Genomic DNA, 57671 nt, shown 5'->3' on the forward strand with positions numbered 1-57671 from the left:
AACAGCGAACTGAGCTGGGATGCCATTGAGCAGCCACTGCTCGGCCACAAGGTCAACACCTTTAAAGCGCTCTACAATCGCATCGACATGAAACAAGTTGAAGCGCTGGTTGAGGCGTCGAAAGAAGAAGTGAAAGCAGCTGCTGCACCGGTTACCGGCCCGCTGGCTGATGACCCGATTCAGGAAACCATCACCTTTGACGATTTCGCCAAAGTTGACCTGCGTGTAGCGCTGATTGAAAACGCCGAGTTCGTGGAAGGTTCCGACAAACTGCTGCGTCTGACGCTGGATCTCGGTGGTGAGAAACGTAACGTCTTCTCTGGTATTCGTTCTGCGTATCCAGATCCGCAGGTCCTGATTGGCCGCCAGACCATTATGGTTGCCAACCTGGCACCACGTAAGATGCGCTTCGGCATTTCCGAAGGGATGGTGATGGCCGCAGGTCCTGGCGGGAAAGATATCTTCCTGTTAAGCCCTGACGAAGGTGCAAAACCAGGCCAACAGGTGAAGTAAATCAAACATCTCAAGCGCTGCAACCGCAGCGCTTTTTTTTGCTACGCAAGTGCTTCCTCTAATCTTAACCCCTGCTCCATTTTCGGACTGCTTCGTTGTTAATATTAGATTTATTCTATACTGCTCTGGTATCAAGGTAGTCCGGGCTCACCAGATTCGTGGACGTTATTATTTAACATCCGATATTCATGAAATGGAGTTTTACATGAAAGCGTTACAAAAATTATTTTCTCTCGCCGTGGCATCGATTGTGGTTTTTTCCCTGGCGGGATGTGGTGATAAAGAAGAGACAAAAACATTCAATGCCAACATTAATGGTTCTGATATCACCGTCTCTTACACCTATAAAGGTGATAAGGTCCTGAAGCAAATCTCCGAAAGTAAAATTAGCTATGCGTCAGTCGGTGCCAGCAATAAAGAGGAAGCAGAAAAAGTATTCGACGCATTAAGCGCCAAATATCAGAACATTACTGGCATAGAAGAAAAACTCACCTATTCAGATACCTACGCGCAAGAAAATGTCACTATCGATATGGAAAAAGTTGATATAAAAGCGTTGCAGGCCATTTCAGGGATGAAGCTATCTGAAAACGCCGATAAAAACATCAGCATGAAGCAAATGCAAACGGTAATGGAATCGGCGGGTTTTAAAGAAGTGAAGTAAACCATCGGCGACCCGATTTTAATCGGCGTCGCCCATTTTTTCTTTATGGCTTCGCGTTATGTACCCGTGATGTCAAACCACGCAGAAAATAACGCAGGAACTGATCGCCGCATTCGCGATAGTTCTTATGATCAGGTGCACGCATCATGGCGGTAATTTCCGGCATCGACACACGGAATTTCTGCTCGGTCATAATAGCCAGAATATCGTCGGTTTTCAGCGAAAAGGCGATACGCAGCTTTTTCAGCACCGTATTGCTATTAACACGACGCTCCAGCGCCAGTTCCGGTGCAGAATCATCTTTACCACGCAGATGATAAATCAGGCCGTTTAAAAAACCGGAGAGAATGATATCCGGGCAACGAACAAACCCAGCTTCATCTTCTTTTGTCATCCAGGTATCGAAACCTGCGGAGGTGGATTCCATGTCAGCAAGCGCAAGAATACGCACCATGTCGTTATTGTTCGCTTTCAGGGTGTAGCGCAGGCTACGAAGAATATCGTTACTTAGCATAGAGCCTTCAACTGTCGGTGATGCAATGGCGCGCAGTGTATCAGTTTTACAGTCCAATCGCCTCTTTTAGACTTTTAAGATAACGACGACTCACCGGAACGGTCAGTCCGTTACGCAAAATCAGTTCCGCCTGACCGTTGTCTTCCAGACGGATCTCCTGCAATTGCGCCATATTTACCAGATATTGCCGATGACAACGCAGCAGAGGAGTACGGCTCTCCAGCGTCCTGAGCGTCAACTCAGTGAAGCCTTCTTTACCATCGCTGCTCGTCACATACACACCACTCATGCGACTGCTGATAAACGCCACATCATCCATTTGCAGCAAATAGATCCGGCTATGGCCGCTGCACGGAATAAACTTCAGTGCCTGCTGATTTTCTGGCAGCAGTGATACATCCTGCTTGGTACGCTCCTGACGCAAACGGATCAGCGTTTTTTCCAGCCGTGCTTCTTCAATCGGCTTGAGCAGATAATCAAACGCATGTTCTTCGAAGGCTTTCACCGCATACTCATCAAAGGCGGTCAGAAAAACAATGTACGGACGATGCTCGGGATCAAGCATGCCAACCATTTCCAGGCCGCTGATTCGCGGCATCTGAATATCAAGGAACAGAACATCCGGACGCAATTTATGCACCGCGCCAATGGCTTCCACCGCATTCGAACATTCACCGACAATCTCGATGTCGCTTTGCTCTTGCAACAGGATCCGCAGATTCTCCCGGGCTAACGGTTCGTCATCGACAATCAGCACTTTGATCATGCCAGTTCCTCCAGAGGAAGTCGTAAAGTGATTCGAGTAAAGCGGTCAGGTTCACACGCTACGCTGATGCCAAAATCATCGCCAAACCGCTCACGCAGTCGTTTATCGACCAGATTCATACCCAGTCCACTGGCTTCTGAGGTTGGCTGATACAGCCCGGCATTGTCTTCAATATCCAGCATCAGATATTGCCCTTCGCGACGGGCGGTGATCGATACTTCACCGGTATCCAGTAACTGAGAAGTACCGTGTTTAATGGCATTCTCCACGATGGGTTGCAGAGTAAAGGCGGGTAATTGCTGATGCGAAAGTTCTTCTGGCACCGTCAAGGTCACCTGAAGACGCGACTGGAATCGTGCCTTCTCAATTTGCAGATAAGCATTAACGTGTTCAATTTCATCGGCCAGCGTCACAATTTCCGACGGGCGTTTTAAATTTTTACGAAAGAACGTCGACAGATACTGCACCAGTTGGCTGGCCTGCTCGCTATCGCGTCGGATCACAGCTTTGATGGTGTTGAGTGCATTAAACAGAAAATGGGGATTGACCTGGGCGTGCAGGAGTTTTATTTCCGACTGCGTGAGCATCGCTTTTTGCCGCTCATACTGCCCGGCCAGAATCTGTGCCGAAAGCAGTTGGGCGATCCCTTCCCCCAGCGTACGGTTGATCGAACTAAAGAGGCGGTTTTTGGCTTCATACAGTTTGATGGTCCCCATTACCCGCTGGTTTTCACCTCGCAGGGGGATCACCAGCGTCGAGCCTAATTTGCATTGCGGGTGCAAAGAGCAACGGTAAGGAACTTCATTCCCATCGGCATACACCACCTCTCCGGTTTCAATCGCGCGTTGGGTATATGACGATGAAATAGGTTTGCCGGGTAGATGGTGATCGTCACCAATACCGGTAAATGCCAGCAGTTTCTCACGATCGGTAATCGCCACCGCACCGATATCCAGCTCTTCATACAGCACCTGAGCAACCTTCATGCTGTTAACCTCATTGAACCCCTGGCGTAAAATACCTTCCGTTGAGGCGGCAACTTTGAGTGCTGTGGCGGAAAAAGCGGAGGTATATTTTTCAAACATCGCGCGTTTATCGAGCAAAATACGCATAAACAAGGCGGCGCCCACGGTATTGGTTACCATCATAGGCGCGGCAATATTGCTGACCAACCGAAACGCATCGTCAAACGGACGGGCAATTAATAAGATGATCAGCATCTGCACCAGTTCGGCGACAAAGGTAATCGCCCCCGCAGTCAGCGGACTAAAGACTTTATCGGTACGACCACGACGGGTGAGCACGCTGTGCACCAGCCCGCCTAGCAACCCTTCCACAATGGTCGAGATCATGCAGCTAAGCGCTGTCATCCCACCCATCGAATAACGATGCAAACCGCCGGTAAGACCAACTAAACCACCGACCACAGGGCCGCCAAGCAGCCCGCCCATCACCGCGCCTATAGCGCGAGTGTTGGCAATAGAATCATCAATGTGCAGCCCGAAATAGGTACCTAAAATGCAGAAAATGGAAAAAGTAACATAGCAAAGCAGTTTGTGCGGGAGTCGGATAGTCACCTGCATCAGCGGGATAAACAAACGCGTTTTGCTCATGAGCCACGCGATAACGAGGAACACACACATCTGCTGAAGCAGCAGCAACACCAGATTAAACTCGTACATACCCGCCAACCACACATCACTTAAAAGCGCGTAACATACATGGGCTGCGTGTAACTTTCTTTGAAGTGTTGCAAAAAAAGACGAATTTGTGAGAACGATCACTCGAAAGCGCGAGCATGGTTACAAATTCACCCATTCATAGATCAAAAAACAGACAAAACTACCTGGTTCGCAAAAGAGCGTCTAAAGTAAAACTGGGACCTCGCGAGCAAGAGTGAGACGACGATGGCGCTTTACACAATAGGTGAAGTGGCTTTGCTTTGTGATATCAACCCTGTCACTTTACGCGCGTGGCAGAGGCGTTACGGATTACTTAAACCGCAGCGGACAGACGGCGGGCATCGCCTGTTTAACGATGCGGATATCGACCGGATCCGCGAGATAAAACGCTGGATAAACAACGGTGTTCAGGTCAGCAAGGTTAAAATGTTGCTCAGCAATGAGAGCATTGATGTGCATAACGGTTGGCGTGAACAACAAGAGACGCTGTTGAGCTATTTGCAAAGTAATAATCTGCATAGCCTCAGACTGTGGATCAAAGAGCGCGGCCAGGATTATCCCGCACAAACGCTCAACACCCATTTGTTCATTCCGCTGCGCCGACGTCTGCAATGCCAACAGCCGATCCTGCAGGCGTTACTGGGGATCCTCGACGGCGTACTGATCAACTACATCGCAATTTGTCTGGCTTCGGCGCGTAAGAAACAGGGGAAAGATGCTCTGGTGGTTGGCTGGAACATTCAGGATACGACCCGTTTATGGCTGGAAGGTTGGGTCGCCAGCCAGCAGGGATGGCGCATTGACGTCCTTGCCCATTCGCTGAACCAACTGCGACCGGAGCTGTTTGAAGGTCGCACCTTGCTTGTCTGGTGCGGCGAGAACCAAACGCCCGCTCAGCAGCAACAGCTGAACGAATGGCGCGCGTTGGGTCACGATATTTATCCACTCGGTATTTAGAGCCTGGCCCATTAGGGCTATTTTGCTTGCCATTTCGAACCTGGGCAGTGCTCAGACAACACTCAGAGAGTTTTGAACGCCCTTTAGGGCGGCCCGGAGGGTGAGCGTAGCGAATAATCCTCACGTACTACGTGTACGCTCCGGTTCTTCCGCGCTGGCCGTGTTCAAACTGTCTGCGCCAATAACGCCTAATGATCCAGGCTCTTAATATTCTATTAACAAACGTGTACAATCCTTGGATTCACATAAGGAGTGCATAATGAGCGCAGCTAAAATCGGTGTTATCACCCTCTTTCTGCTAATGGCTATCGGCGGTATCGGCGGCGTCATGCTGGCAGGCTACACATTCATTTTACGTGCCGGGTAAGGCGGCTCGCTAATCGCTCAAACCCGCGGTCAACAATTACCGCCGCCAGCGCGACCAGCAGCGCTCCCTGAATCACATAGGCGGTATTGAACCCACTCAGCCCGATAATAATCGGCGTACCCAGTGTGTTCGCCCCAACGGTTGAGGCGATGGTTGCGGTGCCGATATTAATAATCACCGACGTGCGAATCCCGGCCAGAATCACCGGGGCCGCCAGCGGCAACTCGACTTTACGCAGCCGCTGCCCCTGACTCATTCCCATTCCGCTGGCAATATCCATCACGCTGGGTGAAATTCCGCCGAGTCCCGCCAGTGTTGCCTGCAAGATCGGTAATACGCCATACAGGATCAACGCGATAATTGCCGGTTCAGGACCAAATCCCATCACCGGTACAGCTATCGCCAACACCGCAACTGGCGGAAAGGTCTGCCCCACGGCGGCAATGGTTTCCACCATCGGCCGGAATTCCGCGCCCCAGGGTCGGGTTACCGCTATACCGGCCCCGGTGCCAATAAGTACGGCAATCAGGCTTGAAATCCCCACCAGGCCAAAATGGCTCAGTGCCAGCGCCGCAAAACTTTCCTGCTGATACACGGGACGCGGTAGCGCCGGAAATAGCGCACTGAACAAGGCCTGACTATGAGGCAACCCAACTAACAGGACCAGAAACAGAACAATAAGCCATAACAACGGATCAGCAAGACGTTTCACGGGTCGGCATCTCCGAAAGCAAATCACGAAAATGAAGCGTCCCGCAGGACAACCCCTGCGGGGTCACGACCGGCAAGACGTCGCAACCGCGCGCTACGAACACCGACAACGCATCACGCAGCGTCATTTCATCTACCAACGGTTCACCGGCTGTGTGTTCACCGCGACGGATAAAATCCCCTACCGTGCGAAGCGACAGTAGACGTACGCCCAGTTCACTACGGCCAAAGAATGTTTGCACGAATTCGTTCGCCGGTGCTGTCAGCATCGACAGCGGCGTGCCTTGCTGCACTACCTTTCCTGCATCCATCAGAACCAGATGCTCCGCCAGCCTTAGCGCCTCGTCGATATCATGCGTCACCAGCACAATGGTACGCCCGAGCAGACGATGAATACGCGTCATCTCCTGCTGCAGCGCACCGCGGGTGACCGGATCCAGCGCGCCAAAAGGCTCATCCATCAGCAGTACCTGCGGATCTGCCGCCAGGGCACGCGCCACTCCGACCCGCTGCTGTTGCCCGCCAGACAGCTGATGCGGGTAACGATGGCGCAAACTTTCCTCAAGACCCAGCAGCGCCATCAGTTCGTCTGTTCGGTCATCAATACGTGAACGCGACCACTTTTGTAGCTGCGGCACCGTGGCGATGTTCTGCGCGACGGTCCAGTGGGGAAACAAGCCAATAGACTGAATCGCGTATCCCATGCGCCGCCTTAACTCCAGTACCGGTAGGCTGCGGATCTCTTCCCCGGCAAAGCGAATCTGTCCGCTGTCATGTTCAACCAGCCGATTGATCATTTTCAGCGTGGTGGATTTCCCGGAACCTGACGTGCCAATTAACACCGAAAAGCTGCCCTCCCCCAACCGCAGATTAAGGTCGTCAACGGCTTTTTGCTGGCCATAGGTTTTACTGACATGGCGAAATTCAATCATTATTCGATACCTCTAGCAGCGCGAGCCCTAAATCAAACAGCGCATCAATCAATACCGCCAGTACCACAACCGGGATCACGCCCAGCAACACTAAATCGACGGCGCTACTGAGCAATCCCTGAAAGACCAGCGCGCCAAATCCCCCTGCGCCAATCAGTGCAGCAATCACCGCCATTCCCACCGTTTGCACCATCACTACCCGTAAACTGCGCAAGAAGACTGGCAATGCCAGCGGGAACTGCACCGAGACAAACCGCTGGAAAGTGTTCATCCCCATCGCTCGGGCGCTTTCCAGTACATCCTGCGGCACCTGATTCAACCCAGCCACAACGCCACGTACCAGCGGTAACAGCGCATACAGCACTAACGCAATAAGCGCAGGCGTCAGGCCGGTCCCGGCGACGCCGAGCGAACCCAACAAAGGAAAGTGCTTCACCAACCCGGCAAGGGGCGCAATTAACAGGCCAAACAGCGCGACTGAGGGAATGGTTTGGATGATATTCAGTACCGCAAAAACCGGCCCCTGACGGGAGACAGAGAAAGCACACCAGATGCCCAACGGCACACCAATAAGCAGCGCGGGCACCACGGTAGCGAACAGAATTGTCAGATGCTGCGCCAGGGCGTCGTTGAAGACATCCTGACGGTTGGCATATTCTTTAAGCAGGGATAGATCGTTAAACGTGCCGGAGAACAAAAGCACCAGCGGAAAAATAAACATTTGCGCGTGCAACAGCCAACGCCATGATGCCAGCTCAGTTATGCGACGAATGGCGTCACTGGCGGCCAGCAACATTAGTCCTAGCCCCAACCAGAACCCGCTGCCCAGGCTGGTTCTGGCCAGTGGACTTCCCGTCTGGGCCAGATACGTTGCCGTTGTTCCTGCGGTTACCAGCGCTGCAATAACCAGCAACTGGCTAATAACAAGCGTCAATATATTGCCGGGCTTTCCCGGTACAAAGCACAGAAGAAACAGCAGCAAACAGGCTACTGCTAATCCCCACGCCATGTCGGGCCGGATATCCCAGAGTTGGCGCCCCTCACCAGAGACCAGGCGATTAGGCGCATAGCTAATGAAAGGCAGCGCTGCCGCCGCGAAGGTAAGAAGTACCAGTAACAACAGCACCCGATTAACTGAAATCTTTGACAAAACACCCACCTGCTGCAAACTCCGTTACTTCACCCATCCTTTTTGCTTCAGGTAGTCTGCTGCAACTTTTTTCGCATCCAGCCCCTCCACGGCAATACTGGCATTCAGCTGCTGCAACGTTTTTTCATCCAGGCTGGCAAAAACCGGTTGTAGCCATTCTCCCATTTGCGGGTAGTCTTTCAGCACCGATTCACGTACGACGGGTGCTGGCGCATAAATGGGCTGGACACCTTTTGGATCGCTTAAAGTTTGCAGACCGAGCGCCGCAACCGGGCCATCGGTGCCATAAGCCATCGCCGCATTGACGCCAGAAGTCTGCTGCGCCGCTGCTTTAATCGTCACCGCGGTATCTCCCCCAGCTAGCGACAACAGCTGATTTTGATTTAGTTTGAAATCATAGGCTTTTTCAAACGCAGGCAACGCGTCAGCCCGTTCGATAAATTCAGCAGAGGCAGCAAGTTTGAACGTTCCCCCGTCTTTCAGGTAGCGGCCTAAATCAGCAAGGGACTCAAGCTTGTTCTTTTGCGCGACATCCTGGCGTACCGCAATGGTCCAGGTATTGTTGGCAGGAGCAGGCGTTAGCCAGACCAGCTTATTTTGCTCTGCATCCAGCTTTTTCACTTTCTCGAAACCGGCCTGCGCATTTTTCCACGCCGGATCATTTTCATCTTTAAAAAAGAATGCGCCATTACCGGTATATTCCGGATAAATATCCAGCTCACCGGAGGTGATTGCCCCACGCACTACTGGGGTGGTGCCCAGCTGTACTTTATTGACAGTTTTCACGCCATGGCTTTCGAGCACCTGCAAAATAATGTTGCCGAGCAGCGCCCCTTCGGTATCTATTTTTGAACCAACCGTGACGGGTGACGCGGCCTGTAAGGGTAGGCTTATCGCGGCTAACAGCACCAGCGAACCCACCGATACTTTTGAGATTATCATGCTGTACTCCTCATCCTTTTGCGGCCCTTTTCAGAGACTTGAGGAAAAAGCATAGTCGAAAAATCAAGCCTTAACCTGGCAATTGGGTGGTAACGCTGAGAGTTATTAGCGGTAAGGCGATAATAAAATAAAAAAAATCCGGCAAACCCAATATGAATTTGCCGGATGATACGACTTTGTCAGCCTGATAAGCGTAGGGCCATCAAGCATGCTGCATGACTTTATTCATCTATTACAGCAGTTCAAATTCGCCCTGCTTCACTCTGGCGGAATCCACGCCGATGAAAACGTTAAATTTGCCAGGTTCTGCATCGTATTTCATCTGCTGGTTCCAGAATTTGAGCGCTTCAATATCAATCGGGAAGCTGACGGTCTGGGTTTCACCTGGCTTAAGATTCACTTTTTCAAAACCTTTCAGCTGTTTTACCGGACGACTCATGGAGGCGGTCACATCCTGTAAATACATCTGAATCACCGTTGCACCTTCGCGCTTGCCGGTGTTGGTCACCTGCACGCTGGCCGTCACGGTTCCGTCACGCTTCATCGTCGGAGAAGAGAGCTTCACATCAGAAACCGTAAACGTGGTGTAGCTCAGGCCATATCCAAAGGGATACAACGGACCATTGGCTTCATCAAAGTAGCGCGAGGTGTACTTGTTCGGCTTATCGGCGTTATACGGACGACCGGTATTGAGATGGCTGTAATAGACCGGGATCTGTCCAACAGAGCGCGGGAAAGACATCGGCAGCTTGCCTGACGGATTGTAATCACCAAACAGCACATCGGCGATGGCGTTACCGCCTTCCGTCCCGGCAAACCAGGTTTCGAGGATCGCATCGGCTTGTTGATCTTCCTTAACCAGCGCCAGCGGACGACCGTTCATCAACACCAGAACCAGAGGTTTACCCGTGGCTTTCAGCGCGGCAATCAGGTCACGCTGACTTTGTGGAATGGTGATATCGGTGCGGCTGGAGGCTTCATGCGCCATGCCCTGCGCTTCACCGACTACCGCGACAACCACATCAGATTGCTTCGCGGCGTTAACGGCTTCATCGATCATCGCCTGCGGCGAACGCGGGTCAACCTTTACCGCTTCTTCATACAGGTTGAGGAAATCGACAATGCCTTTGTCGTTGGTGATATTCGCCCCTTTGGCGTACAGCACTTTGCCCTGTTCGCCGACGGCATTTTTAATCCCCGTCAGTACCGTTACCGACTGTTCGGCAACACCGGCGGCGGACCAACTGCCCATCACATCACGCTTGCTGTCGGCCAGCGGACCGACAACCGCCACTGTGGCCGATTTTTTCAGCGGCAACGTTTCCAGACGGTTTTTCAGCAGCACCAGGCTTTCGCGCGCCACTTCACGCGCCTCTTTGCGATGCAAACGGCTTTCTGCGTTGGTGTCCTGTGGGTCAGATTCTTTGGCCCCCAGATGGCTGTACGGATCGTTAAACAGCCCCATATCATATTTCACGTTCAGCACGTGGCGCGCGGCGTCGTCCAGCTCCGCCATCGTCACTTTGCCGGATTTAATCAAGCCCGGCAGATATTTGCTGTAATACTCATCGCTCATACTCATGTTGATGCCGGACTTGATCGCCACACGCACCGCATCTTCAGGATCGGAGGCGGTACCGTGCTTAATCAGTTCCTTAATCGCGCCGTGATCGGAAACGGTAATCCCCTTAAAGCCCCACTCATCACGCAGCACGTCTTTTAACAGCCAGGCGTCTGAGGTTGCAGGCGTACCGTTTAGCGAATTAAGACCCACCATCACCGCACCGCTACCGGCGTCCAGCCCGGCTTTATACGGCGGCATATAGTCGTTGAACAGACGCTGTGGGCTCATATCGACGGTGTTATATTCCTTGCCACCTTCAACCGCGCCATAGGCGGCGAAGTGCTTGACGCTGGTCATCACCGAATAGCGGTCAGCCGGGCTTTTCCCCTGCATCGCTTCCACCATGGTTTTACCCATCGTAGCCGTTAAATACGTGTCTTCACCAAAACCTTCTGAAGCACGGCCCCAGCGCGGATCGCGAGAGACATCGACCATTGGCGCCCAGGTCATATTCAGACCATCATCGGCAGCTTCATACGCGGAAATACGGCCAACGGTTCTGACCGCATCGAGATTAAAAGAGGACGCCAGGCCGAGACTTATCGGGAACACGGTACGCTGGCCGTGCAATACGTCGTAGGCAAAAAAGAGAGGAATTTTCAGGCGGCTGAGCGCCATCACCTGATCCTGCATTTTGCGGATATCCTGGCGCGTGACGGTGTTAAAAATTGCCCCAACCTGCCCGTCTTTGATCATCTCGCGGATGGCTTCTTTCGGGTTATCAGGCCCGACGCTTATCAAGCGTAGTTGCCCAATTTTCTCATCCACGGTCATCTGTTTAAGTAAATCGGTAACGAATGCATCCCGCGCTTCTGGCGTCAGAGGATGGTTACCAAACAGCGTGTCCGCCAGCGCTGGTTGCAACGCCAGACTCACCGCGACACCTACAGAACATAGCCATTTCATGTTGATTCTCTCTTTATTTTTTCCCGACGAGGCAGCGAAAATATAACAAAAACCGCAGTTTGCCGTAAGACTAAACGGGAGCGATAAAGAAAGCTAAGGTTATTCTCCTAATTTTCGAAACCAACGCGACTCAGTGGAAGACAACCCAGAGACAATGTGAATGAGAAAGCGTATTGTCATACAAAGCGCTATGCTTGTTCCTGATATTGAGTCCCACCACAAGGAGTGGAGAATGTCTTCCATTACAACAGATAATAAAGCTTTTCTGAATGAACTGACCCGTCTGGTAGGTCATTCACACCTGCTCACAGACCCTGCTAAAACCGCCCGCTATCGCAAGGGATTCCGCTCCGGTCAGGGCGATGCACTCGCCGTGGTGTTCCCTGGCTCGCTTTTAGAACTGTGGCGCGTCCTCAACGCTTGCGTCGCTGCAGATAAAATTATCCTGATGCAGGCCGCCAACACTGGGCTGACCGAAGGCTCTACGCCGAGCGGTAATGATTACGACCGCGAGATTGTCATTATCAGCACCCTGCGCCTTGATAAGCTGCACGTCATCGGCAAAGGCGAACAGGTGCTGGCCTATCCCGGCACCACGCTTTATTCACTGGAAAAAGCGCTCAAACCGTTTGGCCGTGAGCCGCATTCGGTGATCGGATCTTCCTGTATCGGCGCTTCAGTGATTGGCGGTATTTGTAACAACTCCGGCGGCTCGCTGGTTCAGCGCGGTCCGGCATACACGGAGATGTCGCTGTTTGCGCGTATTGACGAGCAGGGTAAATTACAGCTGGTTAACCATCTGGGTATCGAACTGGGCCAGACCCCGGAACAGATCCTTAGCAAACTTGATGACGAGCGGATCAAAGATGACGATGTGCGCCATGACGGGCGTCATGCACACGATCACGACTACGTTACCCGCGTCAGAGATATTGAGGCGGACACGCCCGCTCGCTATAACGCCGACCCGGATCGGTTGTTTGAATCATCCGGTTGTGCAGGCAAGCTCGCGGTTTTTGCGGTGCGTCTGGACACCTTCGAAGCCGAAAAAAACCAGCAGGTCTTTTACATCGGTACCAACCAGCCAGAGGTGCTGACGGAGATCCGCCGTCATATTTTGGCAAAATTTGAGCATCTGCCGGTCGCCGGTGAATATATGCACCGCGATATTTATGACATCGCTGAGCAATACGGCAAAGATACGTTTCTGATGATCGACAAGCTCGGCACCGACAAAATGCCGTTCTTCTTCACCCTGAAAGGTCGCACCGATGCGATGCTGGAAAAAGTGAAAATTTTCCGTCCACATTTCACCGATCGGGCAATGCAGAAATTTGGCCATTTGTTCCCCAGCCACTTACCAGCGCGCATGAAAAGCTGGCGCGATAAGTACGAACATCACCTGCTGTTAAAAATGGCCGGTGGTGGCGTGGCTGAAGCGCAAAACTGGCTAAGCGAGTTTTTCAAAACCGCTGAAGGCGACTTCTTTGCCTGTACGCCGGAAGAAGGCAGCAAGGCGTTTTTGCATCGCTTTGCGGCGGCTGGCGCGGCGATTCGTTATCAGGCCGTACATGCCGATGAAGTGGAAGATATTCTGGCGCTGGATATCGCGCTGCGCCGTAACGACACCGAATGGTACGAGCATCTGCCTGCAGAGATCGACAGCCAACTGGTGCACAAACTCTATTACGGCCACTTTATGTGCTACGTCTTCCATCAGGATTACATCGTGAAAAAAGGCGTGGATGCGCATGCGCTGAAAGAGCAGATGCTGGAGCTTCTGCACGAGCGCGGAGCACAGTATCCAGCAGAGCATAACGTCGGACATCTGTATAAAGCACCGGAGACATTAACCCGTTTTTACCGCGAGAATGACCCCACCAACAGTATGAATCCGGGGATTGGTAAAACGAGTAAGCAAAAGTTCTGGAAAGAGTCGTAAACCAGAAAAAGATAAGCGCCACCGGACATGTTGCCGGGGGCGCTTCGCTTGCCCGGCCTACCGCTACATTAGCTATGTGTATGCCGGATGAGGTGTCTTATTTAATCGTTCTGTGCAGTTTGCTCGCTCGTCGCTGAACCCGCCGCTGCCATCTGCGCCGCTTTTTGCTTTTTATAGCTCAGCGCCGCTGCCGGAACCGGCATCACCTTGCCCGTTTCGATCCAGGTACGTAAACGGCTGGCATCGGCAAAGTGGGTATATTTACCGAACGCATCCATCACCACCAGCGCCACCGGTTTGTTATTGATCACGGTGCGCATCACCAGACAGTGGCCTGCCGCATTGGTAAACCCGGTTTTGGTTAACTGAATATTCCAGTTATCGCGGTATACCAGATGGTTGGTGTTACGGAATGGCAGCGTATAAGCCGGGTTGGCAAAGGTCGCCATATCTTCACGCGTGGTGCTTAACTGGCCAATCAGCGGATACTGCTTGCTGGCGATCAGCAGCTTGGTTAAATCACGAGCGGTCGAGACGTTATGAATCGATAAGCCGGTTGGTTCCACAAAGCGTGTCTGAGTCATGCCGAGCGCTTTCGCTTTGGCATTCATAGCCTTAATAAACGCGTTATAACCGCCAGGGTAATGATGCGCCAGGCTCGCCGCCGCACGGTTTTCTGATGACATCAGCGCCAGCAGCAGCATGTCTTTACGGCTAATTTCACTGTTCAGTCGCACACGAGAGTAGATGCCTTTCATTTCCGGCGTCTGGCTGATATCAACTTTCAGCTTCTCATCCAACGGCAGTCGTGCATCAAGCACCACCATCGCGGTCATTAATTTGGTAATCGACGCAATCGGACGCACAAGGTCCGGGTGGTTCGAATAGATAACTTTGTTGGTATTCAGATCAACAATCATCGCGCTACCGGACGCTATCTCAGGCTGAGAAGCTGCTGCGGTAGTTGCCGTTTTAGCCACGGCTTGGGGTGCAAAAGGAACGGCCAGCACCAGGGCAAGGCTTAATAATGAAACTCGGAATTTCAGCATGATGAGATTTCTGATAATGGTTCACGCACGTCACAACGCACACCGCCAGAGACTAAGTATTATCTCAAGCTAGCTCAGGCATCATAGCGATCCGGCAGGTTTGCCGCCACAGGAGAATCGTCTCGAAATGCTGCGTTGCTGACTTTTACGTCAACAACGCAGCGCAGACAGGTTTATCCGTCAGAATAACCGATAGCCGTAACCCCACAGGATTACCGTAATCGCCAGCAGAACTTCCAGTACCAGCACACCGATCGCCAGCGTCGAACTGGAAAAGCTCAGGCCTTCCTCTTTAGAGATATTCAGGAACGTCGGAATGCCGAGATAGAGTAAATAACCGGTGTAAAACAACGCAATGGTCCCCACCAATGCGCACAGCCAGACCAGCGGATAAAGTGCGACCAATCCGCTTAAAAACAGCGGCGTCGCAACATACCCTGCAAAGACCATACAGTGGGCCAACGACGGGCGCTGCGGGTAATTACGTGCCATCCACCAGATAACCCGGCCCATGACGGCGACGCCTGCCAGCATCACCCCGTAAAACAGAATTGCCATCGCAAATCCGGTCAACAGAGATAACTTCAGGATATTGCCATCGCCAAAATTCCAGCCGATTTGCGTGGTACCGATAAATGCGCAAACAACCGGGATTGCCGCCATCAGCAGTACATGGTGGGTATAGTGATGCGAAACACTTTCGTTTTCGCTGTTGATCACGTGCATTTCACGATCGGGATGGGAAAACAGCCCCCAGACATGGTTCATACCGCCCCCTTATTGTCAGCTCCGGACCTCAACACTTCAAGTATAATTCAGCTTTTGATTATTTTATGTACACATGAAAAATACCGAAGCGCCGAAGCGCCGAAGCGCCATCAGGCATTAGGGAACTGAACGACGTTAAGCGCTACTACGCGGCTTTTCCGGCATCAAGTATTCATAGGGTGTATGCTATTACCGTGGAGGTCATACAACGTATGGATATAACGCATTATGTTGCGCAGTACGGCTATGCTGCGTTAATCATCGGCAGCCTGGCGGAAGGTGAAACCATTACCCTGTTAGGCGGTGTCGTGGCGCATCAGGGAGTCCTGAAATTCCCGCTGGTGGTACTCTCGGTCGCACTAGGTGGGATGATTGGCGATCAGTTGCTCTATTTACTCGGACGTCGTTTTGGCGGCAAAATTCTGCGTCGTTTCTCGCGCCATCAGGCGAAAATTCATTATGCGCAGAAAATGATCCAACGGCGTCCTTACCTGTTTGTGGTCGGTACGCGCTTTATGTACGGCTTTCGCGTTATTGGTCCCTTACTGATTGGCGCCAGTCACCTGCCGCCGAAGATCTTTTTACCGCTGAATATTCTTGGCGCGTTTGTCTGGGCATTGCTATTTACCACCCTCGGCTACGTCGGTGGTGAAGTGATCGCGCCGTGGCTGCACAGCCTCGACCAGCATATCAAGCATGGCATCTGGCTGGTGCTGGTTATCGGGATAGTCGCGGGCGTCCGCTGGTGGATGAAACGCCGAAGCACGCGTAAAGCGCAATGAAGATGGCCCGACAGCGGAACACCGTCGGGCCGAACAATCAGGATGCGTGATAACCGCCGCCCAGCGCGCTGGTCAACTGGATTGAGGCATCCAGCCACTGGCCTTGCAAAAGCAGACCGTTGCACTGTTCACGTAATGCCGGGATCTTTGCCTCGCTAACCCTGGAGCCCGCAATAATACCCGCATTAAAGCGCGCCTGCGCCAGCCCCACTACGCGCTGAGCGTCATGTTCAATCTGCTGCTGATGCTGATTTTTCTGCGCCAGTGTTTCTACCTGCGATGCCGCACGTGCCACGTCATTCACCGCATCCACCACAGCTTTGTTGTAATTCGCCACCGTCAGGTTACTTTGCGCTTTCGTAATATCGAGATTCGCATTCAGCCTGCCACTGTCAAAGATTGGCAGCGTCAGCCCGGCGGTTACGCCCATTTGCTGCGCGGAATGGCGGAACAGGTCACTCAGATGTAACGCATCCTGTTGTAAAAATGCCATCAGATTCACATCGGGATAAAACGCCGCTTTCGCCGCATCAATGCTGCTCAGCGATGACTCAATGTACCAGTGAGCTGCCTGCAAATCTGGTCGACGGGCCAGCAGCGAGTAGCCCAATTGGGACGGGAGCTGACTTTCAACCACGGGCAGTTTGGTCGAATGGAGCTTCAGGGCAACGGACTGCGAGTTGCTCAGCGCGCTTAGGCGCGCCTCAATCACCTTCATTTTACCGCTGACATCATTCAGCTGCTGCTCTGTTTTGCTGGAATCGATATCGGTTTCGACGCCTTCCACCGAAGAAGTGAGGCCGTTTTGATACAGTTGACGATCGACGGTAATCACGTTTTGCTGCTCAGTTTCGATTTGCGTCAGCACGGTTTTCAGCGCCGCCTGCGTCTGCCATTCCCAGTAAAGACGGGAGACACCGCTCGCCAGCAGCTGCCGGGTTTGCTCGCGCTCAGCCTCACGCGCCTTAACGGCTCCAATGCGCGCAGTCACTTCGGCCCGATTCTTACCCCACAGATCCAGATTCCAGCCGGCGGTTAAACCAAAGGTTCCATTGGTGTACCACGGCCCCGTGGTTCCTGCTGCGGGATCGGTTATGGCGAAAGGTCCCATCAGCCCCTCAGCTGACATTCTCTGACGCTCAACGTCTGCGGAGAAGTCGATCTCTGGGCCATCTTGTGCTTCCACGGCCTTAGCCTGCGCCTCCGCCAGTTGAATGCGCTGTTCCGCGACCTGCATATCAGGAGAATTTCGCAACGTGCTGTCAATCAACGCATTAAGCTGGGGGTCGTGATATGCCTTCCACCACTGGCTGTCCGGCCAGCCATTTTTTAACGCGGCAGGCAATGTGGTATCGACATTTGCGGCAGGCGTCTGCTGTGACAGAGACTGGCGGTCATCATGCATCGGCGCGCAGCCAGACATCAGAACAAAAAGCGGCAACAATGCCGTCGTGACAAACACAGAATTACGATTCATGGAGATATACAGGTAAGAAAAGATGTGCAGAGATTACGACTTGTCGCTGTTGCTTTTTTAGTTACGCGTGGCAATACATCTTTGGCAATAAAAATATATAATCAGAAAAATATACACCTCGTGAATAATATAGATTAAATAATTTTAATAATTAATGGATGGAGATGTTATGTCACAGAATATCTATGACGATCCTGAGTTCTTTGCCGGATATGCCACGCTGGATCGTTCAGTAAAGGGACTCGACGGCGCGCCAGAATGGCCGACAATACAAGCGATGCGCCCCTCTCTTCAAGGCAAAAATATTCTTGATTTGGGCTGTGGATATGGTTGGTTTTGCCGCTACGCGTGCGATAATCAGGCAGCCAGCGTAATGGGACTGGATATTTCACAAAAAATGTTAACCCAGGCACACAGTATGACACAGGGTAATGGCATCGTTTATCAGCGTGAAGATCTCGAAACGCTAACCCTGTCCCCAAATTCTTTTGACCTAGTTTATAGCTCGCTTGCCCTGCACTATTTGCACGATATAGAACGATTATTCGTAACCATTTACCAGTCATTAACACCAGGCGGTATGTTAGTTTTCTCTGCCGAGCATCCAATTTATACCGCACCGCTTAATCAGGGTTGGATAAAAGATAAATCCGGGCAGCTATCCTGGCCGGTTAATCATTATCAGCAGGAAGGTGAGCGCATCAGTAACTGGTTTGCTGAAGGCGTCAAAAAACAGCACCGTAAGCTGGCGACCTGGATTAATGCGCTGATTGCCGCCGGATTCGAGATCGTCTGTGTCGATGAATGGGGACCGTCCGCGCAACAGATTGCTGAAAACCCGGCTTTAGATGAAGAAAAAGAGCGGCCGATGGTGTTTCTGCTCAGCGCACGTAAACCAGCATAACAACGCCTCCAGGCAGAATGATTGATACTTTCCTATACTCAATCTGAACTTACCAAAAAAAGGAAAGTTAATGAAAATTCTGCTGTGGGTAATTCTGATTATTTTTCTGATTGGGCTATTGGTGGTAACAGGCGTGTTTAAGATGATTTTCTGATGTCGTCATTTCGCCCAGGCCTGATAGCAGAAATCTCAGGCTATTCTTCTCTCTGATGCCGGATGGCGGCGTAAACGCCTTATCCGGCCTACTGGAACTGAGAGCAGGCAGTAATCTCGATAGCCTGAATCGCACGTGCGATATCCGGCGAATTATTTAACGCACGAATTTCCTGAAACAGTTCTGTTGCCTCTGAATATTCTTTGCGCAAATACCCTAACCACTGCTTAATCCGCGCTACATGATACAGCCCGGTGTCCCCCTGCTTTTCAAGGCGGGTATATTTTTGCAACAGCGTCACGACTTCAGGCCACGGCATACGCGGCTCGTTGTATTTCACCACGCGGCTCAGGTTCGGAATATTTAATGCGCCACGTCCGATCATCACCGCATCGCATCCGCTGATGGCCATACAATCCTGGGCGCTCTGCCAGTCCCAGATTTCGCCATTCGCAATAACCGGAATGGACAGCCGCTGACGGATCTCGCCAATCGCCTGCCAGTTGATATGTTCCGCCTTGTAGCCCTGCTCTTTGGTTCGGCCATGCACCGCAAGTTCGCTGGCACCAGCCTGCTGGACGGCATCGGCAATTTCAAACTGCCGGTCGCTGTTGTCCCAGCCCAGACGAACTTTCACCGTCACCGGAAGATGAGCCGGGACCGCCTCGCGCATAGCTTTTGCGCCCCGGTAGATAAGCTCAGGATCTTTCAATAATGTTGCGCCACCGCCGCTACCGTTCACCAGCTTCGATGGACAGCCACAGTTTAGATCGACACCGTACGAGCCCAGTTCTACCGCTCGTGCGGCATTCTCCGCCAGCCACTGCGGATACTGTCCTAACAGCTGAATGCGAACCAACGTGCCGGATGGCGTCCGGCTGTTGTTATGCAGTTCCGGGCAAAGTCGATGAAATACTTTTGCCGGCAGGAGCTGATCCACCACGCGCACAAACTCGGTAATGCACAGATCGTAATCATTCACTTCAGTCAGCAGCTCGCGCACCAGTGAGTCGAGCACGCCTTCCATCGGCGCCAGTAAAACACGCATATCGTCACCCGCAAAAAAAGAGGCGCTATGGTAGCGCCTCCGTTCGGGAGATTAAAGAGGCTCAGCGCGGCAACAGACAGTTATCTTCTTTCCAACCGTACAGCCATTCCATACCGCGATAAAACTCTGCCTGCGATTTGTCTTTCCACAGCAGATTACGCACCTGCCGCTCGACGCCTGCGGCGTGGTAGACACGGCCCATTTCACGCGTTGACCAGACGATGCGTGCGGTACGCGGAATACGCACCGACTCATACAGCGCAAAGGCATCAGCCGCATCGCCATCACACTGCTGTAGCGCTTTACCGAGCGTTACCGCGTCTTCCAACGCCATACAGGCACCCTGCGCCATATATTGCGCCACCGGGTGCGCGGCATCCCCCACCAGCGTGATGCGGTCGGTTCCCCATTTTTCTACCGGCTCGCGGTCGGCGGTGGACCAGCGCCGCCATGACGTCGGTTTATCAAGCATCTGACGCGGGCGCGGATGAATACCCGCAAAATAGGAGAGCACTTCCTCTTTGCTGCCATCCTTCACACCCCACTCTTCCTGCTGACGACTGTGGAAGGTCACCACCAGGTTATATTGCTTACCGCCGCGCAGCGGATAGTGCACCAGGTGACAGTGTGGTCCGGCCCACAGCACCGGCGCGTTAATGCGTAAATCTTCCGGCATATCATCGCAATCAATCACGGCGCGATAGACCACGTGTCCGGTAACCCGTGGCGCATCGCCAATCAGAGACTGACGAACGACCGATTTTACACCGTCACAGCCCACCAAAATATCCGCCGTCCAGCTGTTGCCGTGCTCATCAAATACCGTCACGTCATTCTCTGTCTGGCGAATATCAACCACGTTAGTTGAAGTGCGATACTCAACGTTAGGATGCACCAGCGCCGCTTCCCAAACGCTGGCGTGAATATCAACCCGATGGATAACCGCATAAGGACCGCCAAAGTGATCGCGGAACGCCTGGCCGGTTTCAATGCGGACCACCTCTTTTGCGTTTACCGCATCCATCATCGTGATGTGGTCGGTAAAAACGGCACGCTGACGGGCGACTTCTCCCACGCCAAGGCTGTCCAGAGCAGAGAATGCATTCGGCCCGAGCTGAATACCCGCGCCAATTTCACCAATCTCGTGCGCTTTCTCCAGCAACATCACTTTAATGCCCTGACGGGCCAGCGATAGCGCGGTCGCCGCGCCGCCAATCCCGCCACCCACGATAATTGCGCGTGTCACTTTAGCCATTGTCGTTCTCCTTATCAGGCTGGAATTTTATCTTGTTGATTCTCGGGCGCGGCGGCGATAAACGCCGGAAGCTGAGTACAGGCATCATATACCGCCTTACAGCGCGGATATCCGCTCAGATCGCACCCCATACGTAACGCGTTCGCCCACTGTGGGATCAGACAGCAATCCGCCAGCGTCGGCGCATCACCCACGCAGAACTTTCCCGAATGACTCTGGCGCAGCATCTGTTCCACCGCGCTTAACCCTTGCTGGATCCAATGTGCATACCAGCGTTTTTTATCTTCTTCACTGACCTTTAACTCTTCGCTCAGGTAGCGCAGTACCCGCATGTTATTCACCGGGTGGATATCACAGGCGATGGCATAGACAATTTCCAGCACCTTACTGCGCACCGGGAAGTCGGCAGGCAGCAGTGGCGTTTGCGGAAAGTGGCCATCCAGCCAGTCAATTATTGCCAGCGACTGCCCAAGTGATTCTCCGTCATCGGTCACCAGAGTCGGCACCAGTCCCACCGGGTTCATCCGTCGGTAGGCCAGTTCGTTCTGCTGACCGATGCGAATGTTGACGCCCACCGTCTGGTAATCCAGCCCCTTCAGCGCCAGCGCAATGCGCACCCGATATGACGCCGAGCTATTAAAGAAACTGTACAGCTTCATCATCCACCTCAGACAATCTTCACGGCGATGGGGGTTAAACCGTCTACGTTTCCGGTGATCACATCCCCTTTCACTACCGCCCCCACGCCTTCTGGGGTACCGGTGTAGATCAGATCGCCCGGCTGCAGTTCAAAGAAACCAGACAGATAGCTGATGGTTTCATTCACAGACCAGATGAGGTGGCGAATATCGCTACGCTGATGATCGTCGCCGTTGACCTGCAACCAGATTGGCGCATTGTTAACATCCACACTTTCGCTGGCTTTATGCAGCGGCGCGATGGGTGCGGAGAGATCAAACGCTTTGCCAATTTCCCACGGACGCCCCATCTGCCGCATCTCCATCTGCCGATCACGGCGGGTCATATCCAGGCCGGTGGCATAGCCCCAGATATATTCGTGCGCTTTTTCCAGCGGAATATCACTGCCCTTTTTGCCAATCGCCACCACCAGCTCTATCTCATAGTGATAGTTATCGGTTTGCGATGGGTACGGCAGTTCGAGGATCTGACCAGCCGCCACCGGGACTACCGCATCGGCAGGTTTACAGAAAAAGAACGGTGGTTCGCGATCCGGATCAAAGCCCATTTCACGGGCATGAGCGGCATAGTTACGGCCCACGCAGTAAACACGGCGCACAGGAAATTGTTCATCACAGCCAACAACCGGAACGGTAACAGGCGCTTGTGGTTCAAATACGTATTGCGTCATTTTCTCTCTCCCAAATTAATAGCGTGCTTCGCGGAACAACCCCAGTGCTTCCTGAACCGGTCTGTCCGAAAAACTGAATAAGACGGTATCTTCGTGGGTCTGGAACGACACGCCGTGCCAGGTCGGCACCACAAAGATATCTTTTGGCGAAAAGTTGAAGGTCTCGTTACCAATGGTGACCTGCCCACTTCCTTCCACCACGTGGTAGATAGTGCTGTCGGTGGTACGCGCCATTCGTGAGGAAAAGCCCTGCGGCAACAGTTGCAGGAAGGTTCCCATCGAAGGCATGGGATAACCGCCGGTTACCGGGTTGACGTAACGCATCTTGTAACCGTCCCACTCATCGGCGTCGCCCATGCGCGTCAGGTCATGCAGTGCTTCACGGCTGCGATCGTAGCGATAGTTAAAAATCGGCGATGAGTTACCTTTCTGATGACGCAGCGGCAGCATATTGGCCGCGTAGCGCGGTAAGTAATCCCCTTCCTTGCGCGTGACCGGCTGCTGATCTTCCGGGTTGTCTTCCGCAAAGCCACAGCCCAGCAGGTTCACCAACGGCAGGTCCAGACCGTCCAGCCACACCACCGGTTCACTGCCCGGGTTGCCGTGATCGTGCCAGCGCCACTGCGGCGTCAGAATAAAATCGCCTTCATGCATCTGGGTGCGCTCACCGTCCACAGCGGTAAATGCCCCTTTCCCTTCGACAATAAAGCGCAGCGCAGACTGATTATGACGATGACTCGGCGCAACCTCGCCCGGCATAATTAACTGCAATCCCGCGTACAGCGTTGGGGTGATTGAAGACTGTCCACGCAGCATTGGGTTTTCCAGCACCAGCACGCGGCGAATCGCCTCTTTCGCGCCAATCAGATCGCCACTTTCCAGCAGCAGCGGGCGGATCTCCTGATAGTTCCAGTACGCAGGCGCGCAATGTGCGTTCGGTGTTGGCGGCACCAGGCGGTGCAGCGACTCCCACAGAGGGGTCAGATTCTGCCCGGAAATATGCTGGTAAAACTGCTGACGGCTGTTCTTAACGTCCTGATTCAGTTCAGACATAGGGATTCTCCTTATTCATTCACAACACCTGCGCGTGGCAGAGTATTTGAGGCAGAGGCCGACTGGCGGATAACAACCGTCAGCAGCGTAAGCATTACCGCGCTGATGGCCGCCGGGACGGCAATAATGAAAAACAGGTTATCGAATGAGAAATTCATCGCCATCATCACCCCGCCGGAAAGCGAGCCGACAATCGCGCCGCAGCGCCCCACTGCATTAGACCAGCTGACGCCCGTCGCCCGGCTTTGTGTCGGATAAAGCGTAGCGGTTAACGCATTAAGACCAACCTGAGAACCGCTAATGCCGATGCCGGTGCCAAAAATAGCCAGTGCCATCAGCCACAGACCGTTTTCGCTCAGGCCAATCATGACGATGCACACTGCGCCCAGCGCATAACTCACGGCCAGCACGCGGAAAGGATTGTATTTGTCCATCAGCACGCCCAGCGCCAGTGCCCCCAGCGTTCCTCCAATCTGGAAGGCGGCAGTTACCCAGGAGGCATGCTGCAGATCAATTCCACGATGGTTAAGCAGCGTTGGCATCCAGCTGGAGAGCAGATAAATAATCAGCAGGCTCATAAAGAACACTACCCATAGCATCAGAGTAATAGGCAGCTGTCGCCCAACGAACAGCTGGCGAATGCTGCCTTTAGCTATCGCGGCACCTTCGTTGAGATAAAAATGGGTATTGTCATAACGTTCCCGGGTGATGGTGCTAACGGTTCTGGCAATCACGTTTTGCGGCAGTTGACGACGAACCTGCCAGCGCGGGGATTCCGGTAGCGCAAACAGCAGAGCAACAAACAGCATTAGCGGTAGAACGCCTCCCAGCACCAGAATGCCGTGCCAACCAATCACCGGCACCAGCTGTGCGCTGACGATACCGCCCATTGCCGATCCCAGAGTAAAGCCACAGAACATCATGGTGACCAGTGCGCCACGCCGACGCGCGGGCAGGTATTCCGAGGTCATAGTAATGGTATTCGGCATCGCGCCGCCCAGCCCTAAGCCGGTAAGAAAGCGCAAAATAACCAGCGTTTGCAGATCGGGTGAAAAAGCCGAAATTAGACTAAGCGCACCGAACAGCGCCACGCAGAGTTCTATCACTCGTTTGCGGCCAAAACGGTCGGACAGCGGGCCACAGAGCAGCGCGCCAGCGGTCAGCCCCAGCAGACCTGCACCAAACAGCGGTGCCAGATCGCCGGCAGTAAGCTGCCAGTGAGTGCGAATATCGGGTGCGATAAAACCAATCGCCGCGGTATCAAATCCGTCAAGCATGACAACCAGAAAACAGCAGATAATCACGCGCCACTGCGTCTTACCGACGGGGGCGGAATCGATCAGTGCTTGTAGATCACGTTGTTGAGTCATAGTGAATGCCTCAGTGCAGGTAGAGTAGATGTCTGTTTTGTTTTAGGTATGTTGCGACTTTGTATGTTTGGAGATGAAATGTACAATGGCTTTTCATGCAGAGGCATAACCTGGAGGTTATATCAAATGGCAAACTGGGCGCAGAAACTGAAGTTGCAACACCTGCAAACGCTTATCGCGCTGGGCGAACAGGGAAATCTGACGCACGTCGCCCGGATGATGAATATCACCCAGCCCGCGTTGTCGAAATGGTTATCACAGCTCGAAGATGAGATTGGCATCACGCTCTTTGAACGTCACAGTAAAGGCTTGCGTCCTTCCGAAGGCGGCAAGTTGCTACTGCAACATGCCCAACGCCTGATCAATGATATGGAGCGTTCGCAGTATGAAATCGCCCGTTTTAAGCAAGGCGGCCTTGTAGGGAGTCTGAAGATTGGCTGCTCGCCGGTAGCGACCGACTGTGTTTCACAGGCAATACTGGGTTTGCTCACAGAACTGCCAACCCTGCATCTAAATATTGAAGAGAAAGTGATGACCCCGCTGCTGCACGATCTGCTCGCGGGTTCGGTGGATGTCGTCGTCGGTCGCGTCGGCGGTCGGGCGCTTCAGTTGCCGCTCAATTATCAGGTGCTGTATACCGAGCCGGTCTGTTTCGTCGCCCGCCCCGACCATCCCTTAGCAAAATATCCCCTGCTCACCTGGCACGATCTGGCTAACTGGCGCTGGATTGTCTGGCCGACAGGAACCCCTATCCGGATAAGCATTGATAACGCGCTGGTTGATAACGGCGTAATGTTGCCGGAAAACATCATTGAATCGGCATCAATCAACGTCAGTACCAACCTGCTGCAAAGTAGCGACATGATCTCTATTCTTTCTCTACGGCTGGCACAACGGTATGCCGCCCAGGGACAACTGGTTATCCTGAATCTGCCGAAGATTGAACAAAAAGGCAGCGTCGGCGTATTCTGGCGCAACAACGAAACGCCTACTACCGCCCTGAATCGTTTTCTGTACTACCTGGCACAAGTTTAGCGCGGAGAGTTAGGGCCATCGCCCGATGTTCCAGATATCTATTTCCTCTATGCTTAGAATTCATGATGTGATCGGTAGCACGTTTTTAAGTTTAATTGTATGATGAATCAGTCTCGTCAAGGGTTTCAACTATGAGCAAAGCACTGAACGTTATCTGGCAATATTTGCGCGCATTCGTCCTGATTTATGCCTGCCTCTATGCAGGTATTTTTCTTGCATCGCTACTCCCTATCACCATTCCGGGCAGCATTATCGGCATGCTGATTCTGTTTGTTTTACTGGCTTTGCAGGTGTTACCGGCAAAATGGGTTAACCCCGGCTGCTACGTGCTGATTCGCTATATGGCCCTGTTGTTTGTCCCGATTGGCGTGGGGATCATGCAGTACTTTGACCTGCTGCGCGCGCAATTTGGTCCGGTGGTGGTGTCTTGTACCATCAGTACGCTGGTCGTTTTCCTGGTGGTAAGTTGGAGCTCGCACATTGTGCACGGTGAGCGCAAAATCGTTGGGCAAAAAGAGGCTAAAGCAAAAAAATGATGTCGTATATCTGGTGGTCGTTACCTCTTACGCTGGCGGTATTTTTTGGCGCACGTAAGCTGGCAGCTCGCTTTAAAATGCCTTTGCTGAATCCGCTGCTTGTTGCCATGGTGGTGATCATTCCCATTCTGCTGCTGACAGGTATTCCCTACGATCACTATTTCAAAGGCAGCGAAGTGCTGAACGATTTGCTGCAACCTGCCGTGGTCGCGCTGGCCTATCCGTTATACGAACAGTTGCACCAGATTCGCGCCCGCTGGAAATCAATCATTGCTATCTGTTTTGCCGGGAGCGTTGTGGCGATGGTAACAGGTACAACAATCGCCTTGTTGATGGGCGCATCACCACAAATTGCCGCGTCTATCATGCCAAAATCGGTCACTACACCTATCGCTATGGCCGTGGGAGGCAGTATTGGCGGCATTCCGGCGATCAGCGCCGTATGCGTCATTTTTGTCGGCATTCTCGGGGCGGTATTTGGTCATACGTTACTCAATGCCATGCGTATCCGCACTAAGGCCGCTCGTGGGCTGGCAATGGGCACCGCGTCGCACGCCCTGGGCACCGCACGCTGTGCGGAACTGGACTATCAGGAAGGTGCGTTTAGCTCACTGGCGCTGGTCATCTGCGGCATTATTACCTCACTGGTTGCCCCGTTCCTGTTCCCGATTATTCTGGCAGTGGTGGGTTAATCTTCATTTTTTAGCTATTTATTTGCGATGCGTTGCACATTTTTCATTTAAGTTTCATAAGTTGCATACACAATGAGATTTGGATCACATATAAAGCCATAACAGGCCCGTAAACTACGATTCCATTACATTGTTATGAGGCATCGCCATGCATCCACGTTTTCAAACTGCTTTTGCCCAACTCGCGGATAACTTGCAATCAGCCCTGGCCCCTGTTCTGGCGGATGCACATTTCCCCGCCATGCTAACTGCTGAGCAGGTCTCTTTGCTGAAACGCGAATCGGGACTGGACGAAGACGCGCTGGCATTCGCTCTGCTGCCGCTGGCTGCGGCCTGCGCACGTACTCCGCTGTCCAACTTCAACGTTGGGGCAATTTCTCGCGGCATCAGCGGCAACTGGTACTTCGGTGGGAACATGGAGTTCCTGGGCGCGACCATGCAGCAAACTGTTCATGCCGAGCAAAGCGCTATCAGCCACGCCTGGCTGCGCGGTGAAAAAGGGCTCGCCGCCATCACCGTCAACTACACGCCGTGCGGCCACTGTCGCCAGTTTATGAACGAACTGAACAGCGGACTGGATTTACGGATTCATCTGCCGGGACGTGCGCCACACATGCTGCGTGATTACCTGCCAGATGCCTTCGGCCCGAAAGATCTGGAGATTAAAACGCTGCTGATGGACGATCAGGATCACGGCTTCGCGCTGCAGGGCGATGCGTTGACCCAAGCGGCAATCACTGCTGCCAACAGATGTCATATGCCGTACAGCAAATCCCCAAGCGGCGTGGCGCTGGAGTGTAAAGATGGCCGTATTTTTAGCGGCAGCTATGCTGAAAATGCCGCCTTTAACCCGACCCTGCCACCGCTGCAAGGCGCGTTAAACCTGTTGAATCTGAACGGTTATGATTATCCAGATATCCAACGCGCCGTGCTGGCTGAAAAAGCCGACGCGCCGTTGATTCAGTGGGATGCGACCTCCGCCACGCTGAAAGCACTGGGCTGCAATAATATTGAGCGCGTTCTCCTGGGTTAATCGACTCAATAACGCCGGTTCGTAGGCCGGATAAGGTGTTTACACCGCTATCCGGCACTATGCAGAATGCCTAAAATCCCCTCAATCAGACTGCTGTTTCTTGCGCTACGTCTTCCGGTACAGTAGCCTGATTGAAATTCCATCCAAATAACGAGTTTTCTGCATGTTAAAGCGCGTGTTTTACAGCCTGTTAGTCCTGTTAGGCTTGCTGCTTTTGACTGTGCTTGGACTCGATCGCTGGATGAGCTGGAAGACTGCTCCCTACATTTACGACGAACTGCAGGATTTACCCTACCGCCAGGTCGGTGTGGTTCTGGGCACGGCGAAGTATTACCGCACCGGCGTCATCAATCAGTATTACCGCTACCGCATTCAGGGCGCATTGAACGCCTATAACAGCGGGAAGGTAAACTATCTGCTGTTAAGCGGCGACAATGCCCAGCAAAGCTACAACGAACCCATGACGATGCGTAAGGATCTGATTGCCGCAGGCGTCGATCCCGCTGACATCGTGCTTGATTACGCCGGGTTCCGCACGCTCGACTCCATCGTGCGTACCCGCAAGGTGTTCGATACCAACGATTTCATCATTATTACCCAGCGATTCCACTGTGAGCGCGCCTTGTTTATTGCGCTGCATATGGGCATTCAGGCCCAGTGCTACGCCGTACCTTCGCCAAAAGATATGCTCACCGTGCGGGTACGTGAATTTGGTGCCCGTTTTGGCGCACTCGCCGATCTCTACATTTTCAAACGTGAGCCTCGTTTTTTAGGCCCACTGGTGCCCATCCCTACCATGCATCAGGTACCGGACGATGCGCAGGGGTATCCGGCGGTCACGCCTGAACAATTACTCGAATTACAAAAGAAACAAGGAAAATAAGCATGGAAGGAAAAACGATCTTTATCGTTATTGGCGTACTGATGATTGTTCTCTGGACGTGCAGAGAAGGCCTGAAGGGACTGCGTTCCGGTATCGTCGAGAAAACAGTGAAAGGTTCGCAGACGCCAATGATCATTTCTCGCGCTAAAGAACCCAGCACTTACTGGAGCTATATCATCGTTTATTTCGGTATGGCCATTGGTGCACTGTTCACTGGTATCTGGTTACTCTTTATCAAATAAAAAAACCGATGCAGAATGCCTCTGCACCGGTTTTATTTTTCTCTTCCCAGATTACTTCTTACGCGCGTACTTCAGTGAGTCCAGCGCGACCGCGAAGATGATAATGCCGCCTTTGATAATATACTGCCAGTACGGGTTCACGCCGATGTAGGTCAAACCGTAGTTGATGACGGTGAAGATGATCACACCGGTCACTACGCCAAACACGGTACCTACCCCGCCGCTGAACGACACGCCGCCAACCACGCACGCCGCAATCGCATCCAGCTCATACATAAAGCCGAGGTTGTTGGTCGCTGAGCCGATACGTCCGGCTTCCAGCAAACCACCGAAGGCATAGAACACGCCAGACAACGCATAGATAATCAGCAGGTTCAGCGCAACGTTTACACCGGACACTTTCGCAGCTTCCGGGTTTCCGCCGATGGCGAAAATGTTTTTACCGAAGCGGGTCTTGTTCCACAGCACCCACACAAAAGCCACCGCAATCAGCGCATAGAAAGTGATGTAGGAGAGTCGGAAACTGCCCAGTGCAATAAAGCCCTGCGCAAAGGTTGAGAATCCACTGTCAAAGCCAGAAATTGGCGATGCGCCGACGAAGTCGTAGTACAGGGAGTTGATCCCGTAAACGATAATCATCGTACCCAGTGTGGTAATAAACGGCGTTACGTTCAGATAAGCAATGATAATACCGTTCACCAGACCGATAATGGCGCCAATCACGCAGACAATCAGCACCACTACAATGATCGGCATCGTCGCCATTTCCGGGAACACCTTGTTGGCATTCTCCATCGACTGCAACAGAGTTGCCGCCACCACTGCCGCCAGGCCAACCTGACGCCCCGCCGACAGGTCGGTCCCTTGGGTAACAATCAGTCCAGCCACACCCAATGCGATAATAATACGCACCGAGGATTGCGTGAGAATATTACTCAGGTTCAGTAAGCTTAAGAAAGTGGGATCCTGGAAAATAATAATCGCCAGCAAAACCAAAAGAACAACGTAAATTCCGCCTTCTTTCAGGTAAGTAAGAAAACTTTTCTTATTTAACGCACTCATGAGGAGCCCCTAATCTTAAAGGTGCAAAGACGCAAGACGGAGGATTTCGTTTTGCGTTGTTGTTTTAGTGTCAACAATTCCAGCAACGAGACCATTGCTCATCACCAGAATACGATCGGTAATACCCAGCAGCTCCGGCATTTCAGAGGAAATAATAATAATCCCCTTATCCTTTTTCGCGAGTTCGGCAATCAACTGATAAATTTCAAATTTCGCACCAACATCGATTCCGCGCGTCGGTTCATCCAGCATCAGAATTTCTGGCTGGGTTAATAACCAACGACCAATAACCACCTTTTGCTGATTACCGCCAGAAAGTGAACCGATTTGCGTACGATGACCCGGTGTTTTTACCCTCATGGAGTCAATTACCCACTGGGTATCACTCTTCATGCGGGAATTATCCAACAGACCAACTTTGTTTTTATAGTTTTGGATATTGGAGATTAACGAGTTAAAACCAATGTCCAGATACGCATAAATACCGGTTGAACGGCGCTCTTCCGTGACCAGTGCAAAACCATGGTTGATGGCTTCATTTGCACTGTGGTTATTAATTTTTTTGCCGTGTAGCGTAATCGTACCTGATGATTTCTCACGAATACCAAAAAGCGTTTCAACGATATCCGTGCGTTTTGCGCCTACCAGACCTGCAATCCCAAGAATCTCCCCTTTGTGCAAATCAAACGAGATATCACGAATCGACGGCTGGCGCAGCGAGGTCAGGTTACGCACTTGCAGAATGACTTCACCAGGTTTGTTTTCTTTATCCGGAAAACGTTGGTTCAGTGAACGTCCAACCATCATGGCGATGATCTTATCCATATCCAGCCCTTCCAGCGGCTGGGTCGCAATCCACTGGCCATCGCGCAGAACGGTAATTTCATCGCACAGCTGGAAGATTTCTTCCATTTTGTGAGAGATATAAACAATACCGCATCCACGCTCTTTCAGCTTACGGATGATGGTGAACAGATGGTTAACTTCTTTTTCGGTTAACGATGAAGTTGGCTCATCCATGATGACGATTTTGGCGTCATAGGAGAATGCTTTCGCAATTTCAATCATCTGCATTTGTGAAACGGATAATGTGCCGACACGCGCACGCGGATCGATATCAATATCCAGTTCATCAAATATCGCTTTGGTATCGCGGTACATTTTTTCCTGATCGACAAACATGCCTTTGGTGGGATAGCGTCCCAGCCACATGTTGTCCATTACAGAACGTTGTAATACCAGGTTTAATTCCTGGTGTACCATCGAAATACCATTTTCAAGCGCTTCTTTCGCAGAATGAAAATCGATTTCTTTACCCTGAAATAAAATACTGCCGGAATCTTTTTGATAGATGCCGAAAAGACATTTCAATAATGTTGATTTCCCCGCGCCATTCTCTCCCATTAGGGCGTGAATAGAATGCGGGCGGACTTTTAAATTGACATTATCAAGCGCCTTAACGCCGGGGAAGGACTTGTTGATGCCGGTCATTTCCAACAAGTATTCGCCTGACGACTGAGTATGTGTGCTGACCATAATTATACCTTGTTGGCCTTGCAGAGTGCGTTATTAAGGGCGCAATGAAATTGCGCCCACATACGGAGTATTTATTTGTTGGTGAACTCTGCCAGATTATCTTTATCGACACCTACGTACGGAACGCGAACAATCTTGTTCTCAATTTTCCAGTTAGTGCCATCTGCCGCACCTTTGCCGTCAGCCAGGTTTTTCGCCAGATCGAAGGTGGCTTTCGCCTGGTTGTTGGCATCGTTCAGCACGGTACCGGCCATGGCGCCAGATTTCACCAGAGCCAGAGCTTCAGGCAGCGCATCCACACCAAATACTGGTACGCTGGTTTTGTTGTGCGCTTTCAGCGCTTCAACTGCACCCATTGCCATCGCATCGTTGTTAGCGATAACCACTTCAATTTTGTTCGCGTTTGGACCTGACATCCACGCATCCATCTTATCTTTCGCCTGAGCGGTATCCCACATTGCAGTATCTAACTGCAGCTGCTCAGTTTTAATGCCTTTGTCGTTCAGCTCTTTAATCACGTAAGTGGTACGTGCTTCAGCATCCGGGTGTCCCGGTTCGCCTTTCAGCAGAACAAACTGAATTTTGCCGTCTTTGTTCAGGTCCCAGTTCGGGTTAGCTGCCCAGTGTTTGGCAATCAAATCACCCTGAATAATGCCGGACTCTTTAGAGTCGGTACCGACGTAATACGCTTTGTCATAGCTGTCCAGCGCTTTACGAGAAGGTTCTTTGTTGAAGAATACGATCGGTACGTTCTGTCCGCGTGCTTTTTCAATGACCGTGCCAGCAGCTGCCGGGTCAACCAGGTTAATCGCCAGTGCTTTAACGCCTTTTGCCAGCAGCACGTCGATCTGATCGTTTTGTTTGGACTGGTCGTTCTGCGAGTCGTTCATCAGCAGCTGTACATCTGGTGCCGCTTTGGCATCTTTTTCAATAGCCTTACGTACTACAGACATAAAGTTATCGTCATACTTATAGATAGTCACACCAATGCGGGTATCAGCAGCGTGCGCAGCCGCGCCGAATAACATGCTTGCCATTACAGCAGACAGGGTCAACACCTTCTTATTCATGGTATCTCCGGTTTTATTATGCAGGGTAGTACTTGAGATAAATGCTCGGCAGGCAGAACGTTACTGAAGTGTTACTGAACGCCGAAGCTCACTTTTAAAAAATATTTCTTCCGTGTCTGGCAACGCTCCAAAAACAGGCTTTAATTTTTGTTTAAGGCACCTATACCTCGATGAAAGTGATTATTCACCGTTACATAGTAGTTACAGCGCAACAAACAGTGTCATCATAGCTATCGCATTGTTAATATACTGTGAATTTACTCACATATTGAAAGCGGTTACATCGCGCAACGTTATGAGTTAGTGATCGGTGCCGCATTCTGCCGCAGCGCTACTGAATGGCGACGCACCAGCGTTGGCATAAAACAATGTGACGCCTGCGGATCCAACGTGCCAGCCGCCCCCTGTAGCGCAAGCTCCGTCGCCATTTTTGCCATTGAGGCAATGGGATAGCGCACAGTGGTTAGCTGCGGATCGGTGTAACGCGCGATGGGAATATCATCGAAGCCAATGATAGAAAGGTGTAATGGAATAGCGATGCCGTTATCTTTTAGCGCAGTCAGCGCGCCGGCTGCCATATTGTCGTTATAAGCGAAGACCGCCGTCAGTTGTAAGTTACGCCCCAGCAATTCCACCATCGCGGACTCTCCGCCCTGCATATCGGGCGAACCAGTGCCGACCCAGCTTTCTGCCGCAACAATCCCCTGCTCTTTCAGGGCAGTTAACCACCCTTCTTTGCGCATGGCGTCATCTTCAATACGGTGGCTTGATGCCAGATAACCGATGCGTTGATGACCATTATTTAGCAGCATTCGGGTAGCCATTTTGGCACCGCTGATGTTATCCAGGCAGACGCAACGGTGTGCGTAGCCAGGAACAAGGCGGTTGATCAGAACCATGCCGGGAATTTGATCCATAAACTCGGCCAGCTCCCGATCGCTCAGCGCTTTAGAGTGTACAATCAGCGCGTTACAGCGTTGGCGAATCAACACCTCAATGGCATGACGTTCTTTTTCCGCCTCATGGTAGCTGTTGCCAATCAGGACATACTTCTGATGCTGCTGGGCAACCATATCCACGGCTTTTACCAGCGCGCCAAAAAACGCATCTGATACATCCATGACGACAACACCAATCGTGTCGCTTACCTGCGTCGCCAGTGCTTGTGCGTTGGCATTAGGTCGATAGCCAAGCTGAGTGACTGCCTTCATTACCGCTTCACGCGTATCGGGACTCACCAGCGCACTGTTGTTCAGTACGCGGGAAACGGTCGCTACAGAAACGCCAGACTGCCGTGCCACATCACGAATGGTTACCATATTCACTGCCCTGTTTTAGATTGCGGCTGCCCGCAGACACCCCAGGCTGGGTATTTTGTCAGCACAATGAAACGGACTGCGTGAGTGATGTCACAGGAATGAAAGCGCTTACATCCATTTTGTTAATGAATGTGATCCAGATCGTTATCTGGATGTTCGCGGTAATGATGTCCCCGCAGCACGCAGGGTTAATTGACGCCACAGCCATTCCACCGGGCCCTGGCGGTAAAAACGCAGCCATATGACAGAGAAAAGTAAGTTAATCGCCCAGACCGGGATGACGAAAAACAGCAGCTCCAGCCGGTCAAATTTCATAAATAAACCGGCCTGATAAAACAACGTGGTGCAGATTAAGGTTTGTAACAGATAGTTGGTTAATGCCATGCGCCCCACACAGGCGATAGCAATGACCCATTTGAAGCGACTAAGCTGCGGCCAGAAACCAAACATCAGCGCAGCATAACCAATGGTTTGCAAAGGCGCCCCCAGCTCTCGCGGGGCTTGTAACAGGAAGGCACACCAGCGGTAGGCCCAGTCCAGATGCCACTGAGCGATGATAGCAGGCAGGTTAATCGCCATGCCGATAATAACCAGCAAAACGCCAGTGCGTCGATAATGCTGCAAACTGTACTGCCCTTTTAGCCAGCCGCTACGCATTAATGCCGCGCCGAGCAGCATCATCCCCGCCAGTTGCCAGCCATATTGCGCGCCTAACGCCAGCAAGCTATTGGACATCATATCCACGCGATTGCTGATTGCTTCCATTCCGCCGTTCACTTTCCAGTATTTTTCATACAGCAGCGCTGAAGCATCCGGCGTCCAGGCCCGGCTGGTTTCGCTCCCGGAGATCACACCCAACAGCAGCAATACACCAACGCCCGCCAAATAAAGCACCACGCCGGTGTTAAACAAGCTTTTCACCGACGGCGCATCCCGGATCAGCCGCCAGCAAATCAGGCCGATCAAGCCATATGCCAGCAGGATATCGCCATCCCAGAAGAGTAAACCGTGAATGAATCCCAACAGCACCAGCAACGTAAGCCGCGACTGGATCCAGCGTTTACCACGCGGGAGCAGCATTTGCAGACCAGCACCAAACAGCAGAGCAAACAGCGTGAGGAATTTTACCTGCGCGAAGAGATCGAGCAGCGCCCAGGTCCAGGCGTCAGATAAGGTAATGTCGCCATACCAGGCGGGATTGAGATATGCCGCCTTCGGCAAGCCAAAGGCGCTAATATTGAGAAGCAGGATACCAAGAATGGCAACGCCACGAATAAAATCCAGCGTGACATTACGCTCCATGGTTCCTGCCCTAATCAGTTGTGATGACGTACTGCGCGCAGAAATTCCTGACGCGTGTTCTGGCTGGACTTAAACAATCCGCCAAGAGAAGTGGTGGTGGTCGCACTGGTCGCATCGCGAATGCCGCGCGCTTTCACACAGTAATGCACCGCATCAATCGATACCGCCACATTATTCGTCCCGAGCAGCGTTTGCAGCGCGGTGAGAATTTGCTGGGTCAGACGTTCCTGTACCTGCGGACGCTGCGCAAAGAACTGCACAATGCGGTTAATCTTCGACAGACCAATGACCGAATCTTTCGGAATATACGCCACCGTCGCTTTGCCATCGATAGTGACAAAGTGGTGTTCGCAGGTGCTGGTCAGCGTGATATCGCGAACCGTGACCATCTCGTCCACCTTCATTTTGTTTTCAATGACGGTGATTTTCGGGAAGTTGGCGTAATCGAGGCCGGAGAAAATCTCATCGACATACATTTTCGCAATGCGATGCGGAGTTTCCATCAGACTGTCATCGCTCAAATCGAGATTGAGCAATTGCATAATCTCGGTCATATGGCCAGAGATAAGACGTTTGCGTGTTTCGTTATCCATCTCTTGCACGGGCGGGCGCAGCGGGGTTTCGAGACCACGCGCAACCAGCGCTTCATGAACCAGTGCCGCTTCTTTACTGAGTGATGACATTTCTTCTTCTCCTGCAGGTGGGGCGCCTCTGCCCTGCATGGGGCAAAGTTTTTAGGCTGTGTCACAGCCAGAACATTGTGCGTGAGGCGGCGCACATAATCCAGTATTCACCGTGATAATTATTGAAATTGGCACAGCCTTTCAGCGTTGCTGATTTCACTTGTCGTTCAGCCCGGTGACGTCGAGTGTTAATGTAAAGTTATATAGATGATGAAGTATGTTTGCTCAATGCGGAAGTGAAAGTTACTCACAGTGCTATGAATAATCTGTATTATGATGAGTTCGCAAACACATTCAGGTTCAACACAACAAGGAGCCACGCATGGAAATGCTTGAAGAGCACCGCTGTTTTGAAGGCTGGCAGCAACGCTGGCGTCACGACTCCGCCACGTTAAATTGCGCCATGACCTTCAGTATTTTTCTTCCACCACCCCGTGATAACGCCGCGCCTCCGGTGCTGTACTGGCTGTCGGGCCTGACCTGTAATGATGAAAACTTCACTACCAAAGCAGGCGCGCAGCGCATTGCAGCGGAGCTGGGTATTGTTCTCGTGATGCCGGACACCAGCCCGCGCGGCGAGCAGGTTGCCAACGATGATGGCTACGATTTAGGTCAAGGGGCCGGATTTTACCTCAATGCCACCCAGCAGCCGTGGGCAACGCATTTTCGTATGTATGACTATCTGCGTGATGAGCTTCCGGCACTGATTCAGTCGCAGTTTAACGTCAGCGATCGCTGCGCCATCAGCGGACACTCCATGGGCGGCCACGGCGCATTGATTATGGCGCTGAAAAATCCCGGGAGATACACCAGCGTTTCCGCCTTTGCGCCGATCGTAAACCCTTGTCGTGTTCCGTGGGGTGAGAAGGCTTTTAGCGCTTATCTGGGCGAAGATAAAACACAGTGGGCAGAGTGGGATAGCTGCGCGTTAATGCTGACCAGCAAACCCGCAGACGCGATTCCGACGCTAATCGATCAGGGAGACAGCGATCAGTTTCTTGCCGATCAGTTGCAGCCCGCGGTACTGGCCGAAACTGCCCGTCAGACCGCATGGCCAATGACGCTACGCATCCAGCCTGGTTACGACCACAGCTATTACTTTATTGCGTCGTTTATTGAGGATCACCTGCGCTTCCACGCCCAGTATTTGCTGAAGTAATTCCTGAGTTGAGGGCGGAAGCCCTCTTCATTTCTCCATCATTCCTTCACTTTTTCTCCTTTTTTCTTTCCACACTATCTTATTGATTAAAAAAGCATTTCACTCCAAATCATATCAAACACAAATGATTTCTATTATCATTTGTTTTTACAAATATTCATACTTTTGTACAATCCCCCCGCTTCTTTACTGAAAAGAGTCCTTAAAAGACAAATACATACAATTGTCATGGCCTTTCACATGACGCGCAGTTTGATTCATTTAAATGGAATGATACAAATGACTATACCTCACGTTAAGGCTGTAGCTGCCGCAGTATGCGTCGCCTGCCTCCCATCACTCGGCCATGCCGCTGAACAAGACACCGTGGTCGTTACCGCTACCGGTTTCGAGCAGAAAATTCAGGATGCCCCGGCTTCAATATCTGTTATTACCAAGCAGCAGATTGAGGACAAAGCCTATCGAGATGTCACCGATGCGCTAAAAGATGTCCCTGGCGTCGTCGTCACTGGCGGGGGGAGCAGCAGCGATATCAGTATTCGCGGTATGGCTTCGCAATACACACTCTTCCTGGTCAACGGTAAACGCATCAGCACCCGCGGTACACGTCCTAACAGCGACAACTCAGGTATTGAGCAAGGTTGGCTGCCGCCGCTGGAATCCATCGAGCGTATCGAGGTAATCCGCGGCCCGATGTCGTCCCTCTATGGCTCTGATGCGATGGGCGGCGTCATTAACGTCATCACCAAAAAAGTATCGAATACTAAAGCCTGGACCGGCTCTTTGCACGGCGATGCCACTTTCCAGGAAGACAGAGACTCCGGCGATATTTACCAGACCAACGCCTATGCGTCTGGACCACTGATTGACGGATTACTTGGCGCGAAGGTGACCGGATTATTCTCCCACCGCGCGGAAGATGAAATCGTAAATGGCTACAATGAACAGCGTATGCGTAGCGGGGGATTAACCCTGAACTTTACGCCAGATGATAAAAACGACATCGATTTCGATTACGCACGTGAATTGCAGGATCGCGACAGTACGCCAGGCAAATCCATGGCAGAGGAAAACTGCCGTAACGGAAGCTGTAAGCCCAACAGTAAAAGCGAAAACAAGTATGTGCACACCACGTACTCAATAACCCACAGCGGTTATTACGACGACTTCAACTCCACCAGTTATGTCCAGCAGGAAGAGACCGATAACCCCGGTCGCCAGATGAAGTCTTACAACACGATTTTCAATAACCAGAACCAGGTCTTCCTTGGGGCACACACCCTGACGCTAGGCGGGCAATACCGTTATGAAAAACTACGCGATAACGGCAACCAGCTGCAAGCGGCTGATGGACTGAACAAACTGACCCGCTGGAGCTGGGCGCTGTTTGCTGAAGATGAATGGGCCGTAACCGATACCTTCACGCTGACCGGCGGTCTGCGTATGGATAAGGATGAAAACTACGGTGACAACTGGACGCCGCGCGGCTATGGCGTATGGCATCTGAGCGATCAGTGGACCTTAAAAGGTGGCGTTTCCGCGGGCTATCGTGCACCGGATCTGCGCCAGTCTTCTGCCAGTTGGGGACAGGTTACCGGCGGTGGTCGTCTGAACGGAATCATTGTCGGCAACCCGGATCTGAAGCCAGAGAAAAGCCTCAGCGAAGAGATCGGTTTACTGTGGGATAACGGCAACAACCTCAACGCAGGCGTTACATTGTTCAATACCGACTTTAAAAACAAAATCACCGAAGTTCGCCGTTGTAACAGCAGTTCCGATCCGGCCTGCACCATCGGCAATACGACTTATGACTTCGTCAGCGATCGCGTTAACGTCGATAAAGCCAATATGCGCGGCGTAGAATCCACCTTCGGCTGGAAAATAACCTCTGACGTCAACTGGACCGCGAACTACACCTACACGGAATCTGAGCAGAAAAGCGGTCAGTTCTCTGGCCAGCCGTTGAACAAAATGCCGAAGCATATGTTTAACACGACGCTGGACTGGCAGGCTACGCAGGATCTCGGTTTCTGGAGCCGTCTGAATCTGCGCGGGAAAACGTCTGAATACCTGAGCCGTACCTCAATGGCACAGGGCACTCCGTCCTATACTCAGGTCGACGTTGGTTTACGTTACTACGCTACCAAGGATCTGTTGATGACCGCTGGCGTGTATAACGTGCTGGATAAACAAATCGATTACGATACCTACGACACCGTTCTTGATGGACGTCGTTACACGGTTGGCATGACTTACAGCTTCTAAGTTAGGCGCAATAAAAAACCCCGGCACTCATCATGCCGGGGTTTTGTTTTTTCTGCCGTATCTGGTTAAGAATTACTTCTTCACGCGACCCGGGAATTTCATTTCGCTGTAGCGAACAAAACGGGTTCCTTTGGTCAGCTTATATCCAAACCAGATAATCAGGAACAGCGGGATACCGATATAGGTAGCCATCACGCCGCCCCAGTCAATGCTGTCTTTCAGGAACGCTTCGTAGTTCTGACCCAGGGTGATAATCAGGCACAGCACAAAGGCGAAGATCGGACCCAGCGGGAAGAAGCCAGAACGGTACGGCAGGTCCTTCACATCATGACCCTGCAGCACATAACCGCGACGGAAGCGATAGTGGCTAATAGCAATCCCCAGCCAGGCGATAAAGCCCGTCATCCCGGAAGTATTCAGCAGCCACAGATACACGGTCTGGTTGCCAAACATTGAAGTCAGGAAGCACAGCCCCGCCACCACGGTGGTCGCATACAGCGCGTTACGCGGTACGCCGCCACGAGACAGTTTGCCGAAAATACGCGGCGCTTTACCGTCACATGCCAGGGTATAAAGCATACGCGTGGAGGCGTACATCCCGGAGTTACCTGCCGACAGCACCGCCGTCAGGATAACTGCGTTCATCACCGCTGCCGCAGACAGCAGACCCGCATGCTGGAATACCAGCGTGAACGGGCTAACGCTGATGTCTTTTACATCGTTACGCAGCAGGCTTGGATCGGTGTACGGAATGATCAGGCTGATAATCAAAATCGCGAACACATAGAACAGCAGGATTCGCCAGAATACCTGACGTACCGCACGTGGAATGTTCTTTTCAGGATCTTCAGATTCGCCAGCCGCGATACCGATAAGCTCTGTCCCCTGGAAGGAGAAGCCGACTATCATCGCCACGCCAATCATCGCAGCAAAACCACCGGCAAACGGTGCATCACCGGTCGTCCAGTTGCTCCAGCCCACCGGCTGAGCACCTTTGAAGATACCGAAAATCATCATCACGCCAACCACGATGAAGATAATGACGGTGGTAACTTTGATCAGTGAGAACCAGTATTCCGCTTCACCAAATCCGCGAACGGAAATGTAGTTCAGCAGGAAGATAACGCCGAGGAACAGTGCGCTCCAGATCCAGCCCGGCGTGTCCGGGAACCACCAGCTCATCACCAGCTGTGCGGCCACCAGGTCAACGGCAATCGTTACCGCCCAGTTGTACCAGTAGTTCCAGCCCAGCGCGAAGCCAAAGCCCTCTTCTACGTAGTTCTGACCGTAGGTGGAAAACGAGCCGGAAACCGGCATATAGGCAGCCAGTTCACCGAGGCTGGTCATCAGGAAGTACACCATCAGACCGATCAGAATATAAGAGAACAACGCGCCGCCTGGACCCGCTGCAGAAATAGTTGCACCAGATGCAACGAAAAGACCTGTACCGATGGAGCCTCCAATGGCAATCATCGTCAGGTGACGCGCCTTCAGTTCACGACGTAGCGTGGGCGCTTCTGTGGTTTTAGTTTCGGAAACCATGTGAAAATGCTATCCATCCAAAAAATGAGGCGCGATTGTAGCAGACGAAATGGCATTCTTCCGGCACAAATACGCTGTTATAAGAGACCTTCATGACTGGCCGCGGATTATAAGTAAAGCAGAAAATTTGCGGCGCACAGCGGTTAAGATATAACCGCCGTTCTATAAAGAGATGACCTTACGACTGTAAGCGCCCTATTCGCCCAGCTCGACCTGGTCGCTGTAATGCAAAAATCGCGTAATGGCATTGGAGATGTGTTTTTGCCTGTGATGCACGCGCCAGAGAGTGCGGACTAAACGCGGCAGCGGCACGGGAACTTCGCTCAGCGTTCCCGCCTGCAGCTGCTCCGCAATGACCCGACGCGACAAGCAGCTGATCCCGAGACCATGGCGTACCGCGTGCTTAATGGCCTCTGAGTTACCCAACTCCATCGCCATCTGAAATCTCGGCAGATGAGACAACAGCAGGTAATCCACCAGTTCACGCGTACCGGATCCTCGCTCACGCAGGATCCACGGCGAAGCCGCCAGCTGTTCCAGCGTAACAGGCCCCTTTGTGAGCGGTGACGACGGTGCGGCAAACACCACCAGCTCGTCTTCCAGCCACGGTTCAGAGATAATTTCAGTACTGTGACACGGCCCTTCGATCAGTCCGATATCTACCCTAAAATCCAGCACCGCATTGATCACATCCTGACTGTTACCCACGCTCAGCTCGAGCGGCAAATCAGGAAAATCCTGCCGATAGCGGGCGATCATAGCAGGCAAGATATAGTTACCAATGGTGCTACTGGCATAGACCCGAATGGCACCATTATCTTCGCGAAAAAGCTGTTCGATTTCGGTCGTTTGCTCAAGTAACGCCAACGCTCGCGGGTAGAGCAAACGCCCGTGCTCGTTGACCACTAGCCGTTTGCCGACGCGGTCAAACAGTTGCACGCCGAGTTGCCCTTCCAGATCGGTAAGTGCCGCACTCACCGCCGATTGCGACAATGCCAGCATGACAGACGCCTGGGTCGTTGAACCGCTTTTTAGTACCTCAGCAAACACTTCAAGTTGCCGCAAGGTGATATGCATAGTCGTTTTCCACCGGATATCCGTTACTTACCACTTATAGAGATTAATTATAAATATATAATCAATTTTATTTTTAAACCACTTCGCCGTACTCTTTTACCCAGATAAAGGAGAAGGATATGACAGAACTCACCTTGCAGACTCATCGTCGTACAGCGTGGCATTTTATTCCGGGGCTTGCCCTGAGTGCAGTTATCACTGGGGTCGCCTTATGGGGTGGATCTATTCCCGCCGTCGCAGGTGCCGGGTTCAGCGCCCTCACCTTAGCAATCTTGTTGGGGATGGTCCTCGGCAACACCGTCTATCCGCACATCTGGAAAAGCTGTGACGGCGGCGTGCTGTTTGCTAAACAACATTTATTACGTCTGGGGATCATCCTCTACGGCTTCCGCCTCACCTTCGCGCAAATTGCTGACGTCGGCGTCAGCGGTATCGTGATTGATGTGTTAACACTGAGCAGTACCTTTTTGATTGCCTGCTTCCTGGGGCAGAAAGTGTTTGGTCTGGACCGCCACACCAGTTGGCTGATTGGTGCGGGGAGCAGCATTTGTGGTGCCGCCGCCGTGCTGGCAACCGAGCCGGTAGTGAAAGCGGAAGCCAGTAAGGTAACCGTCGCTGTCGCCACCGTGGTGATCTTCGGTACCATCGCTATCTTCCTGTATCCGGCAATGTATCCGCTGCTGGCACACTGGTTTAGCCCAGAAACCTACGGCATTTACATTGGTTCCACCATGCATGAAGTAGCACAGGTAGTGGCTGCCGGGCACGCCATTAACCCGGATGCAGAAAACGCCGCGGTTATTGCCAAAATGCTGCGTGTCATGATGCTAGCACCGTTCCTCATCCTCCTGGCCGCACGCGTTAAACAGTTGTCTCCGGCTACGGGCGGTGAGAAAAGCAAAATCACTATTCCATGGTTTGCCATCCTGTTCATTGTGGTCGCGATTTTTAACTCGTTCCACCTGCTGCCGCAGTCGGTTGTGAACATGCTGGTAACGCTGGATACCATTTTGCTGGCAATGGCGATGGCTGCACTGGGGTTAACCACTCACGTTAGCGCACTGAAAAAAGCCGGTGCCAAACCGTTACTGATGGCCCTGCTGCTGTTTGTCTGGCTGATTGTCGGTGGTGGTGCGATTAACGTCGCTGTCCACGCCCTGATGGCATAAACGATCACGACTCACCTCCATTAACCCGCTATACTCTCCCTTTTTGTATTTGAGTATGGCGGGTTAAATTTATGAAATATATCGGAGCGCACGTAAGCGCCGCTGGCGGTCTGGCTAACGCCGCTATTCGAGCCGCAGAAATCGAAGCGACCGCATTCGCCCTGTTCACCAAGAATCAGCGCCAGTGGCGTGCTGCACCGCTAACCACCGAAATCATTGATGATTTCAAATCTGCCTGCGAGAAGTACCACTACACCTCCGCACAAATCCTGCCTCACGACAGTTACCTGATTAACCTCGGTCACCCGGTCAGCGATGCGCTGGAAAAATCGCGTGATGCGTTTCTTGATGAAATGCAACGCTGTGAACTGCTGGGCTTATCCCTGCTGAACTTTCACCCGGGCAGCCATTTGATGCAGATCCCGGAAGATGAATGTCTGGCGCGCATTGCCGAATCCATCAACATCGTCCTCGCTCAGACCCAGGGCGTGACGGCAGTTATCGAAAATACCGCCGGACAAGGTAGTAATCTGGGATTCAAGTTTGAGCACCTGGCCGCCATTATCGACGGCGTCGAAGATAAGTCCCGTGTTGGCGTTTGTATTGATACCTGCCACGCTTTCGCGGCGGGTTACGATTTACGTTCCGCAGAAGAGTGCGAAAAGACGTTTGCGGAATTTGAACGCATTGTCGGTTTCAAGTATCTACGCGGTATGCACCTGAACGACGCCAAGAGCGCGTTTGGTAGTCGCGTTGACCGTCATCACAGCCTGGGTGAAGGCAATATTGGCCATGATGCCTTCCGTTGGATTATGCAGGATAATCGTTTTGACGGTATTCCGCTGGTACTGGAAACCATTAATCCGGATATATGGGCCGAAGAGATCGCCTGGCTGAAAGCCCAGCAAACAGAAAAAGCAGTGGCGTAACGATCACCGCGCGCCAGACAAGCTGGCGCGTATCAAGTGAGCGTAACCAGATCCTCTGGCATATGGTTGTACAAAATCCGCCAGAAATGCTCAGCCGTTTTATTCAAACGGGTATCCATTCGGTAAATATAGGCCTGAATTGGCACCATCAACTCCGGCGTGTCCAGACAAACCAGGCGCTTATCCCGTAGTTCGTTCACGATCGTCCACGCTGGCAGCCAGGCGATACCATGACCATCCAATGCCATATTCTTCAATAGCTCACTCATCGAAGACATAAACAGCGTACGCGCTGAAATACTGCCCACCTCCGCCAGGTGACGGTTAACCAATCTTCCCATGTAGGAAGTGCTGGTATAGTTCAGAATCGGCACCTGCGGCTGATAGATATCAAACAACGCCTTACCCTGTGCATCCGCAGCACAGACGGGATAGAGCTCAGACTCAAAAACCTTCAAGCCGCAGAAAGGTGACTGCATTAAGTCTTCATCGCGAAAGGAGATAATAAAATCACTTTTCCCCTCGCGCAGCGTATTCACCGCCTGGACTACGTCAATCGCTTCGACGTGGTAAACAAACTCCTCGCCCCATGCCGACATTGAATGTACTAATCTGGGCAACATCGTCAGCGACAGAGAATGTGCCGCCGCTATTTTGATATTGGGAACGCCAAGCAGGTTGTGACCACTTAGCTCATCTAAATTGCATTCCAGCTGTTGTAGCAGGCTACGGGTCTGCGAATGGAATAACTTACCCTCCTCCGTCAGCTGCAGTGGACTTGTCGTACGGTCAAACAGCAGCACCCCAACAGCGGATTCGAGCGCCTTGATCCGCCGACTAAATGCCGGTTGGGATAGGTTGCGCTCCTCTGCGGCCTGAGAAAAATGACGACACGCTTCCAGCGTCAGAAAATCATATAACCATTTTGTCTCGATATTTTTCATGCCTGTCACGCGGATGTTTAAATATGTCGATTAGTCTTAAGCATCATGCCTGAATATTCCCGGAGATGATATTCAACATCAGCATCTGGTGATTCGTTTTTTGCATAATACCTTCGTTTTTGACATTAACATGTTTCTTTACCCATCGACCACGACCGCTCACCCACCGCGTAATGTCGGGCCTCTGGCTGATTACCGGCCTGCTGAGGTGGTAAAAGACATCACACTCATGCGTTTTTTGCATTGAACCAAACATTATTGCATTTCTCCTCACGACACTCTGCTGTTAAGGAAGGTGCGAATAAGCAGGTCATTTCTTCCCAAGCTGACTCGCTGATTAAAATTTCGCGGATCTGGGCCGATTTTTTTCCCGCAAACACATCGAATCAGCCTATTTAGGCTATTTTTTCCACCATTTCTGGCGTTATTTCCGGTTTTTACTGAGATCTCTCCCACTGACGTATCATTTGGTCCACCCGAAACAGGTTGGCCAGGGTGAATAACATCGCCAGTTGGTTATCGTTTTTCAGCAGCCCTTTGTATCTGGCTTTCACGAAGCCGAACTGCCGCTTGATGATGCGAAACGGGTGCTCCACCCTGGCACGGATGCTGGCTTTCATGTATTCGATGTTGATGGCCGTTTTGTTCTTGCGCGGATGCTGCTTCAAGGTTTTTACCCTGCCGGGACGCTCGGCGATCAGCCAGTCCACATCCACCTCGGCCAGCTCCTCGCGCTGTGGCGCTCCTTGGTAGCCGGCATCGGCTGAGACAAATTGCTCCTCTCCATGAAGCAGATTACCCAGCTGATTGAGGTCATGCTCGTTGGCCGCGGTGGTGACTAGGCTGTGGGTCAGGCCACTCTTGGCATCGACACCAATGTGGGCCTTCATGCCAAAGTGCCACTGATTGCCTTTCTTGGTCTGATGCATCTCCGGATCGCGTTGCTGCTCTTTGTTCTTGGTAGAGCTGGGTGCCTCAATGATGGTGGCATCCACCAAAGTGCCTTGGGTCATCATGACGCCTGCTTCGGCCAGCCAGCGATTGATGGTCTTGAACAATTGACGGGCCAGTTGATGCTGCTCGAGCAGGTGGCGGAAATTCATGATGGTGGTGCGATCCGGCAGGGCGCTATCCAGGGATAATCGGGCAAACAGGCGCATGGAGGCGATTTCGTACAGGGCATCTTCCATGGCACCGTCGCTCAGGTTGTACCAATGCTGCATGCAGTGAATACGCAGCATGGTCTCCAGCGGATAGGGCCGTCGGCCATTGCCCGCCTTGGGATAAAACGGCTCGATGACAGCGGTCATATTCTGCCATGGCAGAATCTGCTCCATGCGGGAGAGGAAAATCTCTTTTCGGGTCTGACGGCGCTTAGTGCTGAATTCACTATCGGCGAAGGTGAGTTGATGGCTCATGATGTCCCTCTGGGATGCGCTCCGGATGAATATGATGATCTCATATCAGGAACTTGTTCGCACCTTCCTTAAACATAAGCACCAGATAGACACCAGCTCTGAATATTAAAAATCGGTAAATAGAGGTATATATCGTGAAAGGTTTAATTGGCGTACTTGGTGGTATGGGGCCTGCTGCAACCGTCGATCTTTTTAATAAATTCGTCACCTTTACCGCAGCGCAAAGCGATCAGGAACATATCCCATTAATTATTTCATCCATCCCTGATATTCCAGACCGAACTGATGCGTTAATGCATCATGGTCATTCCCCACTTCCGGCAATGCGTGATTATATGCACAAACTGGAAGATGCTGGTGCGGAGTGTATTGTGATCCCCTGTAATACCGCCCACTTTTGGTTTAATGAATTAAAAGAGTGCTGTCATACAGAGTTACTCAGTATCGTTGAAACAACCATGAATGAGGTCAAAAACTGCGGAAAATCACGTATCGGTTTACTTGCTACTAACGCCACCCTTTACATGGGACTCTACCAAAAAGGCATAGAATCTCTTGGTTTAACCTGCATCAGTCCTGATTCATCCGGTCAGGAAAAGGTCATGGAAAGTATTTATTGCTTAAAAGCCGGCGACCTTAAGCGGGCACAAACGCTGATGAATGAACAGGCTGAAGTGCTCTTCTCACGCGGCGCACAAATCATTGTACTGGGATGTACTGAAGTCCCCGTCATTCTTGCCGACGCAGTCAGAAAGTATCCAGATAAATATATTGACTCAACCGGATCATTAGTTCGCGCCGGTATTAAATGGTACGAAAAACGAGTTGGCAAACATCATCTTCTGGCGCAATAACAGCCGTCACCAGATTAATAAAGCATTAAACAACCACTTATTTTAATAACAAATTATTCTCTGGCGGAGGCCATTATGGTTTGGTTAGAAATTATCGTCGTGTTGGGTGCAATATTTTTTGGTATCCGCCTCGGCGGAATAGGTATCGGTTTATGCGGTGGTCTTGGGCTGGCTATTTTAACGTTGGGATTTGATCTGCAAATTGGCTCGCCACCCGTTGACGTTATCCTCATTATTATGACAGTTGTCGTGGCAGCATCGGCGCTACAGGCCGCAGGAGGTATGGATTATCTGGTTCGCGTTGCCGGTAATTTCATGCGGCGTAACCCTAAATATATCAATATTATTGCACCGATTATCACCTGGTCGATGACCATTATGGCCGGAACAGGGTTCATTGTATTTTCTACCCTACCAGTGATTGCCGAAGTCGCCAAAGAGTCCGGTATCCGCCCTTCTCGTACGCTCGCCGGATCCGTAGTCGCCTCTCAGGTGGCGATATCCGGTTCGCCGATCAGTGCCGCAATGGCGGCTATGCTGACCATTATGGAAGGCAACGGTATCACTTTTATTCAGGTCATGGCGGTATGTCTGCCAGCTTCGTTTGTCGCCGCGATGGTCGCCGCTTTTATCGCCTCACGTCAGGGATGCGAGCTACAGGATGATGAAGTCTATCTGGAACGCCTGCAAAAAGGATTAGTGCGTAAATATGAAGGGCAAAACAGCACTACGCCGGGTGCCAAACTCTCAGTCGCCCTGTTTATGCTGGCAACGGTCGTCATCGTTATTCTTGCCGCCTGCCCGCAGCTACGCCCTGGATTCGATGCAGGCAACCCAATGAATACCCGGGATATCATCATTATCTGTATGTTGGCTGCCGCTTGCCTGATGGTGGTGTTATGCAAAACTTCAACCGATGCTATTGTCCTGACATCCACGTTTCGATCAGGGATGAGTTCACTGGCGGTCATTCTCGGGATTGTTACACTGGGAACGACCTTCATTGATGCCCACTTAGCGGAGATTAAGGATATCGCAGGCGATATTCTACGGGCTTATCCCATGCTGTTGGCACTGGTGCTGTTTGGTACCTGCGCGCTTCTCTACTCGCAAGGCGCCACCACGCCGCTGATCATCCCTCTGGCCGTTGCGCTCGGCGTGCCTACATGGGCAATTCTGGCCTCCTATGTGGCGGTAACCGGGGTGTTTGTTCTACCAACATACCCGACTTCTCTGGCGGCAATGGAGTTCGACACCACAGGGACAACGCGCGTGGGCAAGTATGTCTTAAACCATCCATTTATGCTGCCAGGACTGGGTGGGATCATTGCTGGCGTTGCCTTTGGTTTTATCATTGCGCCAATGATTGCCTGACCCGTTTTATTAAGGCTGGATGGATTACTGTGGCGATGCTGCAACGGTATAGGTAAATGCATAAAAAAAGGGGCAGAGAATTCTCTGCCCCTGGTATTGACGTTAAATCAGGCCGCCTTTGCCACAACCTCAGCTTCCGGGCGCTTCAGCACCGCGTAGGAGAGACCGGCTACCAGCGTACCGGCAATAATTGCCAGCAGGTATCCCAACACCGGCGTGATTGCGCCTGGGATTAACAGGACAAACAGCCCGCCGTGTGGCGCCATCAGCTTCGCACCCACCGCCATCGAGATAGCCCCGGTAATCGCACCACCAACGATACAGCAAGGCAGAACGCGCATTGGGTCACGGGCAGCGAACGGGATTGCCCCTTCGGTGATAAAGCACAGGCCCAGTACCAGAGCAGCTTTACCGCCTTCCTGCTGCGCTTTGTCGAACTTACGACGCGCAACCAGCGTTGCCAGACCCAGAGCCAGCGGAGGTACCATACCCGCAGCCATGATGGCTGCCATAGGCGCATAAGTTTGCGTACTCAGCAGACCCACACCGAAAGCATACGCCGCCTTGTTAACCGGACCACCCATGTCGGTACACATCATGCCGCCAAGAATCGCGCCAAGCAGCACCGCATTGGCCGTACCCATGGTTTGCAGCCAGTGAGTCAAACCTTCCAGAATACCCGCCACCGGTTTGCCGATCAGGTAAATCATGGCCAGACCAACCACCAGGCTTGAGAACAGCGGAATGATCAGGATCGGTTTCAGCGCTTCCATACTCTGCGGGAGTTTCAGCTTCGTGCTGATAAGCTTCGCCACATAACCGGCAAGGAAACCAGCAATAATCCCGCCAATAAAGCCGGAACCGGTGCTTACCGCCAGCATACCGCCGATAAGACCCGGCGTCAGACCCGGACGGTCAGCGATGGAAAACGCGATATAACCTGCCAGTACCGGCACCATCAACGCGAAGGCTGAACCACCGCCAATCTGCATCAGCGCCGCCGCCAGTGTACCCTGCTCTTTAAACGCTTCGATACCAAAAGCGAACGAGAGTGCAATACACAGACCGCCAGCAACCACCATCGGCAGCATGTAAGAGACGCCCGTCAGCAGGTGACGATACGCCCCCGCGCTCTCTTTCTTACTTTCGGTTGCTGAAGTCTGCGCTTTACCGGTTGGCTGGTACGGTGTTGCTTCTTCCAGCGCTTTGTCCAGCTCCTGCTTGGTTTTCTTCAACGCAAGACCGGTAGAGGTGCGGTACATCGGTTTGCCGGCAAACTTCGCCAGATCAACTTCAATGTCAGCGGCCACAATCACCAGATCAGCCTGAGCCACTTCTTCCGGCGTAATGGCATTACCTGCACCAACAGAACCTCGGGTTTCAACCTTCACCCACCAGCCACGTTTTTTCGCTTCAGTTTCAATCGCTTCAGCGGCCATAAACGTATGAGCAACACCGGTCGGACACGCCGTCACCGCCACCACGCGTTTTGGACCACTGCTGGCCACAGGTGCTGTTGCAACCGGGGCGCTGTAGGGTTTTGCATGGCCTTTAGCTTCGCTGAGGAAGAGTTCAGGATGCGCAACCGCACGACCAATGTCGCCCAGCCAGACTTTTTTGCCGTTCAGCGAACTGTCGGCAGGAAGCGTATCGCCCAGAACAATTGCCAGTTCGGCATCATTCGGATTATCAATAATTTCCAGATGTGCTTTCTGTGCCGCCGCTCCAAGCAGGGTTTTCGCCATGTAAGCGCGAGCCTGGCCGAGATTAGCGTCAATAATCAGCAGCGTTTTCATTATGCCTCTCCTGCTGTCAGTTAAACGGTTTTAAGTCGACACGCGCCATCATTGCGGCCAACTGAGGACGATCGGTAATGCCTACATTACTTTGGCTTACCGCCAGGGCGGCAACAGCCGTCGCCAGACGCAGGGTATGTTCGCTGGACTCACGCATCAGCAGACCGTAAATCAGACCGCCAACCATTGAATCACCCGCGCCGACGGTGCTGACCACCTCAACTGACGGCGGTTTAGCAATCCACTCACCTGAGGCGTTAACCCACAGCGCACCTTCCGCGCCGAGTGAAATCACCACATGAGCGATCCCCTGTTCACGCAGCGCATGCGCCGCTTCAATCACATCTTTCATTTCCGGCAGCTTACGACCGGCCCAGATTTCCAGCTCACGACGGTTTGGCTTCACCAGCCATGGTGCCGCTTTCAGACCTGCTACCAACGCTTCACGACTACTATCAAAGATAATGCAAGGACACTGACTACGCAGGCGCGTCATCCAGTCGGTGAAGGCTTCCGGGCTCACGCCGGTTGGCAAACTGCCGCTGACGCACACCATGTCGAACTGGCCCAGCCAGCTCAGCGAATCATTTACAAAGCGTTCCCAGTCAGCCGGGGTGACTTCAAAGCCGGAGAAGTTGAAGTCAGATACTTCACCGTCTTTTTCGGTCAGCTTGACGTTAATACGGGTACGGCCCTGCACGACCTGAAAACGGTTGGCAATGCCCAGCTCGCTGAACAACTGCTGAAAACCATCCTGGTTGTCTTTACCCAGGAAGCCCCCCACAGTGACATCGATACCTAAATCCTTCAAAACCTTAGCGACGTTGATCCCTTTCCCTGCCGCATGCAGACCGGTGGTTTTAACCAGGTTCACTTCACCGCGTTCAATTTCTGGGCAGAAACCCACCAGGTCGTAGGCCGGGTTAAGGGTGATAGTAGCAACACGTCTGCTCATTACGCGCCCTCCCCAAGACCTGCCGCGATGGCTTCGCCAATCGCCTTCAGCGCCTGTTCAGCATCTTCACCTTGTGCAGTAAAGCGCAGGTGATGTCCTTTCTTCACGCCTAACGCCACAACTTTCATCAGACTGCGTCCATTCGCCGGCTTGCCGGTTCCATCAAGATTTGTCACGGTAATTTCACTGTTAAATTGTTTAATCGTATTCACCAGCATGGTGCCCGGGCGGGCATGTAAACCATGCTCATTGCGCACAATAAATTCGGCGCTCAGTACATCATCAGTTAAGGCATCATCGCTGGTCAGCAGCGCCAGCACCGTTGCCGCATCAGCTTTCAACAAACGGTCAGCTTTATTATTCAGCAGCAGATCGCCAAGGCGCTTCAGCACCGCAACCGGTTGATCGTCATTCATGGCGACGGTCACCAACAGGGCGGCAACTTCACCTTGTACATCGAACGCTGTTGCTGCACGGCTGACCGCAACGGCGCTACGCACGTTGCCTTCAGCACAGTCATTCAGCCAGATCCCCTGACCAAGATTCATCGGCTGCTCATTGATTGCTCTGGCTACAAAGGTGGCGTCAACCGCACCGACTTCTTTCAGCCGCGCCGCGTTGAGTGCCTGCAGCGTCACCAGCGAGTTGGCCACGACATCCAGCGACAGCGTTTCGTTATCAAGCTTCAGCTGTTCACTTTGCTTTTCACCCATCAGCAGCGCACGCAGTTCTCCCGCCGTGGTCGCAGATTTCAGCTGTTCAGCGACGGAGTCATCGCTCAGCACGTGTGTCAGCTGACGCAGTAAACCGAGGTGTTCATCAGAGCTTGCGGCGATACCAATTGCCACATAAGCAACCTGCCCTTCGCCCCAGGTCACGCCTTGCGGAAACTGAAATACCTGCACACCGGTTTTCAGTACCTGATCGCGCGTGTCCGTCGTACCGTGAGGAATCGCAATACCGTTGCCGAGGAACGTGGACGTCTGTTGTTCGCGCGCCAGCATGCCATCGACGTAGCCTTCCGCGACGTTACCCGCCTGCACTAAGGCAGCGGCAACCTGGCGAATAGCCTCTTCTTTATTCCCGGCCTGTTCGCCCGGGTGAATATCCTGAACAGATAACTGGAACATGATTCTCCTCTCCCGCTGAATTGAAACGATTCAGCCAACATGAGAAAAAAGGCGTCACCCGACTCCATCAGTTAAGGCAAGATGACGCTGAAACGTTTCAAGAAGTCTTGCTCTTTTTTCTTCAGCACACAAGTAAAGTTGACAAATTACTTGCTGAATTTAGAGATAACGCACATTTTCTCTGCGAAGGAGTAAAAAATGCTGACGCAAAAACGCCGTCAGCTTGTCAGATTCAGCAACGTCAGCAAACAGCATTTTTTGACTGAAATGCTATTTTGATTTTTGATGCCGATTTTGATTTGGCTCCCTGTTTATTTTCTGACAAGCGGCGTAAACTCCGCGTCTCTTCACATCATTGATATCAAAACATGCATAACACCCCCGTAGCCGCCACACCCAAGGCGTTTGATTTAACGTCTTCGGCGTTCCTGCTTGTCGCATTTCTGACGGGTATCGCCGGTGCGTTGCAGACGCCAACGCTCAGCCTTTTTCTGACGGATGAAGTCCACGCCCGTCCCGGCATGGTCGGGTTCTTTTTTACCGGTAGCGCTGTGATCGGTATTCTGGTAAGTCAGTTTCTGGCCGGACGTTCAGATAGAAAAGGCGATCGCAAGAACCTGATTGTGTTTTGCTGCGTGCTGGGGATGCTGGCCTGCGTGCTGTTCGCCTGGAACCGTAATTATTTTATCTTGCTGTTTGTCGGGGTATTCCTCAGCAGCTTTGGATCGACCGCCAACCCGCAAATGTTTGCTCTCGCCCGTGAACACGCCGACCGCACAGGTCGGGAAGCCGTCATGTTCAGCTCAATATTACGTGCACAGGTTTCGCTGGCCTGGGTAATTGGCCCGCCGCTGGCCTACGCGCTGGCCATGGGATTCAGCTTTACGGTGATGTATCTCAGCGCGGCGGTGGCGTTTGTTGTCTGCGGCGTAATGGTCTGGCTGTTTTTACCCTCAATGAGTAAAAACGTGCCTCTCGCGACAGGCGCAGTTGAGGCCCCGCGCCGCAATCGACGCGACACGTTGCTGCTGTTTGTTATCTGCACATTAATGTGGGGAACCAATAGTCTCTATATCATTAATATGCCGCTGTTTATCATCAACGAACTGCATCTGCCAGAAAAACTGGCTGGCATCATGATGGGCACCGCAGCCGGACTGGAAATCCCAACCATGCTGATTGCTGGCTATTTTGCAAAGCGTCTGGGTAAACGTCTGTTGATGAGAATTGCCGTCGTTTCCGGATTCTTCTTTTATGCCGGTATGCTGCTGGCTCACTCTCCGGCGATATTGCTTGGCTTACAGCTGCTGAACGCGATTTACATCGGTATTCTCGGCGGGATTGGTATGCTCTATTTCCAGGACCTGATGCCGGGACAGGCAGGTTCAGCCACCACCCTCTATACGAATACCATTCGCGTGGGCTGGATTATTGCCGGATCGCTGGCAGGGATTGCCGCTGAAATTTGGAACTATCACGCGGTGTTCTGGTTTGCGCTGGTGATGATCGTCGCCACCGTCGCGTGCCTGGCGCGCATCAAGGACGTTTAAGGCGCGGTTAGCGCTTCAAGCTCGATGAGATAAACCATGGCCTGGTGCGTCGTCCGCCCGCACATTTCCGCACTGGGCTGTAAACCGCCGCACACCTTTGGTCGTAGCGGCGACGCAAAAATTTTGCAACGCAGGGATTCATCCAACTGAACGCAGGGCGTATTAGCGGGCTTGCCATCAGGCATACCGGGGATGGGACTGGAGATTGAAGGCGCGGTGCAGCATGCACCACAATCCGGACGGCATTCCATACAGTACTCTCTTTATCGTAAACCATCGGATTGTGCGGGAAGGGCACAGTACCACCTTTTTTGCACCAGCAAAAGCATGAATTCCGCTTGCCTGAATGCCCCGGCGCGAGTAGTTTTACGCGATATTTTAGACACTCCCCACTACAGGATTTTTTCGATGCCAAGAGCGAACGAAATTAAAAAAGGTATGGTACTGAACTACAACGGCAAGCTGCTGATTGTAAAAGATATCGATATTCAATCACCGTCTGCACGTGGTGCTGCCACGCTGTACAAAATGCGTTTTTCTGATGTGCGTACCGGTCTGAAAGTTGAAGAGCGCTTCAAAGGTGACGATATCGTGGATACCGTCACTCTGAGCCGTCGTGGCGTTGATTTCTCCTACGTCGATGGCAACGAATACATCTTTATGGATAAAGAAGACTATACCCCGTATACCTTCACCAAAGACCAGATTGAAGAAGAGCTGCTGTTCATGCCGGAAGGCGGTATGCCGGATATGCAGGTACTGACCTGGGACGGCCAACTGCTGGCGCTTGAACTGCCGCAGACCGTAGACCTGGAAATCGTTGAAACTTCACCGGGGATTAAAGGTGCTTCAGCGAGTGCGCGCAACAAGCCAGCAACCCTGAGCACCGGTCTGGTGATCCAGGTTCCTGAGTATCTGAGTGCGGGTGAAAAAATCCGTATTCATATCGAAGAACGTCGCTATATGGGCCGTGCAGATTAATTTTCTGCTGCGCAGTGACGGCAAGGGACGGCGCTGGCTGTAATGCTCGTCTTTTAAGCATGTATGGTGAACATGTGATTCCGGCTCAGGGTTCCGTTCATCTCAGCGGTGTCATTTCTCTGAAGCACCGATACCTGTGAACGTGCAAGGGAGGCTCACCGCCGCCTCCCTTGCAACCCAGGCTCCCGGCGGGAAAATCGTCGCTACGCGATTCATTCGTCTTATGCCGTCTGCCTGTCGGGTCGGGGCCGAGCCTGCGTCCATGCAGGCCGTCCCCTCTGCCCGCATCCCTGCGGGCAGTCCCGGTCAGTCGTCAACGCCTCATCGACTTTCAGCCGGACCAGGGTCATCGCTTCAACGCACTGACTTCCAGTTAAATCTTTTTTGCTGTTTAAACAAAAAACGCAGATGGTCAGGTGTGGGCTGGTCCGGCTGAAAATTGCCGACGTGTTTCCGTAAGGCCGGGAGAGCCAGCATGGATGCTGGCTCAGGGCGCGCTTTGCAGGGACGCTTCCTCGCGCCCGGCCCGGTAGCCAGGAGGAATAAGCGGAGGGTATTGCGTAGCAACAATTTTCCCGCCGGGAGCCGGGATTGTAAAGGGCGTGGCGGAGAACGCCCTTTACACGTTCACGGGAATCCGTGTTTCAGAGAAACGATGAACATGAGGTGAACGGAACTCTATCTCCGAGATAGCATGTTCTTAACCTCCGCCAGTTTACTGAAACTGAGGCGCTAACTGACTGGCATTACAACGCAGGCTGTCCCTTTGTCATATTCAGCGCTGGCTGCTGAGATAAAAATCATCCATCAGCAATGACTCCAGATACTGTTCATCCTCTTGCATAAAACGCACTATCAGATTCACCGCCTGAGGATAAAACCCCTCGTTATCCCGCACCAGACAAGCGTCGCGAAATAACGGTGCCCAGCACAGAATATGATGATGCAAAAAGTAATATTGCGCCGATAGCCTCTCCTCTTTAGCAACCATCCTCGCCATTAATGCCAACTGCACAGCAATATGATCGGAGGGTTCATTCTCTCGCGCTGCCAGACCTTGCTCAATCAGCAGCACATTCATTTGCCGACGTTCTTCTGCCGCTGTCGTGTGTGGGTAGTGCCCTGCATAGGGAGAAACACTAGCCGGCGGGGCCAGCAGAAACAGCGAGGCAAAATCTGCTGCCAGCTCCAGCTGTCGGGAGTCGCGCCGCAAAACCCGGCCCAGGCTACGCTCAAAACGTTTAACCTCGGCAGACACTCCAGGAACCGCCGCCAGTGAGGCAATCCAAGCCTGGCTATCGCCGTTTTCCAGACTGGCGAGCTGTTTTTCATCCAGTTCACGAAATAGCAGTTGCGAAAACCACTGGTACACAGCAGCCCGCTGCTGATGAATTTGCTTATGCTGCACTGGTCCCCTCCTCTTTCACAATCTGCGGACCACCGAAAGCCGTCACCTGCGGGGCTTTCTGCTGATAACGCTCGACCTCAACCAGCACGGTATGCGCTGAAGGCCCCTGGGCCAGCTGTGAAGTACCGATATCCGCGCTCAGCACGTTCGGGTCGCCATAAGTGCATAATGTCCCGGCTTTCCCCCCTTCCTGCGGGGAGTACCATGCACCTTCATGAATACGGACCACGCCAGGGGAAAAATCCGGGCTGACAACTACGCCAGCCAGTACCTGACCACGAGCGTTAAAAACGCGGGCGATATCACCGGCTTTTAAGCCACGAGCGGTGGCATCCTGTTCACTGATATAAAGCGGTTCTCTTCCGGCAACCGCATAGGTGTTGCGAAACGCCTCGCTAGAGCACAGTTGGGAATGCAGACGTTTGTCCGGATGGCAGGATTGCAGATGCAGCGGGTATTTATCTTTTTTGCCGCTATGGGTACGCTCAAAGGGTTCCATCCACACCGGATGCCCCGGACAATCCTCATAGGCAAAGCCCGCGATGGTTTTGCTGTAGATTTCAATCAGACCTGACGGCGTCCCCAGCGGATTCAGGTCTGGCTGGTCGCGAAACTCACCGTGACGTACCCACGGCTGACCCGGGGGATATTCAATATATCCGTCACCCTGCCAGAACGTTGTGAAATCCGGTAATGAGACGCCGAGCGATGCCCCCATCTTCACGCCTTCGCCATAAAGCGCCTGTATCCACTGCATTTCATCACGGTTTTCACGGTACACCGCTTCCTTGTCAAAGCGCTTACACAGCCCGGCAAATACATCAAAAT

56 protein-coding genes (2 of these 56 only partly in view) are annotated in these 57671 nt (G+C 52.3%); 22 read left to right on the top strand and 34 right to left on the bottom strand.

Annotated elements, in window-relative coordinates; genetic code table 11:
- Both metG and C2U43_RS17065 read left to right on the top strand, forming a co-directional pair.
- Positions 1-513 carry the final stretch of a methionine--tRNA ligase gene (gene metG, locus C2U43_RS17060; protein WP_048215927.1) on the top strand. It extends 1521 nt beyond the left edge of the window, so 513 of the gene's 2034 nt are visible here — the last part of the coding sequence; its start codon lies off the left edge, out of view; its stop codon occupies positions 511-513.
- Between the two features lie 205 nt (positions 514-718).
- Positions 719-1177 (top strand): YehR family lipoprotein, encoded by a 459-nt coding sequence (locus C2U43_RS17065; protein WP_103285543.1) that lies wholly within the window; start codon positions 719-721, stop codon positions 1175-1177.
- A gap of 43 nt (positions 1178-1220) precedes the next feature.
- On the opposite strand, the gene C2U43_RS17070 is transcribed toward C2U43_RS17065, so the two are convergent.
- Genes C2U43_RS17070 through C2U43_RS17080 form a run of 3 tightly spaced genes read right to left on the bottom strand, consistent with a single transcriptional unit; the run spans position 1221 to position 4139 of the window.
- Positions 1221-1691 carry a DUF1456 family protein gene (locus C2U43_RS17070; RefSeq protein WP_103286006.1) on the bottom strand — a complete coding sequence of 157 codons (471 nt, stop codon included), beginning with the start codon at positions 1689-1691 and terminating at the stop codon, positions 1221-1223.
- A gap of 46 nt (positions 1692-1737) precedes the next feature.
- A complete protein-coding gene (gene btsR / locus C2U43_RS17075; protein ID WP_003840155.1) occupies positions 1738-2457 on the bottom strand; it encodes a two-component system response regulator BtsR in 720 nt (239 codons plus the stop codon).
- Complete coding sequence (locus C2U43_RS17080) at positions 2454-4139, bottom strand: sensor histidine kinase (RefSeq protein WP_003834458.1); 1686 nt, start codon at positions 4137-4139, stop codon at positions 2454-2456. Before C2U43_RS17080 ends, btsR begins: the two co-directional genes overlap by 4 nt.
- Before the next feature lie 225 nt (positions 4140-4364).
- Here C2U43_RS17080 and mlrA point away from each other — a divergent pair, with 225 nt between their 5' ends.
- On the top strand, positions 4365-5096 hold the full coding sequence (gene mlrA, locus C2U43_RS17085; RefSeq protein ID WP_003027351.1) for an HTH-type transcriptional regulator MlrA: 732 nt from the start codon (positions 4365-4367) through the stop codon (positions 5094-5096).
- Between the two features lie 259 nt (positions 5097-5355).
- Complete coding sequence (locus C2U43_RS17095) at positions 5356-5463, top strand: protein YohO (protein WP_003027354.1); 108 nt, start codon at positions 5356-5358, stop codon at positions 5461-5463.
- On the opposite strand, the gene C2U43_RS17100 is transcribed toward C2U43_RS17095, so the two are convergent.
- The 5 genes from C2U43_RS17100 to bglX all read right to left on the bottom strand — a co-directional run bounded on the left by C2U43_RS17100 (position 5444) and on the right by bglX (position 11728).
- Positions 5444-6175, bottom strand: a complete 732-nt coding sequence (locus tag C2U43_RS17100; RefSeq protein WP_060683544.1) for an ABC transporter permease — start codon at positions 6173-6175, stop codon at positions 5444-5446. The two genes, C2U43_RS17095 and C2U43_RS17100, sit on opposite strands and share 20 nt — an antisense overlap.
- Positions 6159-7106: an ABC transporter ATP-binding protein gene (locus tag C2U43_RS17105; RefSeq protein WP_032943978.1), complete on the bottom strand. Its 948-nt coding sequence runs from the start codon at positions 7104-7106 to the stop codon at positions 6159-6161. The genes C2U43_RS17100 and C2U43_RS17105 overlap by 17 nt, the downstream gene beginning before the upstream one ends.
- Positions 7099-8265 carry an ABC transporter permease gene (locus C2U43_RS17110; protein ID WP_103286007.1) on the bottom strand — a complete coding sequence of 389 codons (1167 nt, stop codon included), beginning with the start codon at positions 8263-8265 and terminating at the stop codon, positions 7099-7101. The genes C2U43_RS17105 and C2U43_RS17110 overlap by 8 nt, the downstream gene beginning before the upstream one ends.
- A 15-nt stretch (positions 8266-8280) precedes the next feature.
- A complete protein-coding gene (osmF, locus tag C2U43_RS17115; protein WP_008785251.1) occupies positions 8281-9198 on the bottom strand; it encodes a glycine betaine ABC transporter substrate-binding protein OsmF in 918 nt (305 codons plus the stop codon).
- A gap of 232 nt (positions 9199-9430) precedes the next feature.
- Positions 9431-11728 carry a beta-glucosidase BglX gene (gene bglX / locus C2U43_RS17120; protein WP_103285544.1) on the bottom strand — a complete coding sequence of 766 codons (2298 nt, stop codon included), beginning with the start codon at positions 11726-11728 and terminating at the stop codon, positions 9431-9433.
- Between the two features lie 232 nt (positions 11729-11960).
- On the opposite strand from bglX, the gene dld reads away from it, so the two are divergent.
- On the top strand, positions 11961-13670 hold the full coding sequence (gene dld, locus C2U43_RS17125; protein WP_020996666.1) for a D-lactate dehydrogenase: 1710 nt from the start codon (positions 11961-11963) through the stop codon (positions 13668-13670).
- Between the two features lie 101 nt (positions 13671-13771).
- On the opposite strand, the gene pbpG is transcribed toward dld, so the two are convergent.
- A complete protein-coding gene (gene pbpG / locus C2U43_RS17130; RefSeq protein ID WP_048234922.1) occupies positions 13772-14719 on the bottom strand; it encodes a D-alanyl-D-alanine endopeptidase in 948 nt (315 codons plus the stop codon).
- 180 nt (positions 14720-14899) lie between these two features.
- Positions 14900-15487: a Yip1 family protein gene (locus tag C2U43_RS17140; protein WP_003834475.1), complete on the bottom strand. Its 588-nt coding sequence runs from the start codon at positions 15485-15487 to the stop codon at positions 14900-14902.
- A gap of 212 nt (positions 15488-15699) precedes the next feature.
- Between C2U43_RS17140 and C2U43_RS17145 the strand changes: the two genes are divergently transcribed.
- Positions 15700-16269 carry a DedA family protein gene (locus tag C2U43_RS17145; RefSeq protein ID WP_003834476.1) on the top strand — a complete coding sequence of 190 codons (570 nt, stop codon included), beginning with the start codon at positions 15700-15702 and terminating at the stop codon, positions 16267-16269.
- 37 nt (positions 16270-16306) lie between these two features.
- On the opposite strand, the gene mdtQ is transcribed toward C2U43_RS17145, so the two are convergent.
- Positions 16307-17746, bottom strand: a complete 1440-nt coding sequence (mdtQ, locus tag C2U43_RS17150) for a multidrug resistance outer membrane protein MdtQ (protein ID WP_008785255.1) — start codon at positions 17744-17746, stop codon at positions 16307-16309.
- 169 nt (positions 17747-17915) lie between these two features.
- Between mdtQ and C2U43_RS17155 the strand changes: the two genes are divergently transcribed.
- Both C2U43_RS17155 and yohP read left to right on the top strand, forming a co-directional pair.
- Positions 17916-18650 carry a class I SAM-dependent methyltransferase gene (locus C2U43_RS17155; protein WP_103285545.1) on the top strand — a complete coding sequence of 245 codons (735 nt, stop codon included), beginning with the start codon at positions 17916-17918 and terminating at the stop codon, positions 18648-18650.
- Between the two features lie 70 nt (positions 18651-18720).
- Positions 18721-18804, top strand: a complete 84-nt coding sequence (yohP, locus tag C2U43_RS30230; RefSeq protein WP_015572324.1) for a small membrane protein YohP — start codon at positions 18721-18723, stop codon at positions 18802-18804.
- An 88-nt stretch (positions 18805-18892) separates the two neighbouring features.
- Here the strand turns inward: yohP and dusC are convergent, their stop codons facing one another.
- The 6 genes from dusC to mhbT all read right to left on the bottom strand — a co-directional run bounded on the left by dusC (position 18893) and on the right by mhbT (position 24899).
- Positions 18893-19852, bottom strand: a complete 960-nt coding sequence (dusC, locus tag C2U43_RS17160) for a tRNA dihydrouridine(16) synthase DusC (RefSeq protein ID WP_100272124.1) — start codon at positions 19850-19852, stop codon at positions 18893-18895.
- Positions 19853-19913: 61 nt separating this feature from the next.
- A complete protein-coding gene (locus C2U43_RS17165) occupies positions 19914-21107 on the bottom strand; it encodes a 3-hydroxybenzoate 6-monooxygenase (RefSeq protein ID WP_032943986.1) in 1194 nt (397 codons plus the stop codon).
- Between the two features lie 14 nt (positions 21108-21121).
- Entirely contained in the window at positions 21122-21766 is a 645-nt protein-coding gene (maiA, locus tag C2U43_RS17170; RefSeq protein WP_003834489.1) for a maleylacetoacetate isomerase, read from the bottom strand.
- 8 nt (positions 21767-21774) lie between these two features.
- Positions 21775-22476 carry a fumarylacetoacetate hydrolase family protein gene (locus tag C2U43_RS17175; RefSeq protein WP_032943989.1) on the bottom strand — a complete coding sequence of 234 codons (702 nt, stop codon included), beginning with the start codon at positions 22474-22476 and terminating at the stop codon, positions 21775-21777.
- 15 nt (positions 22477-22491) lie between these two features.
- Positions 22492-23529, bottom strand: coding sequence for a gentisate 1,2-dioxygenase (gene gtdA / locus C2U43_RS17180; protein ID WP_103285546.1), 1038 nt, complete (start codon positions 23527-23529; stop codon positions 22492-22494).
- 11 nt (positions 23530-23540) lie between these two features.
- Positions 23541-24899 carry a 3-hydroxybenzoate transporter MhbT gene (gene mhbT, locus C2U43_RS17185; protein ID WP_103285547.1) on the bottom strand — a complete coding sequence of 453 codons (1359 nt, stop codon included), beginning with the start codon at positions 24897-24899 and terminating at the stop codon, positions 23541-23543.
- 126 nt (positions 24900-25025) lie between these two features.
- On the opposite strand from mhbT, the gene C2U43_RS17190 reads away from it, so the two are divergent.
- The 6 genes from C2U43_RS17190 to C2U43_RS17215 all read left to right on the top strand — a co-directional run bounded on the left by C2U43_RS17190 (position 25026) and on the right by C2U43_RS17215 (position 29320).
- On the top strand, positions 25026-25934 hold the full coding sequence (locus tag C2U43_RS17190; protein ID WP_071444684.1) for a LysR substrate-binding domain-containing protein: 909 nt from the start codon (positions 25026-25028) through the stop codon (positions 25932-25934).
- Positions 25935-26065: 131 nt separating this feature from the next.
- Positions 26066-26470, top strand: a complete 405-nt coding sequence (locus C2U43_RS17195) for a CidA/LrgA family protein (RefSeq protein WP_003834497.1) — start codon at positions 26066-26068, stop codon at positions 26468-26470.
- On the top strand, positions 26467-27162 hold the full coding sequence (locus tag C2U43_RS17200) for a CidB/LrgB family autolysis modulator (RefSeq protein ID WP_003027380.1): 696 nt from the start codon (positions 26467-26469) through the stop codon (positions 27160-27162). Before C2U43_RS17195 ends, C2U43_RS17200 begins: the two co-directional genes overlap by 4 nt.
- Before the next feature lie 148 nt (positions 27163-27310).
- Positions 27311-28195: a cytidine deaminase gene (gene cdd / locus C2U43_RS17205; RefSeq protein WP_008785263.1), complete on the top strand. Its 885-nt coding sequence runs from the start codon at positions 27311-27313 to the stop codon at positions 28193-28195.
- 163 nt (positions 28196-28358) lie between these two features.
- Complete coding sequence (sanA, locus tag C2U43_RS17210; protein ID WP_003027383.1) at positions 28359-29078, top strand: outer membrane permeability protein SanA; 720 nt, start codon at positions 28359-28361, stop codon at positions 29076-29078.
- A 2-nt stretch (positions 29079-29080) separates the two neighbouring features.
- Positions 29081-29320 carry a DUF2542 family protein gene (locus C2U43_RS17215; protein ID WP_003834502.1) on the top strand — a complete coding sequence of 80 codons (240 nt, stop codon included), beginning with the start codon at positions 29081-29083 and terminating at the stop codon, positions 29318-29320.
- A gap of 51 nt (positions 29321-29371) precedes the next feature.
- On the opposite strand, the gene mglC is transcribed toward C2U43_RS17215, so the two are convergent.
- The 6 genes from mglC to folE form a co-directional block, all read right to left on the bottom strand.
- Positions 29372-30382, bottom strand: a complete 1011-nt coding sequence (gene mglC / locus C2U43_RS17220; protein WP_003027393.1) for a galactose/methyl galactoside ABC transporter permease MglC — start codon at positions 30380-30382, stop codon at positions 29372-29374.
- A gap of 15 nt (positions 30383-30397) precedes the next feature.
- Entirely contained in the window at positions 30398-31918 is a 1521-nt protein-coding gene (gene mglA / locus C2U43_RS17225; protein WP_003027396.1) for a galactose/methyl galactoside ABC transporter ATP-binding protein MglA, read from the bottom strand.
- 71 nt (positions 31919-31989) lie between these two features.
- Positions 31990-32988 (bottom strand): galactose/glucose ABC transporter substrate-binding protein MglB, encoded by a 999-nt coding sequence (gene mglB / locus C2U43_RS17230; protein ID WP_003027399.1) that lies wholly within the window; start codon positions 32986-32988, stop codon positions 31990-31992.
- Between the two features lie 293 nt (positions 32989-33281).
- A complete protein-coding gene (gene galS / locus C2U43_RS17235) occupies positions 33282-34307 on the bottom strand; it encodes an HTH-type transcriptional regulator GalS (protein WP_032943995.1) in 1026 nt (341 codons plus the stop codon).
- Positions 34308-34451: 144 nt separating this feature from the next.
- A complete protein-coding gene (gene yeiB / locus C2U43_RS17240) occupies positions 34452-35609 on the bottom strand; it encodes a DUF418 domain-containing protein YeiB (protein WP_048215912.1) in 1158 nt (385 codons plus the stop codon).
- Between the two features lie 14 nt (positions 35610-35623).
- Entirely contained in the window at positions 35624-36292 is a 669-nt protein-coding gene (gene folE, locus C2U43_RS17245) for a GTP cyclohydrolase I FolE (RefSeq protein WP_003027410.1), read from the bottom strand.
- A 322-nt stretch (positions 36293-36614) separates the two neighbouring features.
- Between folE and fghA the strand changes: the two genes are divergently transcribed.
- Both fghA and C2U43_RS17260 read left to right on the top strand, forming a co-directional pair.
- Entirely contained in the window at positions 36615-37451 is an 837-nt protein-coding gene (gene fghA / locus C2U43_RS17255; protein WP_103285548.1) for an S-formylglutathione hydrolase, read from the top strand.
- A 279-nt stretch (positions 37452-37730) separates the two neighbouring features.
- A complete protein-coding gene (locus tag C2U43_RS17260) occupies positions 37731-39716 on the top strand; it encodes a ligand-gated channel protein (protein WP_103285549.1) in 1986 nt (661 codons plus the stop codon).
- Positions 39717-39788: 72 nt separating this feature from the next.
- Here the strand turns inward: C2U43_RS17260 and lysP are convergent, their stop codons facing one another.
- Together lysP and yieE are read right to left on the bottom strand one after the other, a co-directional pair.
- Positions 39789-41258, bottom strand: a complete 1470-nt coding sequence (gene lysP / locus C2U43_RS17265; protein ID WP_003834517.1) for a lysine-specific permease — start codon at positions 41256-41258, stop codon at positions 39789-39791.
- Positions 41259-41453: 195 nt separating this feature from the next.
- Positions 41454-42335, bottom strand: coding sequence for a DNA-binding transcriptional regulator YeiE (gene yieE, locus C2U43_RS17275; RefSeq protein WP_003834519.1), 882 nt, complete (start codon positions 42333-42335; stop codon positions 41454-41456).
- A gap of 119 nt (positions 42336-42454) precedes the next feature.
- On the opposite strand from yieE, the gene C2U43_RS17280 reads away from it, so the two are divergent.
- The gene (locus tag C2U43_RS17280; RefSeq protein WP_008785269.1) at positions 42455-43504 is read left to right on the top strand and encodes a YeiH family protein; all 1050 of its coding nucleotides are present in this window, start codon (positions 42455-42457) and stop codon (positions 43502-43504) included.
- Between the two features lie 71 nt (positions 43505-43575).
- Positions 43576-44433, top strand: coding sequence for a deoxyribonuclease IV (nfo, locus tag C2U43_RS17285; protein WP_032944004.1), 858 nt, complete (start codon positions 43576-43578; stop codon positions 44431-44433).
- Between the two features lie 32 nt (positions 44434-44465).
- Here the strand turns inward: nfo and hypT are convergent, their stop codons facing one another.
- The 3 genes from hypT to C2U43_RS17305 all read right to left on the bottom strand — a co-directional run bounded on the left by hypT (position 44466) and on the right by C2U43_RS17305 (position 46795).
- Positions 44466-45377 carry a hypochlorite stress DNA-binding transcriptional regulator HypT gene (gene hypT, locus C2U43_RS17290; protein WP_020996669.1) on the bottom strand — a complete coding sequence of 304 codons (912 nt, stop codon included), beginning with the start codon at positions 45375-45377 and terminating at the stop codon, positions 44466-44468.
- 270 nt (positions 45378-45647) lie between these two features.
- A complete protein-coding gene (locus C2U43_RS30100) occupies positions 45648-45833 on the bottom strand; it encodes a hypothetical protein (protein WP_327003499.1) in 186 nt (61 codons plus the stop codon).
- A complete protein-coding gene (locus tag C2U43_RS17305; protein WP_000019450.1) occupies positions 45815-46795 on the bottom strand; it encodes an IS5-like element ISKpn26 family transposase in 981 nt (326 codons plus the stop codon). The genes C2U43_RS30100 and C2U43_RS17305 overlap by 19 nt, the downstream gene beginning before the upstream one ends.
- Positions 46796-46929: 134 nt before the next feature.
- Here C2U43_RS17305 and C2U43_RS17310 point away from each other — a divergent pair, with 134 nt between their 5' ends.
- Positions 46930-47649 carry an aspartate/glutamate racemase family protein gene (locus C2U43_RS17310; RefSeq protein ID WP_103285551.1) on the top strand — a complete coding sequence of 240 codons (720 nt, stop codon included), beginning with the start codon at positions 46930-46932 and terminating at the stop codon, positions 47647-47649.
- A 75-nt stretch (positions 47650-47724) separates the two neighbouring features.
- Positions 47725-49023 carry an anaerobic C4-dicarboxylate transporter gene (locus C2U43_RS17315; RefSeq protein WP_008785273.1) on the top strand — a complete coding sequence of 433 codons (1299 nt, stop codon included), beginning with the start codon at positions 47725-47727 and terminating at the stop codon, positions 49021-49023.
- A gap of 107 nt (positions 49024-49130) precedes the next feature.
- Here C2U43_RS17315 and fruA read toward each other — a convergent pair whose 3' ends face one another.
- Genes fruA through fruB form a run of 3 tightly spaced genes read right to left on the bottom strand, consistent with a single transcriptional unit; the run spans position 49131 to position 52904 of the window.
- Entirely contained in the window at positions 49131-50819 is a 1689-nt protein-coding gene (fruA, locus tag C2U43_RS17320) for a PTS fructose transporter subunit IIBC (RefSeq protein WP_048215908.1), read from the bottom strand.
- 16 nt (positions 50820-50835) lie between these two features.
- Complete coding sequence (fruK, locus tag C2U43_RS17325) at positions 50836-51774, bottom strand: 1-phosphofructokinase (protein WP_003834544.1); 939 nt, start codon at positions 51772-51774, stop codon at positions 50836-50838.
- A complete protein-coding gene (gene fruB, locus C2U43_RS17330; protein ID WP_103285552.1) occupies positions 51774-52904 on the bottom strand; it encodes a fused PTS fructose transporter subunit IIA/HPr protein in 1131 nt (376 codons plus the stop codon). The genes fruK and fruB overlap by 1 nt, the downstream gene beginning before the upstream one ends.
- A gap of 368 nt (positions 52905-53272) precedes the next feature.
- Between fruB and setB the strand changes: the two genes are divergently transcribed.
- Positions 53273-54454 carry a sugar efflux transporter SetB gene (gene setB, locus C2U43_RS17335; protein WP_103285553.1) on the top strand — a complete coding sequence of 394 codons (1182 nt, stop codon included), beginning with the start codon at positions 53273-53275 and terminating at the stop codon, positions 54452-54454.
- On the opposite strand, the gene C2U43_RS17340 is transcribed toward setB, so the two are convergent.
- Positions 54451-54705 carry a YkgJ family cysteine cluster protein gene (locus C2U43_RS17340; RefSeq protein ID WP_008785278.1) on the bottom strand — a complete coding sequence of 85 codons (255 nt, stop codon included), beginning with the start codon at positions 54703-54705 and terminating at the stop codon, positions 54451-54453. The genes setB and C2U43_RS17340 overlap by 4 nt on opposite strands.
- Positions 54706-54862: 157 nt before the next feature.
- On the opposite strand from C2U43_RS17340, the gene yeiP reads away from it, so the two are divergent.
- Positions 54863-55435, top strand: a complete 573-nt coding sequence (yeiP, locus tag C2U43_RS17345) for an elongation factor P-like protein YeiP (protein WP_003027452.1) — start codon at positions 54863-54865, stop codon at positions 55433-55435.
- 775 nt (positions 55436-56210) lie between these two features.
- Here the strand turns inward: yeiP and torD are convergent.
- Entirely contained in the window at positions 56211-56843 is a 633-nt protein-coding gene (gene torD, locus C2U43_RS17360; RefSeq protein ID WP_063940528.1) for a molecular chaperone TorD, read from the bottom strand.
- A protein-coding gene (gene torA, locus C2U43_RS17365; protein WP_103285555.1) for a trimethylamine-N-oxide reductase TorA crosses the window boundary here: on the bottom strand, positions 56833-57671 show its 3' end. Its footprint extends 1660 nt past the window's final position; 839 of the gene's 2499 nt are visible here — the last part of the coding sequence; its start codon lies off the right edge, out of view; it ends in the stop codon at positions 56833-56835. The genes torD and torA overlap by 11 nt, the downstream gene beginning before the upstream one ends.

This window comes from Citrobacter freundii complex sp. CFNIH9, from assembly GCF_002903305.1.
GTDB lineage: Bacteria > Pseudomonadota > Gammaproteobacteria > Enterobacterales > Enterobacteriaceae > Citrobacter > Citrobacter portucalensis.

Coding starts and splice junctions, on each gene's coding strand:
- dusC (WP_100272124.1), bottom strand. CDS start 19,852: ATGCGTGTTTTACTGGCGCCGATGGAAGGCGTGCTCGACTCACTGGTG.
- C2U43_RS17280 (WP_008785269.1), top strand. CDS start 42,455: ATGACAGAACTCACCTTGCAGACTCATCGTCGTACAGCGTGGCATTTT.
- fruB (WP_103285552.1), bottom strand. CDS start 52,904: ATGTTCCAGTTATCTGTTCAGGATATTCACCCGGGCGAACAGGCCGGG.
- C2U43_RS17080 (WP_003834458.1), bottom strand. CDS start 4,139: ATGTACGAGTTTAATCTGGTGTTGCTGCTGCTTCAGCAGATGTGTGTG.
- C2U43_RS17340 (WP_008785278.1), bottom strand. CDS start 54,705: ATGGAATGCCGTCCGGATTGTGGTGCATGCTGCACCGCGCCTTCAATC.
- pbpG (WP_048234922.1), bottom strand. CDS start 14,719: ATGCTGAAATTCCGAGTTTCATTATTAAGCCTTGCCCTGGTGCTGGCC.
- mlrA (WP_003027351.1), top strand. CDS start 4,365: ATGGCGCTTTACACAATAGGTGAAGTGGCTTTGCTTTGTGATATCAAC.
- maiA (WP_003834489.1), bottom strand. CDS start 21,766: ATGAAGCTGTACAGTTTCTTTAATAGCTCGGCGTCATATCGGGTGCGC.
- C2U43_RS17195 (WP_003834497.1), top strand. CDS start 26,066: ATGAGCAAAGCACTGAACGTTATCTGGCAATATTTGCGCGCATTCGTC.
- fruK (WP_003834544.1), bottom strand. CDS start 51,774: ATGAGCAGACGTGTTGCTACTATCACCCTTAACCCGGCCTACGACCTG.
- mhbT (WP_103285547.1), bottom strand. CDS start 24,899: ATGACTCAACAACGTGATCTACAAGCACTGATCGATTCCGCCCCCGTC.
- gtdA (WP_103285546.1), bottom strand. CDS start 23,529: ATGTCTGAACTGAATCAGGACGTTAAGAACAGCCGTCAGCAGTTTTAC.
- yohP (WP_015572324.1), top strand. CDS start 18,721: ATGAAAATTCTGCTGTGGGTAATTCTGATTATTTTTCTGATTGGGCTA.
- folE (WP_003027410.1), bottom strand. CDS start 36,292: ATGTCATCACTCAGTAAAGAAGCGGCACTGGTTCATGAAGCGCTGGTT.
- C2U43_RS17145 (WP_003834476.1), top strand. CDS start 15,700: ATGGATATAACGCATTATGTTGCGCAGTACGGCTATGCTGCGTTAATC.
- galS (WP_032943995.1), bottom strand. CDS start 34,307: ATGGTAACCATTCGTGATGTGGCACGGCAGTCTGGCGTTTCTGTAGCG.
- yeiB (WP_048215912.1), bottom strand. CDS start 35,609: ATGGAGCGTAATGTCACGCTGGATTTTATTCGTGGCGTTGCCATTCTT.
- mglC (WP_003027393.1), bottom strand. CDS start 30,382: ATGAGTGCGTTAAATAAGAAAAGTTTTCTTACTTACCTGAAAGAAGGC.
- fruA (WP_048215908.1), bottom strand. CDS start 50,819: ATGAAAACGCTGCTGATTATTGACGCTAATCTCGGCCAGGCTCGCGCT.
- dld (WP_020996666.1), top strand. CDS start 11,961: ATGTCTTCCATTACAACAGATAATAAAGCTTTTCTGAATGAACTGACC.
- lysP (WP_003834517.1), bottom strand. CDS start 41,258: ATGGTTTCCGAAACTAAAACCACAGAAGCGCCCACGCTACGTCGTGAA.
- mdtQ (WP_008785255.1), bottom strand. CDS start 17,746: ATGAATCGTAATTCTGTGTTTGTCACGACGGCATTGTTGCCGCTTTTT.
- C2U43_RS17140 (WP_003834475.1), bottom strand. CDS start 15,487: ATGAACCATGTCTGGGGGCTGTTTTCCCATCCCGATCGTGAAATGCAC.
- C2U43_RS17190 (WP_071444684.1), top strand. CDS start 25,026: ATGGCAAACTGGGCGCAGAAACTGAAGTTGCAACACCTGCAAACGCTT.
- C2U43_RS17315 (WP_008785273.1), top strand. CDS start 47,725: ATGGTTTGGTTAGAAATTATCGTCGTGTTGGGTGCAATATTTTTTGGT.
- bglX (WP_103285544.1), bottom strand. CDS start 11,728: ATGAAATGGCTATGTTCTGTAGGTGTCGCGGTGAGTCTGGCGTTGCAA.
- mglA (WP_003027396.1), bottom strand. CDS start 31,918: ATGGTCAGCACACATACTCAGTCGTCAGGCGAATACTTGTTGGAAATG.
- yieE (WP_003834519.1), bottom strand. CDS start 42,335: ATGCATATCACCTTGCGGCAACTTGAAGTGTTTGCTGAGGTACTAAAA.
- C2U43_RS17095 (WP_003027354.1), top strand. CDS start 5,356: ATGAGCGCAGCTAAAATCGGTGTTATCACCCTCTTTCTGCTAATGGCT.
- yeiP (WP_003027452.1), top strand. CDS start 54,863: ATGCCAAGAGCGAACGAAATTAAAAAAGGTATGGTACTGAACTACAAC.
- mglB (WP_003027399.1), bottom strand. CDS start 32,988: ATGAATAAGAAGGTGTTGACCCTGTCTGCTGTAATGGCAAGCATGTTA.
- C2U43_RS17155 (WP_103285545.1), top strand. CDS start 17,916: ATGTCACAGAATATCTATGACGATCCTGAGTTCTTTGCCGGATATGCC.
- C2U43_RS17215 (WP_003834502.1), top strand. CDS start 29,081: ATGGAAGGAAAAACGATCTTTATCGTTATTGGCGTACTGATGATTGTT.
- C2U43_RS17105 (WP_032943978.1), bottom strand. CDS start 7,106: ATGATTGAATTTCGCCATGTCAGTAAAACCTATGGCCAGCAAAAAGCC.
- btsR (WP_003840155.1), bottom strand. CDS start 2,457: ATGATCAAAGTGCTGATTGTCGATGACGAACCGTTAGCCCGGGAGAAT.
- sanA (WP_003027383.1), top strand. CDS start 28,359: ATGTTAAAGCGCGTGTTTTACAGCCTGTTAGTCCTGTTAGGCTTGCTG.
- C2U43_RS17070 (WP_103286006.1), bottom strand. CDS start 1,691: ATGCTAAGTAACGATATTCTTCGTAGCCTGCGCTACACCCTGAAAGCG.
- C2U43_RS17065 (WP_103285543.1), top strand. CDS start 719: ATGAAAGCGTTACAAAAATTATTTTCTCTCGCCGTGGCATCGATTGTG.
- C2U43_RS17305 (WP_000019450.1), bottom strand. CDS start 46,795: ATGAGCCATCAACTCACCTTCGCCGATAGTGAATTCAGCACTAAGCGC.
- C2U43_RS17165 (WP_032943986.1), bottom strand. CDS start 21,107: ATGGCTAAAGTGACACGCGCAATTATCGTGGGTGGCGGGATTGGCGGC.
- fghA (WP_103285548.1), top strand. CDS start 36,615: ATGGAAATGCTTGAAGAGCACCGCTGTTTTGAAGGCTGGCAGCAACGC.
- C2U43_RS17200 (WP_003027380.1), top strand. CDS start 26,467: ATGATGTCGTATATCTGGTGGTCGTTACCTCTTACGCTGGCGGTATTT.
- setB (WP_103285553.1), top strand. CDS start 53,273: ATGCATAACACCCCCGTAGCCGCCACACCCAAGGCGTTTGATTTAACG.
- hypT (WP_020996669.1), bottom strand. CDS start 45,377: ATGAAAAATATCGAGACAAAATGGTTATATGATTTTCTGACGCTGGAA.
- cdd (WP_008785263.1), top strand. CDS start 27,311: ATGCATCCACGTTTTCAAACTGCTTTTGCCCAACTCGCGGATAACTTG.
- C2U43_RS17175 (WP_032943989.1), bottom strand. CDS start 22,476: ATGACGCAATACGTATTTGAACCACAAGCGCCTGTTACCGTTCCGGTT.
- C2U43_RS17260 (WP_103285549.1), top strand. CDS start 37,731: ATGACTATACCTCACGTTAAGGCTGTAGCTGCCGCAGTATGCGTCGCC.
- nfo (WP_032944004.1), top strand. CDS start 43,576: ATGAAATATATCGGAGCGCACGTAAGCGCCGCTGGCGGTCTGGCTAAC.
- osmF (WP_008785251.1), bottom strand. CDS start 9,198: ATGATAATCTCAAAAGTATCGGTGGGTTCGCTGGTGCTGTTAGCCGCG.